Annotated in this window: 46 protein-coding genes (1 of these 46 only partly in view); 30 read left to right on the forward strand and 16 right to left on the reverse strand. The window is 53.4% G+C overall.

All coding sequences use genetic code 11. The features are described 5' to 3' along the window. Window positions 1-337 precede the first annotated feature (337 nt). The 5 genes from K0I31_RS08535 to K0I31_RS08555 all read right to left on the reverse strand — a co-directional run bounded on the left by K0I31_RS08535 (window position 338) and on the right by K0I31_RS08555 (window position 10,678). The gene (locus K0I31_RS08535; protein WP_220080541.1) at window positions 338-1,216 is read right to left on the reverse strand and encodes an MBL fold metallo-hydrolase; all 879 of its coding nucleotides are present in this window, start codon (window positions 1,214-1,216) and stop codon (window positions 338-340) included. Between the two features lie 111 nt (window positions 1,217-1,327). Next, complete coding sequence (locus K0I31_RS08540) at window positions 1,328-4,375, reverse strand: efflux RND transporter permease subunit (RefSeq protein WP_220080542.1); 3,048 nt, start codon at window positions 4,373-4,375, stop codon at window positions 1,328-1,330. After that, the gene (locus K0I31_RS08545; protein ID WP_220080543.1) at window positions 4,372-7,620 is read right to left on the reverse strand and encodes an efflux RND transporter permease subunit; all 3,249 of its coding nucleotides are present in this window, start codon (window positions 7,618-7,620) and stop codon (window positions 4,372-4,374) included. The genes K0I31_RS08540 and K0I31_RS08545 overlap by 4 nt, the downstream gene beginning before the upstream one ends. 14 nt (window positions 7,621-7,634) lie before the next feature. Beyond that, window positions 7,635-8,699, reverse strand: a complete 1,065-nt coding sequence (locus tag K0I31_RS08550) for an efflux RND transporter periplasmic adaptor subunit (protein WP_220080544.1) — start codon at window positions 8,697-8,699, stop codon at window positions 7,635-7,637. A gap of 692 nt (window positions 8,700-9,391) precedes the next feature. Further along, window positions 9,392-10,678: a citrate synthase gene (locus K0I31_RS08555; RefSeq protein WP_220080545.1), complete on the reverse strand. Its 1,287-nt coding sequence runs from the start codon at window positions 10,676-10,678 to the stop codon at window positions 9,392-9,394. 412 nt (window positions 10,679-11,090) lie between these two features. On the opposite strand from K0I31_RS08555, the gene sdhC reads away from it, so the two are divergent. The 8 genes from sdhC (at window position 11,091) to sucD (ending at window position 20,715) form a co-directional block, all read left to right on the forward strand. Further along, a complete protein-coding gene (gene sdhC / locus K0I31_RS08560; RefSeq protein ID WP_220044954.1) occupies window positions 11,091-11,486 on the forward strand; it encodes a succinate dehydrogenase cytochrome b556 subunit in 396 nt (131 codons plus the stop codon). Further along, window positions 11,480-11,827: a succinate dehydrogenase, hydrophobic membrane anchor protein gene (gene sdhD, locus K0I31_RS08565; RefSeq protein ID WP_011865451.1), complete on the forward strand. Its 348-nt coding sequence runs from the start codon at window positions 11,480-11,482 to the stop codon at window positions 11,825-11,827. Before sdhC ends, sdhD begins: the two co-directional genes overlap by 7 nt. Further along, the gene (gene sdhA, locus K0I31_RS08570; protein WP_011865452.1) at window positions 11,828-13,594 is read left to right on the forward strand and encodes a succinate dehydrogenase flavoprotein subunit; all 1,767 of its coding nucleotides are present in this window, start codon (window positions 11,828-11,830) and stop codon (window positions 13,592-13,594) included. It begins immediately after the preceding gene. Between the two features lie 10 nt (window positions 13,595-13,604). Beyond that, entirely contained in the window at window positions 13,605-14,312 is a 708-nt protein-coding gene (locus K0I31_RS08575; protein ID WP_011865453.1) for a succinate dehydrogenase iron-sulfur subunit, read from the forward strand. A 215-nt stretch (window positions 14,313-14,527) separates the two neighbouring features. Further along, the gene (sucA, locus tag K0I31_RS08580) at window positions 14,528-17,350 is read left to right on the forward strand and encodes a 2-oxoglutarate dehydrogenase E1 component (RefSeq protein WP_220080546.1); all 2,823 of its coding nucleotides are present in this window, start codon (window positions 14,528-14,530) and stop codon (window positions 17,348-17,350) included. 32 nt (window positions 17,351-17,382) lie between these two features. Further along, window positions 17,383-18,573: a 2-oxoglutarate dehydrogenase complex dihydrolipoyllysine-residue succinyltransferase gene (odhB, locus tag K0I31_RS08585; RefSeq protein ID WP_220044957.1), complete on the forward strand. Its 1,191-nt coding sequence runs from the start codon at window positions 17,383-17,385 to the stop codon at window positions 18,571-18,573. Between the two features lie 103 nt (window positions 18,574-18,676). Next, window positions 18,677-19,843 (forward strand): ADP-forming succinate--CoA ligase subunit beta, encoded by a 1,167-nt coding sequence (gene sucC, locus K0I31_RS08590; RefSeq protein ID WP_011865456.1) that lies wholly within the window; start codon window positions 18,677-18,679, stop codon window positions 19,841-19,843. Continuing rightward, window positions 19,843-20,715 carry a succinate--CoA ligase subunit alpha gene (gene sucD / locus K0I31_RS08595; RefSeq protein WP_011865457.1) on the forward strand — a complete coding sequence of 291 codons (873 nt, stop codon included), beginning with the start codon at window positions 19,843-19,845 and terminating at the stop codon, window positions 20,713-20,715. The genes sucC and sucD overlap by 1 nt, the downstream gene beginning before the upstream one ends. An 86-nt stretch (window positions 20,716-20,801) precedes the next feature. Here sucD and K0I31_RS08600 read toward each other — a convergent pair whose 3' ends face one another. Beyond that, entirely contained in the window at window positions 20,802-22,475 is a 1,674-nt protein-coding gene (locus tag K0I31_RS08600) for an FMN-binding glutamate synthase family protein (protein ID WP_220080547.1), read from the reverse strand. 220 nt (window positions 22,476-22,695) lie between these two features. Between K0I31_RS08600 and K0I31_RS08605 the strand changes: the two genes are divergently transcribed. Next, window positions 22,696-23,196, forward strand: coding sequence for a GNAT family N-acetyltransferase (locus tag K0I31_RS08605; protein ID WP_011865459.1), 501 nt, complete (start codon window positions 22,696-22,698; stop codon window positions 23,194-23,196). Window positions 23,197-23,286: 90 nt separating this feature from the next. Here the strand turns inward: K0I31_RS08605 and fur are convergent, their stop codons facing one another. Next, the gene (fur, locus tag K0I31_RS08610; RefSeq protein ID WP_144198831.1) at window positions 23,287-23,718 is read right to left on the reverse strand and encodes a ferric iron uptake transcriptional regulator; all 432 of its coding nucleotides are present in this window, start codon (window positions 23,716-23,718) and stop codon (window positions 23,287-23,289) included. A gap of 310 nt (window positions 23,719-24,028) precedes the next feature. Between fur and cobB the strand changes: the two genes are divergently transcribed. The 4 genes from cobB (at window position 24,029) to K0I31_RS08630 (ending at window position 26,415) form a co-directional block, all read left to right on the forward strand. After that, complete coding sequence (gene cobB / locus K0I31_RS08615; RefSeq protein WP_011865461.1) at window positions 24,029-24,775, forward strand: Sir2 family NAD+-dependent deacetylase; 747 nt, start codon at window positions 24,029-24,031, stop codon at window positions 24,773-24,775. A gap of 139 nt (window positions 24,776-24,914) precedes the next feature. Then, window positions 24,915-25,334 carry an AAA family ATPase gene (locus K0I31_RS08620; protein ID WP_220080807.1) on the forward strand — a complete coding sequence of 140 codons (420 nt, stop codon included), beginning with the start codon at window positions 24,915-24,917 and terminating at the stop codon, window positions 25,332-25,334. Between the two features lie 40 nt (window positions 25,335-25,374). Next, window positions 25,375-25,662, forward strand: coding sequence for an antibiotic biosynthesis monooxygenase family protein (locus K0I31_RS08625; RefSeq protein ID WP_220080548.1), 288 nt, complete (start codon window positions 25,375-25,377; stop codon window positions 25,660-25,662). Between the two features lie 87 nt (window positions 25,663-25,749). Beyond that, window positions 25,750-26,415 (forward strand): peptidase E, encoded by a 666-nt coding sequence (locus K0I31_RS08630; protein WP_258406638.1) that lies wholly within the window; start codon window positions 25,750-25,752, stop codon window positions 26,413-26,415. A gap of 11 nt (window positions 26,416-26,426) precedes the next feature. Here the strand turns inward: K0I31_RS08630 and K0I31_RS08635 are convergent, their stop codons facing one another. Then, a complete protein-coding gene (locus tag K0I31_RS08635) occupies window positions 26,427-27,644 on the reverse strand; it encodes an alpha/beta hydrolase (protein ID WP_258406612.1) in 1,218 nt (405 codons plus the stop codon). A gap of 508 nt (window positions 27,645-28,152) precedes the next feature. On the opposite strand from K0I31_RS08635, the gene K0I31_RS08640 reads away from it, so the two are divergent. The 10 genes from K0I31_RS08640 (at window position 28,153) to K0I31_RS08685 (ending at window position 40,162) form a co-directional block, all read left to right on the forward strand. Further along, window positions 28,153-29,343, forward strand: a complete 1,191-nt coding sequence (locus K0I31_RS08640) for a thiolase family protein (protein WP_220080551.1) — start codon at window positions 28,153-28,155, stop codon at window positions 29,341-29,343. A gap of 135 nt (window positions 29,344-29,478) precedes the next feature. Continuing rightward, entirely contained in the window at window positions 29,479-30,984 is a 1,506-nt protein-coding gene (locus tag K0I31_RS08645) for a CoA-acylating methylmalonate-semialdehyde dehydrogenase (RefSeq protein ID WP_144198845.1), read from the forward strand. Window positions 30,985-31,146: 162 nt separating this feature from the next. After that, window positions 31,147-32,304: an acyl-CoA dehydrogenase family protein gene (locus K0I31_RS08650; RefSeq protein WP_220058418.1), complete on the forward strand. Its 1,158-nt coding sequence runs from the start codon at window positions 31,147-31,149 to the stop codon at window positions 32,302-32,304. A gap of 15 nt (window positions 32,305-32,319) precedes the next feature. Continuing rightward, complete coding sequence (locus tag K0I31_RS08655) at window positions 32,320-33,093, forward strand: enoyl-CoA hydratase (RefSeq protein ID WP_220058417.1); 774 nt, start codon at window positions 32,320-32,322, stop codon at window positions 33,091-33,093. Then, on the forward strand, window positions 33,093-34,223 hold the full coding sequence (locus K0I31_RS08660; RefSeq protein WP_220080552.1) for an enoyl-CoA hydratase/isomerase family protein: 1,131 nt from the start codon (window positions 33,093-33,095) through the stop codon (window positions 34,221-34,223). The genes K0I31_RS08655 and K0I31_RS08660 overlap by 1 nt, the downstream gene beginning before the upstream one ends. 35 nt (window positions 34,224-34,258) lie before the next feature. Further along, a complete protein-coding gene (mmsB, locus tag K0I31_RS08665; RefSeq protein WP_144198853.1) occupies window positions 34,259-35,158 on the forward strand; it encodes a 3-hydroxyisobutyrate dehydrogenase in 900 nt (299 codons plus the stop codon). A gap of 4 nt (window positions 35,159-35,162) precedes the next feature. Further along, the gene (locus tag K0I31_RS08670) at window positions 35,163-35,921 is read left to right on the forward strand and encodes an SDR family oxidoreductase (protein WP_011865472.1); all 759 of its coding nucleotides are present in this window, start codon (window positions 35,163-35,165) and stop codon (window positions 35,919-35,921) included. A gap of 113 nt (window positions 35,922-36,034) precedes the next feature. After that, window positions 36,035-36,292 carry a hypothetical protein gene (locus K0I31_RS08675; RefSeq protein WP_011865473.1) on the forward strand — a complete coding sequence of 86 codons (258 nt, stop codon included), beginning with the start codon at window positions 36,035-36,037 and terminating at the stop codon, window positions 36,290-36,292. Window positions 36,293-36,301: 9 nt separating this feature from the next. Beyond that, on the forward strand, window positions 36,302-38,353 hold the full coding sequence (locus tag K0I31_RS08680; RefSeq protein WP_220080553.1) for a S9 family peptidase: 2,052 nt from the start codon (window positions 36,302-36,304) through the stop codon (window positions 38,351-38,353). 213 nt (window positions 38,354-38,566) lie between these two features. Continuing rightward, window positions 38,567-40,162, forward strand: a complete 1,596-nt coding sequence (locus tag K0I31_RS08685) for an ABC-F family ATPase (protein ID WP_011865475.1) — start codon at window positions 38,567-38,569, stop codon at window positions 40,160-40,162. 88 nt (window positions 40,163-40,250) lie between these two features. Here K0I31_RS08685 and K0I31_RS08690 read toward each other — a convergent pair whose 3' ends face one another. From K0I31_RS08690 to K0I31_RS08700, 3 genes are all read right to left on the reverse strand, one after another. Continuing rightward, window positions 40,251-41,612, reverse strand: a complete 1,362-nt coding sequence (locus K0I31_RS08690; RefSeq protein ID WP_220080554.1) for a leucyl aminopeptidase family protein — start codon at window positions 41,610-41,612, stop codon at window positions 40,251-40,253. Window positions 41,613-41,684: 72 nt separating this feature from the next. Then, window positions 41,685-42,113 carry an LETM1 domain-containing protein gene (locus K0I31_RS08695; RefSeq protein WP_220080555.1) on the reverse strand — a complete coding sequence of 143 codons (429 nt, stop codon included), beginning with the start codon at window positions 42,111-42,113 and terminating at the stop codon, window positions 41,685-41,687. A 59-nt stretch (window positions 42,114-42,172) separates the two neighbouring features. After that, window positions 42,173-42,730 carry a TetR/AcrR family transcriptional regulator gene (locus tag K0I31_RS08700; protein WP_220080556.1) on the reverse strand — a complete coding sequence of 186 codons (558 nt, stop codon included), beginning with the start codon at window positions 42,728-42,730 and terminating at the stop codon, window positions 42,173-42,175. 128 nt (window positions 42,731-42,858) lie between these two features. Here K0I31_RS08700 and K0I31_RS08705 point away from each other — a divergent pair, with 128 nt between their 5' ends. Beyond that, a complete protein-coding gene (locus K0I31_RS08705) occupies window positions 42,859-43,329 on the forward strand; it encodes an HPP family protein (RefSeq protein ID WP_011865479.1) in 471 nt (156 codons plus the stop codon). 218 nt (window positions 43,330-43,547) lie between these two features. Next, entirely contained in the window at window positions 43,548-45,038 is a 1,491-nt protein-coding gene (locus K0I31_RS08710) for a sensor domain-containing diguanylate cyclase (protein WP_220080557.1), read from the forward strand. Window positions 45,039-45,081: 43 nt separating this feature from the next. On the opposite strand, the gene K0I31_RS08715 is transcribed toward K0I31_RS08710, so the two are convergent. The 3 genes from K0I31_RS08715 to K0I31_RS08725 are packed head-to-tail and all read right to left on the reverse strand — an operon-like array spanning window position 45,082 to window position 47,067. Further along, complete coding sequence (locus tag K0I31_RS08715) at window positions 45,082-45,831, reverse strand: ribonuclease H family protein (protein WP_220080558.1); 750 nt, start codon at window positions 45,829-45,831, stop codon at window positions 45,082-45,084. Between the two features lie 31 nt (window positions 45,832-45,862). Continuing rightward, window positions 45,863-46,438, reverse strand: coding sequence for a DUF1415 domain-containing protein (locus tag K0I31_RS08720; RefSeq protein ID WP_220080559.1), 576 nt, complete (start codon window positions 46,436-46,438; stop codon window positions 45,863-45,865). Between the two features lie 32 nt (window positions 46,439-46,470). After that, window positions 46,471-47,067, reverse strand: coding sequence for a LysE family translocator (locus K0I31_RS08725; RefSeq protein WP_220058409.1), 597 nt, complete (start codon window positions 47,065-47,067; stop codon window positions 46,471-46,473). Window positions 47,068-47,426: 359 nt separating this feature from the next. Here K0I31_RS08725 and K0I31_RS08730 point away from each other — a divergent pair, with 359 nt between their 5' ends. The 3 genes from K0I31_RS08730 (at window position 47,427) to K0I31_RS08740 (ending at window position 52,153) form a co-directional block, all read left to right on the forward strand. Then, window positions 47,427-50,321 (forward strand): M9 family metallopeptidase, encoded by a 2,895-nt coding sequence (locus K0I31_RS08730; protein ID WP_258406613.1) that lies wholly within the window; start codon window positions 47,427-47,429, stop codon window positions 50,319-50,321. Between the two features lie 349 nt (window positions 50,322-50,670). Then, window positions 50,671-51,324 (forward strand): DUF4136 domain-containing protein, encoded by a 654-nt coding sequence (locus tag K0I31_RS08735; protein ID WP_220080561.1) that lies wholly within the window; start codon window positions 50,671-50,673, stop codon window positions 51,322-51,324. Between the two features lie 310 nt (window positions 51,325-51,634). Continuing rightward, the gene (locus tag K0I31_RS08740; RefSeq protein WP_220080562.1) at window positions 51,635-52,153 is read left to right on the forward strand and encodes a DUF2541 family protein; all 519 of its coding nucleotides are present in this window, start codon (window positions 51,635-51,637) and stop codon (window positions 52,151-52,153) included. A gap of 248 nt (window positions 52,154-52,401) precedes the next feature. Here the strand turns inward: K0I31_RS08740 and K0I31_RS08745 are convergent, their stop codons facing one another. Beyond that, window positions 52,402-54,534, reverse strand: coding sequence for a TonB-dependent receptor (locus K0I31_RS08745; RefSeq protein ID WP_220080563.1), 2,133 nt, complete (start codon window positions 54,532-54,534; stop codon window positions 52,402-52,404). A 375-nt stretch (window positions 54,535-54,909) separates the two neighbouring features. Next, on the reverse strand, window positions 54,910-55,731 hold the full coding sequence (locus K0I31_RS08750; protein ID WP_220080564.1) for a DUF2797 domain-containing protein: 822 nt from the start codon (window positions 55,729-55,731) through the stop codon (window positions 54,910-54,912). Window positions 55,732-56,260: 529 nt separating this feature from the next. Between K0I31_RS08750 and K0I31_RS08755 the strand changes: the two genes are divergently transcribed. Further along, a complete protein-coding gene (locus tag K0I31_RS08755; protein ID WP_220080565.1) occupies window positions 56,261-56,797 on the forward strand; it encodes a hypothetical protein in 537 nt (178 codons plus the stop codon). Window positions 56,798-56,837: 40 nt separating this feature from the next. Beyond that, on the forward strand, window positions 56,838-57,671 hold the 5' portion of the coding sequence (locus K0I31_RS08760; protein WP_220080566.1) for a DUF8426 domain-containing protein. It continues 63 nt past the right edge of the window; 834 of the gene's 897 nt are visible here — the first part of the coding sequence; it begins with the start codon at window positions 56,838-56,840; its stop codon lies off the right edge, out of view.

The following is a 57,671-nucleotide window of genomic DNA, read 5'->3' on the forward strand; positions in this document are numbered from 1 at the left end:
AATCGCCCGTTGTTCCTGGGTTTTACCTATATTGCTAAGCTGTGTTTTGGCCTGTTTAGTCATAGCTCTCCTGTGTGCCTGTTTTAAGGTGCTTTTTTGGCAAATATGTGTTTCCGCTTGGTTTGAGTTTATCTCTGTTTTGATGGGGGATTTTGCTGAGCACTCGCCTTAGCGATAAGTGAAAGTAAGATTGAAAATGGTCAGTAGGTGAAGACGGCTTAGGAAGGAAAAGGCGCAGTCCTTAAACCGCGCCTTATTCATCTATAGGTCAATATATTTTTAGATAGCCTTATCGCTGCTACTCGTTCTCTGTTAGCAGCATTGATATTTGGGATGATTATTGACTCTTAAGGCCGTTATAGAGGGTTTCTATCCAGGTCTCCTGAGAGATAAATTTCCATCCCCAGCCCTGTAAGTCTTCCGGTAAGCCTTGCTGCTTGATGGCATCGAGCGACTTGCCCGATTTGAGCTGGGTGTTCATCCAGTCGATAGAGGTGTCTAACATCTGCTTGAACTTGACCAGATCTTGCTTGTTGGCCAGTTCGCCGTGTCCCGGAATGATTTTGGTATTGTCATCGACCTTGGCCAAGATGGTGGCGACGCTGTCGCGATAGCCAAGCACCGAGCCACCTCCTTTAAGATCGATATAGGGAAATCTGTCTTTAAAGAAGAGATCCCCCATATGTACCACAGGCGCGTCACTCCAGAAGATCACACTATCACCATCTGTATGACCAGAGCCCAGGTGCACGAGTGAGAGCGTGTCGCCATTGAAGTGGATATTGATCCCCTGGTCATAGGTGATGCTGGGCAAGGCCTGTTTAGTGAAGTCTTGGTTACTGGCCAAGCGTTTAAGTACATTATCGTGGGCGAAGATGGTGCCGGTTTGGCCAAAGATGCCGTTGCCGCCGGTATGATCGCCATGGTAGTGGGTGTTGACGATATATTTAGGTTTGCCCGCCTGGATGTCGGCCAGCGCCGCGCTAATCTTGTCTGCCAGTGGGGCAAACTGATCGTCGATGATCAGCAGGCCATCTTCTCCCGCCGATACGCCTATGTTGCCGCCGGCGCCGGTTAGCATATAAACATGTTCTGAAAGTTTGGTGGCCACTATTTCGACCTTGGCAAACTTATCTTCGTCGGCCAGGCTATTGATGCTGATGCCATAACTGCCGATGAGCAGGCTTGTCAGTGCAAAGCGTAAGATGTTGTTCATTGGAAGACCTTTTTCTCTCTTATCGAATCAATTTATATAGTTGCATAATAAAAAGGCTGCAAGAAGCAGCCTTTTTTAGTTTGTCTGATTTGTGCGCCTTTCCTATCGGGCTTAGTGAGCCCAGGGCATTATGCGGCGGGTGAACCTGTCGGCGTTACCCAGCTTGATAGCTGCCTGATGGCGCATGCGATACAGGGCTTGATAGCAGAGCGGTACCAGATAGAGGCTGGTCAGCGTCGAGAAGCTCAAGCCGCCGATGATGGCGATCGCCATGGGTGAATAGGGTGGTCCGCCGCCACCAATCTGGGTGTCGCCCATAGCCAGTGGTATCAGGCCTAGTACCGTTGTGCCTACTGTCATGAGTACCGGGCGCAGACGGGTGATACACACTGCCTTGATGGTGGCAGAGAGGCGATCCAGCTCCGGCGTCTTCTGGTTGATCTGATCAACCAAGACTATGCCGTTATTCACCACAATCCCCATCAAGATCAGTATCCCAATCATGGCCATGATGGACATGCTGGTGCCGGTCAGCAGCAGCGCCCAGAACACCCCTGTGATGGAGAAGAGGATCGAGGTGATAATAGCCGTTGGCAGCAGTAGCGATTCGAACAGGGCGGCCATGACGATGTAGATCATGGCGATGGCCAAGATCATATTGGTCGCCATGATGGCCTGATCTTCATCCTGACGCTGGAAACCACCTCGTAGCGAGTAGCCATAGCCCGCAGGAAATTGCACCGCATCCATCACCTGTTTGATGGCCTTTTGGGCCTCTTCCGTGGTCATCTCATCCAGGTTGGCGCCGATTGAGAGCGCGGTTTGACGATCATAGTGGCGAATTGTATCGAATCGTGGACGAATCGAGATCTCGGCCAGGCTCTGCAAGGTGTAGACGCGATTACCCTGACGCACGATAGGCAGCTCTTTTAGCCTTTCGAGCGATTCGCGCCACTGTTTGTCGTAAGCCAGCTCGATACGCAACTCACCACTTGGGTCGTGTCTGAATGAGCGCAGCGGCGAACCCCTAAGAGCCATTGACACGCTGCGGGCAAGCTCGCTCAGGCTCAAGTCCAGTCTAGCGGCCATGGTGCGGTCAAGCTCAATGATCACCTCTTGCTGTGTGCTGTTAAGTTCTGAGCGCACATCGATGAGCCCGTCTATCTTGGCCAGCATAGGCACCACCTGTTCACTGATGGTGATCAGTTCGCTGGTGGAACGTCCCGTGAGGGTGACGCGAATGCCGTTGTTGTCGTTCCCCCAGCCAAATTGCGGCTTGGCGATGGAGAACTTCGGGAAGCCTTCACGGATCTTGCGCTTTAGTGCCTTGATATCTATGTCGGCATCTTCCTGTAGCAGCAGGGTCGACTGGCCTCTGTCGGCCGAGAAGTAGCTGTAGACAGAGTCGATATAGAAGGCTTCTTTATTAGCGTAGAGGTAATCTTCCATGCGGTTGATCATCGCCTCTGTGACATCCAGGCTGTGGCGCCCCTCTACCTGGTAGTTGATGTAGAGGCGATTGTTACCTTCTCCGTCATTTTGATCTTGTTGCACCATGCTCAGGGGCAGTGCTGTCGAAGCAAGGATCACCACGGCAATCAGCCCTGAACGCTTAGGTCTGTGTAAGATCCACGCCAGGCTACGCTCGTAGAAAGACTCGAGCTTGCTCTGCTTGGGATTGGTCTCAATCTCGAAATGCAGCTTAGTTAACATCAAAGGGATCAGCGTCTTAGCGACCAAGAGCGAGGCCGCCAGCGAGATACAGATGGCGATGGCCACATGCTCCAGGAAGATGGTCAGCTCTACCTTGACCCCGAAGATGTTTGGTAAGAACACAATGGCCGTGGTCAGAGTGCCGGCCAGCACCGCTAGGGCAACCTTGTTGACGCCTGTGAGCACTGCCTGGGAGGTGGTTGCCGTGCCCTGGTGTTGCTTCTCCTGTAGCACGCTCTCACTGACCACCACGGCGTTGTCGATCAGCATGCCGACCGCCAGTAATAGTCCCATCATAGAGAGAATATTTAGGCTGTAGCCCAAGAAATACATGCCAGCCAGCGTCATACACAGAGAGATGGGCACAGAGGAGACCACCACCAGTGTCATCTTTAGGTTGCGCAGGAAGAGATAGAGCACGGCAAATGAGAGCAGGGCGCCTATCAGGCCGGCGGCAAGTAGATCAGACAGGGAGGATTTCACACCGTAGGCCTGATCTTCCATAATAAACAGCTTGATACCGTTGAACTGCTGGTCCTGTTTGGCCGCTTCGATCACCTTGAGCACGCGCTCAGACACGTCCACCAGGTTGGCGCCAGATTCTTTGAACACGTCCAGACCGACCGCGTACTTCTGATCCAGATGACGACCATCGAGGCGCTCGGGCAGGGCGTAGCGAATGGTCGCTACATCGCCCAGGGTGACACCTGGGATCAATACCAGGGCGGCGATATCGTCGAGATCGCGAAACTCACCCTTTGGCGACACCTGATACACACGGGTGTTCGCCCTGAGCGTTCCGGCGCTGACGATAAAGTTCTCTTGCCCCAGTCGTTGTTGCAACATGGTGCTGTTGATGCCGGTGGCGCTGAGCTTGTCGGCATCGATTCTTATCTCTATCTGCTTCTGCTCGACACCATAGAGGCTCACCTGAGACACCCCTTCGACACGCTCCAGCGGCTTCTTCAGCTGCTTGTCCAGCAGATCGAAAGCGCCTGACAGCTCTCGCTCGCTCGAGATGCGTATGGTCAGCACAGGCATGTCGGCGGTGGAGAACTGGCGGATGAAGACTCGCTCTACATCCTTAGGTAGTAGGTGGCGAACCGCATCCACCTTTTCCCTGGCTTCCAGGCTCTTGGTGGAGACGTTTTCGCCCCACTTCATCCTGAGTTCAATTTCGGCGCCATTTTGTGATGAGCGCGATCTCAGCTCCTCAATCCCGCCCATGGTGGCGAGAGACTCTTCCAATACATTGGTGATCTCACGCTCCACCTCGGCAGGGGTTGAACCCTTGTAGGGGACTTCAATCATCACCTGGGGCATCTCGATGCCGGGAAACATCTCCAGCGGCAGCAGGCGACTCGAGGCCAGACCAAAGAGGAGTATGGCCACGAAGAACATGCTGGTGGTAACGGGTCTCGTTAGGGCTAATCGAGTGATATTCATACTGACTCTCCCTCTTGGACGACTTCGGCTGGTGCGTCAAACGCCTTGCGATCGAACAGGGCGTAGAGCGCTGGGATCACCACAAGCGTCAGTAGCGTGGCAAGTGACAAGCCGAAGATAACAGTGATCGCCATGGGGGCACGTACCTCGCTGCCATCGCCTAAACCCAGTGCCATAGGCGCCAGACCCAGAGCTGTGGTCATGGTGGTCATGACGATGGGGCGCAGGCGAGACTTGGCGGCTTCTTCGATAGCCGTCAGTTTAGCCATACCCTGCCCACGCAGCTGGTTGATGCGATCCACCAGGACGATGGCGTTGTTTACTACGATACCCGCCAGCATGATGAGGCCGATGAACACCACCACGCTCAGGTGAGTCTGGGTGATGAACAAGCCGAAGATGCTACCGCCAACTGCCATGGGCACGGCGATCAGGATGAGCAGCGGGTGTACCAGCGACTCGAACTGGCTAGCCATCACCAGATATACCAGGAAGACGGCCAATACCAGGGCGATCTGAAGTGACTGGAAGGAGTGTTCCATCTCTTCGTTCTGGCCGCCGAAGCGCACCTGAATCGAGCTAGGCAGATTTTGATGATCTATGATGCTTCTCGCCTCGATCACGGCATCGTTGAGATCACCATAGGCGAGGTTGGCCGAGACGATGGCAACGCGCTGCTGGCTGATACGGTTGATGGCAGAAGGGCCCAGATTCAAGGAGACATCGGCAACGGCGCTCAGCGGGATAGGCTGGTTGCTGTTGGGGTTGATGATCATCGAATCGATGTCGCTTATCTGGTCGCGCTCCTCGAGTTCGCTGCGCACCAAGATGTCGATCTTTCTATCGCGCACCGTATATTGGCTGGCGACTGTGCCGCCGATGCGCTGGGCGATACGATTCGCCACGGTTGGCGCGTCCATGCCTAAGGCGGCAAGGCGAGCGTGATCGAAACGGATGCTCAGCTCTGGCTGACCGTCACGCAGGCTGGTGTTGAGGTCGGCAAAGCGATCTGAGTCAGACAGCGCGCTGATGAGGTTATCGGCGGTCTGCTTGAGCTGAGTTAAGTCATAGCCTATCACTTCTATCTCAAGCGGGGTCTTGAAGCTAAACAGCTCTGGATGTTGGATCTTGGCCTCTAGTTCTGGGATGCGCATGGCAGTGGTGCGCAGCACATGGGTGACAGCGTTAAAGGCCTGATGATCGGCAAGCACCACCTGCAGACGGCCCCAGTTTTCGCCGCCGCGCGAGGTATCTGAGGTCATCAGACCGCCGCTACCGGCTTGGCTGTAGGCATGTTTTACATCTTCCCTATCTTTGATAGACAAGGCCAGTTTCTGTAACACTCTGTCTGTCTCACTGACTTCTGTGCCCGGTGGCAGCAGGACTTCTACATAGAACTCGCCCTGATTCATCGGCGGGATCAGCTCCATGCCGAGTCTTGGGATCAGGCTCATGGTGCCTAAGGTGAGGGTGAGTGCGATAGCCAGTGTCACCCAGGTAAACTTAAGCGCCTGACGCAGCAGCCTGTGATAAACACCTTCTAACAGGTGATAGAACCAGTTAAATGCCAGGCTGATGGGGCGCATGATCAGGCCTGCAAGCCATGAAAACGCGCGGCTCAGCATCAAGGCCAGGGTTAGCAGCAGCGACGGCAGATAGCTAAACAGCAGCACGAAGGGGAAGGAGCAGACGGTGGCACCGTAATGCTTCACCTTGGCCATCTTAGTGTCGAGCACAGGCTTCTCACGTTTCTGCACCAGGTGTGGCAGGGCCTTGAAACCTTCGCGCGAGGCCAGCATAGGGATGGTGGTCAGCGCGACCAATAGCGAGGCCAATAGGGCGAAGGTGACCGTCAGCGCCTGATCCGAGAACAGGGCACCAGCCACACCATCGACAAACACCAGCGGCACGAATACCGCCAGGGTGGTCATGGTAGAGGCGAAGATAGCGCCGGCCACCTCTTTGGTGCCAGTCACGGCGGCGTCGAGCTTGTTCATTCCCAGCTTGCGACAGCGGTCGATGTTTTCCAGCACCACGATGGCATTGTCTACCAGGAGCCCCACCGCCAGGGCGATACCGCCCAGTGACATGATGTTGAGGCTGATGTCGGCAAAATACATCATGTTAAAGGTGGCGATCACCGAAAACGGAATCGAGATGGAGATGATCAGGGTAGGCACTATATCCCTGAGGAACAGGTAGATCACCAGCATGGAGAGTAAGCTACCGATCAGCGCCGCCGAGGTGACCTCGCTGACCGCGCTCTCGATAAACTCTGATTGATCGTAGATAACCTTAAGGTCAGCCTTCTCGTTTAGCTTCTTGAGGTCGTTAAGTTTAGCGGTGACTTTACGGGCCACGGCAACCGTGTTGGCATCGCCTTCTTTATAGATGGCCAGCTCGATAGACTCGGCAGAGCCGATGCGGGTGATGTCGTTACGTTCCTTATGGCTGTCGATGATATCGGCCACCTCGAACAGACGCACCAGGGTCTGGTTGTCGCGATAGACGATGATCTGACCCAGCTCATCCAGGGAGTTGAACTGATTGAGGGTACGCACCAGATACTCTTTCTCGCCCTGTACCACCTTACCGGCAGAGAGGTTGATGTTTTCGGCGGCGATACGCTCGCGGATCTTGTCGGCGTTTAGATTTAGCTGAGTCAGCTTCTCCTGGTTAAGCTGAATATGCACCTCTTGCTCCAGACCACCGGAGAGCCTGACGGCCGCGACGCCGCTAAGGGATTCCAGCTGACGCTTGAGCTCCTCCTCGGCAAAGGTGCGCATCTGCTTGAGCGATTGGGCATCGGCGTCGGGCAGGGAGAGGGCCAGACGTACTATGGGATCCAGATTAGGGTTAAAGCGCAGCAACAGCGGTTTCTTCACATCCAGAGGCAGCTCTATGGTGTCTAGCTTTTCCCTCACCTCCAGGCTCGCCATGTCCATGTCTGTGCCCCATTCGAATTCGAGCACCACATCAGACATGCCAGAGCGGGAGATGGAGCTTATCTTACGCAGCCCCTTAACGATACCGGCGGCCTCTTCGATAGGCTTAGAGACAAGCTGCTCCACCTCGACCGGCGCAGCGCCTTCATATTGGGTACGTATGGTGATGGTCGGGTAGCTGAGATCCGGCAGGAGTTTCACCGCCAGGCGCGAAAAACCCACCATGCCAAAGAGGATCACCGCCAGCATAAACATCCACACGGATACCGGCCGTTTAACGGAAGTATTAATTATCGACATAAGCTAAGTTCCCGTTATTGTTGTGCGCGAGCAACGTCTAATTGGCTGATCACTTCAACTAAGGATTGATCTTTCAGATTTTGTTGTCCGCGGATCACTATTTGTTCGCCGGGTTCCAGGCCTGAGACCACCTCTACGGTATCGGCCTCGCGATAGCCTAGCGCAACTTCGCGGCGCAGGGCATTGTCACCTTGGATCACATACAGGGCGTACTGATTGTCCTGATTGACCACGGCGTTATAGGGAACGGTTATTACATTGCTGTGGGTGTCGTATCTAAGCTCAACCCGGGTAAACATACCCGCCTTAAGCTGGGCATTCTGGTTAGGCACCGAAAGTGTGACCTTAAAGGTACCGCTTTGGGGATCCACTATGGGGCTGACACGCAGCACTTTGGCATGAATGGTATCCTTGGTGTGCTTGTTGGCATACAGCTCGGCCTCCTGGCCTAGACGCAGGCTCTGCAGCTGCGCCTCTGGCAGATGGACTATGCCGTACAGTTCATCTTGATTAACCACATAGAAAAGCTGCTCAAACTCTTTGGCCATGTTACCGGCCTTCACATAACGCTTGGCCACCACGCCATCGATAGGGGAGCGAACCATGCTTTCTTGTACCTGTAGGGCGGCTAAATCGCGCTTGGCGATGGCGGCCTGTAGGTTGTATTCGAGTTTGGCCATGGAATCGGCGCTGATGAACTCTTTATTGCTCATCTTCTTCAAACGGTTGAGCTCCTGCTCGATGATCTCCACTTCGGCCTGTGAGCGAGCCAGATCGTAGCGCTGGCGCTTAGCATCTATGACTGCCAGCAGTTGCCCTTTAGAGACGCGATCCCCTTCTTCGACCTTAATGGACTCGATAAGACCGGCGATGCGGCTAACAACGTCGGCTTCCTGAGGAGCTTCCAGAGTTGCGGTAGTGCTATAAAAAGAGGAGACGTCACCTTGTATGACTGTCGTGGTTTCGACGGGAACGGCGTACTTTTCTTCTTCTTTCTTTGTTTCCTCATTACCACATGCACTGAGTACGGCAACAAATAGTAGGGGAAGTGCCAACTTAAACTTTGAAAAAGATTCCATGTGAAGATACCTATGTTATTTATCCAATTAGCCTTAGTAAGCACAAGGTGTGCCAAAATGTTAAACAGTTGTTTATCAATGGTTTATGCTAAAATCAGTTAGGGCATGGTGAGTTTGTTAACTGGTTTGTAGCGAAAATGTTTAACATGTGATGCTTTTGACTAATTAACAGTTAAGACCCATTGCCAAGGTCAGTGCAAATTGGATTTGATACAAAATGTATCTCTGCTGCATGGGGCAGCTTAGCTTGCCTGGATGTCAGGTTGGTTACTTAATGGAAAAGGGCTTAGAAGTGAAAAGCTGAGAGGAAAAGGACTGAGCGGGGAGGGCTGAAAGGAAAGGGCAGAAAGAAAAGGGCTTAAAGAGGAAAGGTGTGGAAGGTAAAGGGAGTCAATCGCTTTAAATCTTGAACCCATTGCGGTGAAGGCGCAGATACCAACATCCAAATAAAAAAGCTCCTCTATAACTACTCATGTAAAGGTGCATGTAAAAGGTGCATGTAAAAGGCTCACGGAAAAGCTTAGGCATAAAGCCTTGCCATAAACTGAGACGCTAAAAGAGTGCGACCAAAAGAGCTATTAAAGAAGAGCTATTAAAGAAGAGCGATTAAAGAAGAGCGATTAAAGCAAAGCTATCAGAAGAGAGGCATAAAAAAAGCACCCCGAAGGGTGCTTTTTAAGACTAGGCTGCGATTAACGCTTGTCCAGTTTGACGAAGTCGCGTTCTGGTGAGCCTGTGTAGAGCTGGCGTGGACGGCTGATCTTGTGACCAGGCTGGTCCAACATCTCTTTCCAGTGTGCAATCCAACCCACGGTACGCGCCAGGGCGAACAGTACGGTGAACATGCTTGTTGGAATGCCGATAGCCTTCATGATGATGCCTGAGTAGAAATCGACGTTTGGATAGAGTTTCTTCGATACGAAGTACTCATCTTCCAGTGCGATACGCTCAAGTTCCATCGCCACGTCGAGCAGCGGGTCATTGACCTTAAGCTCGGCAAGGACTTCGTGACAGGTTTCGCGCATAACCTTGGCGCGAGGGTCGAAGTTCTTGTAAACGCGGTGACCGAAGCCCATCAGACGGAATGGATCTTCTTTGTCTTTCGCACGAGCGATGAACTCAGGAATGCGATCGACGGTGCCGATCTCTTCCAGCATGTTCAGACACGCTTCGTTTGCGCCACCGTGTGCAGGGCCCCATAGTGAGGCGATACCCGCTGCAATACACGCAAATGGGTTAGCACCCGATGAGCCGGCTAGACGCACAGTAGAGGTAGAGGCGTTTTGCTCATGGTCTGCGTGCAGGATAAAGATACGGTCCATAGCGCGTTCGATGATTGGGTTAACCTTGTACTCTTCACAAGGAACGGCAAACATCATGCTTAGGAAATTGCCCGCATAGCTTAGGTCGTTACGTGGGTAAACAAATGGTTGACCAATTGAATACTTGTAACACATAGCGGCGATAGTCGGCATCTTAGAGACTAAACGGAACGCCGCAATTTCGCGGTGGTGTTCGTCGTTTACATCGAGAGAGTCTTGGTAGAATGCAGACAGTGCACCAGTTACGCCACATAGCATGGCCATCGGGTGTGCGTCACGGCGGAAACCACGGAAGAACGAAGCCAGTTGCTCGTTAACCATAGTGTGGGTCTTAACCGTGTAAACAAATTTGTCGTATTGAGCCTTGCTAGGTAACTCACCGTAAAGCAGTAGATAACAAAGATCTAAATAGTCTGAGTCGACGGCAAGTTCGTCGATCGCGTAACCACGGTGTAAAAGTATACCTTGGGCGCCATCAATGTAAGTGATAGCTGATTCGCAGGATGCTGTCGCTAGGAATCCTGGGTCAAATGTAAAATGACCTTTGCTACCGAGTTTGCTGATGTCGATAACATCAAATCCCGCCGTTCCTTTCTTAATAGGCAGGTCAATCGAATCGTTCCCTGGTAGTTCCAATTTGGCTATATTATCAGCCATACCCCGTTCTCCTTACTTCATTCTTATGTGAGTGCGGCTTTGTCAAACGCCAATACTTTACAGTGAATCTAGATCACATTTCAATTTAAATAAGTGTTTAAATTCGTTAGACCATGGTCTTAATTTAACGTAAGTGCCCGTCAATACAGCAACTTGGCAGATTTTTTTACCAAAAAAACAAAATTTGCATAATGTGATGTTTGTATTTGACATTTGTGGGGCGTATACTTGCTTCGGCTCGAAAGAGCTACAAACAAACCAATTCGTAGACCATTATTTACATACTTATTTAGTGATTTTTGAATTAGTTAACTGTTTGTTTCAACTTTCCTTTTGAGGCGAGAGGAGGTGGTAAGTTTGCTTGCTGGTCAAATTTCGTTCGAAAGAGGTTCAATAACAAAAATAATGCTCAATGGAGCAGAGTGAGCAGAACGTGAAAAAGCAAAGACCTGTCCATCTAGATCTGCAGACCATTCGCTTTCCTGCAACAGCGATTGCGTCAATCCTACACCGTGTCTCCGGTGTCATCATGCTGTTTGCCGTCGGCATTCTTATCTGGTTGTTGAGTGAGTCACTCGCATCTGCTGAGAGTTTCGCAGGCATTCAATCTCTATTTGATACCTTTATCGTTAAGTTTGTTGTCTGGGGAATTCTGACCGCGCTTGGTTATCACCTGATTGTTGGCGTACGCCACCTGATCATGGATACCGGTCGTTGGGAAGAGTTGGAATCGGGTAACGCTTCAGCGAAAGCCGCCTTCGTTATTGCAGCGGCATGGTCAATCATTGCGGGGATTTGGGTATGGTAACAAATGCAGCGAGTCTTGGACGCAGTGGCGTTCATGATTTTATTCTTCTTCGTGCTAGTGCCGTGATCCTTACTTGTTACACCATTTTCTTAGTAGGATTCATCGCCGCTAGTGCGCCTCTCACTTATGACGTATGGCACGGTTTGTTCAGTGCTTTGCCGATGAAAGTGTTTACGCTTCTTGCCCTGGTCGCCATCCTGGTTCATGCCTGGATCGGTATCTGGCAGGTGCTTACCGACTATGTTAAGCCGGTAGCCGTTCGTGGCGTACTCCAATTCGTCTTCGTCGTAGCAGCGCTTTCTTACCTGGCTGCTGGCATTGTTATTGTGTGGGGTGTTTAAGTGAGTATTCCAGTACGTGAGTTTGATGCAGTCGTAATTGGCGCCGGTGGCGCGGGTATGCGAGCTGCACTACAGATTTCTAAAGAAGGTAAGAGCTGCGCGCTGTTATCTAAAGTATTCCCAACGCGTTCTCATACCGTTTCTGCCCAGGGTGGTATTACCGTTGCCCTAGGTAACGCCCATGAAGACCATTGGGAACAGCACATGTACGATACCGTTAAGGGTTCCGATTTTATCGGTGACCAAGACGCTATCGAATTTATGTGTCAAACCGGTCCAGAAGCCATTATCGAACTCGAGCACATGGGTCTGCCATTCTCTCGTTTCGATAACGGTAAGATCTATCAGCGTCCTTTCGGCGGCCAATCGAAGAACTTCGGTGGCGAGCAGGCGGCACGTACTGCTGCGGCGGCAGACCGTACCGGTCACGCCCTGCTGCACTGTCTATACCAGCAGAACGTTAAGCATAAGACTGAAGTCTTCTCTGAGTGGTATGCACTTGACCTGGTTAAGAACGAAGACGGTGCCATCGTAGGTTGTACTGCAATCGAAATCGAAACCGGCGAAATCGTTTACTTCAAGTCTAAGGCCACCATTCTGGCTACCGGTGGTGCGGGTCGTATCTACGCCTCTACTACTAACGCTCACATCAACACAGGTGACGGTGTCGGCATGGCAATGCGCGCTGGCGTGCAGATGCAAGACATGGAGATGTGGCAGTTCCACCCAACCGGTATCGCCGGCGCGGGTGTACTGGTCACCGAAGGTTGTCGTGGTGAAGGCGGATACCTGCTGAACAAAGACGGCGAGCGCTTCATGGAGCGTTATGCGCCAAACGCGAAAGACCTGGCCTCTCGTGACGTGGTAGCACGTTCTATGATGACTGAGATCCGTGAAGGTCGTGGCCTCGACGGTCCACTAGGTCCTCACTGTCTACTGAAACTCGATCACTTAGGTAAAGAGACGCTTGAAGCACGCCTACCAGGCGTTTGTGAACTGTCTCGTACCTTCGCGCATATCGATCCAGCCGATGGCCCAATCCCTGTACTGCCAACTTGTCACTACATGATGGGTGGTCTGCCTGCTAAGGTGAGCGGTCAGGTGATCCGTAAGAACGAAGATGGCAGCGAAAGCGATGTCGTAGGTCTGTTTGCCGTGGGTGAGATTGCCTGTGTATCGGTACACGGTGCAAACCGCCTGGGTGGTAACTCACTACTCGACCTCGTGGTCTTTGGACGCGCAGCGGGTCAGCACCTGGGTAAGGCGTTGGATGAGACTGCCGATCCTAAAGAAGCGAGCGCCGATGAGATTGCTAAGTCTCTTGAGCGTCTAAATCGTTGGGAAAGCAACAAAGACGGTGAAGATCCTGCGCAGATCCGTAAAGATCTTCAGCTTTGTATGCAGCTTAACTTCTCGGTATTCCGTACCGGTGAGGCGATGGCAGAAGGTCTTGAAGAGCTTAAGGCGATTCGTGAGCGTCTGGCTAATGCTAAGCTGTCTGACAATTCAAGAGAGTTCAACACTCAGCGTATCGAGTGTCTAGAGCTTGATAACCTGATGGCGACAGCGATTGCGACTGCTTATGCGGCGAACTTCCGTCAAGAGAGTCGTGGTGCGCATTCACGTGAAGACTTCCTCGAGCGTGATGATGAGAACTGGTTGTGTCATAGCTTGTTCGATCCTCAGACCGAACAGATGACCAAGCGTGCGGTAAACATGGAGCCTAAGCTTCGTGAAGCCTTCCCGCCGATCAAGCGTACCTACTAAGGAAGATAAGATGAATTTGAAGATTGCTATTTATCGCTATAATCCTGAAGTAGACACTAAGCCTTACATGAAGGATTACACGCTAGAAGTGGCTGACGGTACCGATATGATGGTGCTGGATGTCCTGATGCAGCTGAAGGTACAAGACCCAACGCTGGCGTTCCGTCGCTCATGCCGTGAAGGTGTTTGTGGTAGTGATGGCGTAAACATGAACGGCAAGAACGGTCTGGCCTGTATCACACCAATTTCTACCTTCAAGGGTAAGAAGTTGGAGATACGTCCACTGCCGGGTATGCCTGTGGTTCGTGACCTGATTGTTGACCTGACTCAGTTCTACAAGCAGTACGAGAAGATCAAGCCTTACCTGATCAACGACGACAAGACACCGGCCCGTGAACATCTGCAATCGCCAGAAGAGCGTGCGCACCTGGACGGTCTGTATGAGTGTATCATGTGTGCGTGTTGTTCAACGGCTTGTCCATCATTCTGGTGGAACCCAGACAAGTTCATCGGTCCAAGCGGCCTGTTGCACGCCTATCGTTTCCTTATCGATAGCCGCGACACTGCCACCGAAGAGCGTCTGTCTGAGCTCGACGATGCTTACAGCGTATTCCGTTGCCATGGCATCATGAACTGTGTTGACGTTTGTCCTAAAGGACTCAACCCGACTAAAGCAATTGGACACATCAAGTCTATGCTGCTTAAGCGAGCTGTCTAAATGCAACACACTGAGCTGATTTTAATAATTATATAGCTCTTTTGAGAGTCACTTCTTCTATGTGAGAAGTGGCTCTTTTATGTAATGGAACTACACATGCCGTGAAATCTGGACTCTAGGGGCGGCAGATATTTTGCAATTGCAGTACATTTGACTGGATTGCATTTTCAATACTTTGGCTAAAAACACGTGTATAAAGTTTGAAAGGAATAGAAATGCACCAAGGCATCATGAAAGCCTGGCTCGAATCGTCTCATTTAAACGGGGCTAATTCGACCTATGTAGAAGAGATGTATGAAGCCTATCAAGAGGACCCTCAGTCAGTATCAGACGACTGGCGAGCGGTGTTTGATAACCTCCCATATGCCAACGGTGCAACAGCAGATGTGCCCGAAGCTGCCCACTCTAAAGTACGTGAATATTTCCGTAGTTTGGCGCTAGACGGTCGTCACAAGAGCGCTGCTCGTGTGACAGATCCAGAAGTCGATGCCAAACAGGTTAAAGTTCTTCAGTTGATCAACGCCTACCGTTTCCGCGGCCACCAGAATGCGAATCTGGATCCCCTCGGGCTATGGAAGCGCGATACCGTCTCTGAATTGGACCCGGCCTTCCACGGCTTAACCGGCGAAGATATGGAGCGTGAATTCAACACAGGTTCATTTGCTCACGGTGGCGACACCATGAAGCTGGGTGATCTGGTTAAAGCACTGAAAGCAACCTATTGTGCTGCTATCGGCGCGGAATACATGCACATCACAGATACCGATGAGAAGCGTTGGATCCAACAACGCTTGGAGCCATCATTAGGTAGAGCGAATTACGATAAGAACACCAAGACACGTATCCTCGAGGGCCTGAACGCCGCCGAAGGTATGGAGAAATATCTCGGCGCCAAGTTCCCCGGCGCAAAACGTTTCTCGCTGGAAGGTGGTGACGCGCTCGTCCCTATGATGCGTGAAATCATCTACCGTGGCGGTGAAGCGGGTACTAAAGAGATTGTCGTGGGCATGGCTCACCGTGGTCGTCTAAACCTGCTGGTTAACATCTTAGGTAAGAAGCCATCAGAACTCTTCGACGAGTTTGCCGGTAAGCACAGCGATGAGCTCAACGGCTCGGGTGACGTTAAGTATCACCAAGGTTTCTCATCAGATTTCGAAACACCGGGCGGCAACGTTCACCTGGCACTGGCGTTTAACCCATCACACCTTGAGATCGTTAACCCTGTGGTCATGGGCTCGGTAAGAGCACGTCTGGACCGCCGCGGTTGTAAGACGGGTCTTCAGGTGATGCCAATCACTGTACATGGTGACAGCGCCATCGCAGGTCAGGGCATAGTACAAGAGACATTTAACATGTCTCAGACCCGCGCCTTCAAGGTGGGCGGCAGTATCCGTATCGTGGTTAACAACCAGGTGGGCTTTACCACTAACCTGACTGAAGATACCCGTTCAACCGAGTACTGTACCGATATCGCCAAGATGGTACAGGCGCCTATCTTCCACGTGAACGCAGACGACCCAGAATCGGTCGCCTTCGTTGCTCAGCTGGCGGTTGATTACCGTAACGAGTTTAAGCGTGACGTAGTGATTGATCTGGTCTGTTATCGTCGTCACGGCCACAACGAGGCCGACGAGCCGAGTGCAACTCAGCCGCTGATGTATGCCAAGATCAAGAAGCATCCAACGCCACGTAAGATCTATGCCGACCGTCTGATCGAAGAGCAGACCCTAGGTGCAGATGATGTGACGGCTATGATCAACGACTACCGCGACGCACTGGACAAAGGCGATTGCGTAGTTAAAGAGTGGCGTCCAATGACGCTGCACACAGTTGACTGGACACCTTATCTAAACCGCGAGTGGGACGAGGCTTATCCTGCCGAGTTGCCGCTAGCCCGGGTTAAGGCGTTGGCTGATAAGATCAGCTACGTGCCAGAGAGCCACAAGCTACAGTCGCGTGTTGCTAAGATCTACAAAGACCGAGTGGCCATGGCCGCGGGTGACAAGCTGCTGGACTGGGGCTTTGCCGAAACACTCGCCTACGCCTCGATTTTGGATGACAACAAGCGCGTGCGTATCACAGGTCAAGACTCTGGCCGTGGTACCTTCTTCCACCGTCACGCCGTGTTGCACAACCAAAATGATGCGACAGCTTATCTGCCACTGCGTCACCTGTCTGACATGCAAGGCCCTATCGATATCTCTGACTCGGTATTGTCTGAAGCCTCAGTACTGGCGTTCGAATACGGTTATGCCACGGCTGAGCCGGGTGGCCTGACTATTTGGGAAGCTCAGTTCGGTGACTTCGCTAACTGTGCCCAGGTAGTGATCGATCAGTTCCTCTCTTCTGGCGAGCAGAAGTGGGGTCGTCTGTGTGGCTTGACCATGCTGTTGCCACATGGCTACGAAGGTCAGGGCCCAGAGCACTCGAGTGCACGTCTGGAGCGTTTCCTGCAGCTTTGTGCTAACCACAACATGCAGGTGTGTGTCCCATCGACACCGGCACAGGTTTACCACATGCTACGCCGTCAGGTAGTGCGTCCTATGCGTCGTCCTCTGGTGGTGATGTCACCTAAGTCACTGCTGCGTCATCCGCTGGCGGTGTCTAGCCTGGAAGAGCTGGCCGAAGGCACCTTCCAGAATGTGATTGCGGAGATCGACGAGCTCGATAGCAGCAAGGTCGATCGCGTGGTCTTCTGTAGCGGTAAGGTTTACTTCGAACTGCTCGAGAAGCGTCGTAAAGAGAACCTGGACAATGTTGCTCTGATCCGTGTAGAACAACTGTACCCGTTCCCACACGAAGATATGGCACAGATCCTCGCCCAGTATCAGCACGTTAAAGATTTCGTTTGGTGTCAGGAAGAACCTCAGAACCAGGGCGCTTGGTATTGCAGCCAGCACCACTTCTGGGCAGCCATTCCTGCCGGTGCTCAATTAACCTATGCGGGTCGTGAAGCCTCGGCCGCGCCAGCATGTGGTTATCCGGCCCTGCACACCCAGCAGCAAGAATCTTTAATCAATAGCGCATTAAAACTGTAGTAATAGACAATTTATAAAAAGGATAGCTTTCCATGAGTATCGAAATTAAGGTACCCGTACTGCCAGAATCAGTTGCTGATGCAACCATCGCCACATGGCATGTTAAAGCTGGCGAGCAAGTGTCTCGTGATCAAAACCTGGTTGATATCGAAACCGACAAGGTGGTTCTAGAAGTGGTTGCACCAGAAGATGGTTCAATCGTTGAGTTCCTGGCGGAAGAGGGCGACACAGTGTTGGCCGAAGCCGTAATCGCTAAGTTTGTTGCTGGTGCGGTTGCCGGTCAGGAAGTCTCTAAAGAGCAAGCCGAAGCGGCAGCCCCGCAAGCGGAAGCGGCTAGCGAAGAGTCTAACGATGCCCTGAGCCCATCTGTACGTCGTCTGATTGCCGAGCACAACCTGGATGCCGCTAAGATCAAGGGTACTGGTGTTGGCGGTCGTATCACTAAAGAAGATGTGGAAGCCTTCATCAAGTCAGCGCCTGCTGCTAAAGCAGCGGCGCCAGCCGTTGTTGCGCCGCTAGGTGAGCGTAGCCAGAAGCGTGTACCTATGACGCGTCTGCGTAAGACTATCGCTAACCGTCTGCTGGAAGCGAAGAACTCAACCGCTATGCTGACGACTTTCAACGAAGTGAACATGAAGCCTATCATGGACATTCGTAAGCAGTATCAAGAGCTGTTCGAGAAGAAGCACGGCATCCGTCTTGGTTTCATGTCTTTCTACGTGAAAGCCGTGACCGAAGCACTGAAGCGTTTCCCTGAAGTGAATGCCTCTATCGACGGTGATGATATCGTTTACCACAACTACTTCGACGTGAGCATCGCGGTTTCTACGCCTCGTGGCCTGGTAACCCCAGTACTGCGTGACACAGACACCATGAGCCTGGCTGACATCGAGCGTAACGTTCGTGACCTAGCTATCAAGGGCCGCGACGGTAAGCTGACTGTTGACGACATGACCGGCGGTAACTTCACCGTGACTAACGGCGGCGTATTTGGCTCGCTAATGTCTACCCCAATCCTTAACCTGCCACAAAGCGCTATCTTGGGCATGCATGCCATCAAAGATCGCCCAATGGCGGTTAATGGTCAGGTAGAAATTCTACCTATGATGTACCTAGCACTCTCTTATGACCACCGTATCATCGATGGTCGTGAGTCTGTTGGCTTCCTGGTTGCCATTAAGGACTTCCTGGAAGACCCAACTCGTCTACTATTAGACCTGTAAGACGATGTTGTTTCGATGCCTGTCGGCAACGGTAGGCATCACCCCTCGCTACCGGCTCTATTGAGCCGGTTGGATTAGATTAGAAGTATACGGATAGATCATCATGAATTTGCATGAGTATCAGGCAAAAGCCCTATTTGCCGAATATGGTTTACCAGTGTCAGAAGGTTATGCTTGTGATACCCCTCAAGAGGCGGTAGAAGCGGCTGGCCATATTGGCGGAGATATGTGGGTTGTTAAGTGTCAAGTACACGCAGGCGGCCGTGGTAAAGCAGGTGGCGTTAAAGTTACCGGCGATAAAGAAGAGATCAGAGCATTTGCTGAGCATTGGTTAGGTAAAAACCTGGTAACTTATCAGACTGACGAAAAAGGTCAGCCAGTTGCTAAGATCCTAGTCGAAAGCTGCACTGATATCGCAAACGAGCTGTACCTAGGTGCCGTTGTTGACCGTGCGACCCGTCGCGTTGTCTTCATGGCGTCTACCGAAGGTGGCGTTGAGATTGAAACAGTTGCCGAAGAGACACCTGAGCTGATCCACAAGGCGATTATCGATCCTTTGACAGGTCCTCAGCCTTACCAAGCACGCGATCTTGGCTTCAAGTTGGGTCTGAACCCAACTCAGATGAAGCAGTTCACTAAAGTCTTCATGGGTCTGGCGACTATGTTCACCGACCACGACTTCGCACTGCTTGAGATCAACCCTCTGGTTATCACTACCGAAGGCAACATCCACTGTCTAGACGGTAAGATTGGTATCGATGGCAACGCACTGTTCCGTCAACCAAAGATCCGTGACATGCACGATCCATCACAGGATGACGCTCGTGAAGCACACGCGGCAAAATTCGAGCTGAACTATGTTGCCCTAGACGGTAACGTAGGCTGCATGGTAAACGGTGCCGGCCTAGCTATGGGTACTATGGACATCGTTAACCTGCACGGCGGCAAGCCAGCTAACTTCCTTGACGTTGGTGGCGGCGCGACTAAAGAACGTGTTGCTGAAGCATTCAAGATCATCTTGTCTGACGCTAACGTGAAAGCGGTTCTGGTTAACATCTTCGGTGGTATCGTACGTTGTGACATGATCGCTGAAGGTATCATTGGTGCCGTTAAAGAAGTGGGTGTTGAAGTGCCAGTGGTTGTTCGTCTAGAAGGTACTAACGCAGATCTCGGTCGCGAAGTATTGGCTAACTCTGGTCTTGACATTATTGCAGCCGAGTCGCTAACCGACGCTGCTGTTAAAGTTGTTGCTGCTGCGGAGGGCAAATAATGTCTGTATTAATTAACAAAGATACCAAGGTTATCTGTCAGGGTTTCACTGGCGGTCAAGGTACTTTCCACTCTGAGCAAGCAATCGCTTACGGTACGCAAATGGTTGGCGGTGTTTCGCCAGGCAAGGGCGGTCAGGTTCACCTGGGTCTGCCTGTATTCAACACAGTAAAAGATGCTGTGGCTGAAACCGGTGCGACTGCTACCGTTATCTATGTACCTGCGCCTTTCTGTAAAGACGCTATCTTGGAAGCTATCGACGGCGGCATCGAGCTAATCGTTTGTATTACTGAAGGTATTCCTACTCTGGATATGCTGGAAGTTAAGGTTAAGCTGGAAGAGACTGGCGTTCGCATGATCGGTCCAAACTGCCCAGGTGTTATCACCCCAGGCGAATGTAAGATCGGTATCATGCCAGGTCACATCCACAAGCCAGGTAAAGTGGGCATCGTGTCTCGCTCTGGTACTCTAACCTATGAAGCGGTTAAGCAAACGACTGACGAAGGTTTCGGCCAATCAACTTGTGTTGGTATCGGTGGTGACCCAATCCCAGGTACTAACTTCATCGACGTATTGGAAATGTTCCAAAACGATCCACAGACCGAAGCTATCGTTATGATCGGCGAGATCGGTGGTACTGCTGAAGAAGAAGCTGCTGCTTACATCAAGGCTAACGTGACTAAGCCTGTTGTCTCTTACATTGCCGGTGTTACTGCTCCTGCTGGTAAGCGTATGGGCCACGCTGGCGCGATCATCGCTGGCGGTAAAGGTACGGCTGAAGACAAGTTTGCTGCACTAGAAGCGGCAGGCGTGACTACCGTACGTTCACTTGCCGACATCGGCAGTGCACTGCGTGCTAAGACTGGCTGGTAATATCCATCTAAGTCTGTAGCATGAATTAAAAAAGGCGCCTTAGGGCGCCTTTTTTATTACCTATCAAATCTGTTTGCTTTTAAAGCTTAAGCATTTTTCCTGTGGCCGTTTTCCCTATGACGGGAGAGGCCAAACTCGGCTGGGGTCAGGATATAGGTATCCTCGCAGTAGAAGTCTTCGGCGGTGCACTGCTGCCACCAGGATGCCCAGGCGGTGCCTTGCAGCTTCTCTTCTATGATGGCGTTGTGGGTCAGGGGTGCCACCAGGCTGCCGGTGGAGATCAGCAGGCCATAGGGAGAGCGGCGCTTGATCATCCTAGGCTTTAACTTGTTGGGGTTATCCAGCCCCATGCTGCCCACCAGTTCATAGAAGGCTTTTAGGGTGTTGTGATGGAAGTTCTTCACCCGCTCGCTCTTCACCTGTACATCCAGCGCCTTGGAGCGGGCGGGATCTTGAGTCGCAATACCCGTGGGACACATGTTGGTGTTACAGCTTCTGGACTGAATGCAGCCCAGCGACAGCATCATGGTGCGGGCGGCGTTGACTAAGTCGGCGCCCATGGCGATCTTGGTGAGCAGGTCGAAGCTGGAGGCCGTCTTGCCCGAGGCGATCAGGGTGATCTTGTGCCTCAGACCCACGCCCACCAGGGCGTTGTTGGCAAAGTAGACTCCTTCGAGACACATCATCCCCAGGCGGTTACTGAACTCGACCGGCGCCGCCCCCGTGCCGCCTTCGGCGCCATCGATGGTGATAAAATCGGGTGTGATGCCTGTCTTGAGCATTGCCTTACAGATGGCGAGAAACTCGGCCGGATTACCTATGCAGAGCTTAAAGCCCACCGGCTTGCCACCACTCAACTCCCGCAGGTGTTTGACGAAGTTGAGCAGGGCGATAGGCGTGGTACATTCAGGGTTGACCGCAGGGGAGACACAGTCTTTATCCATGGGAATATGGCGAATGAGGGCGATCTCCTGGGTGATCTTGGCCTTGGGCAGCACGCCGCCGTGACCCGGCTTGGCCCCCTGGCTGAGCTTTATCTCTATCATCTTGATCTGTGGTCGTTTGGCCATCTTCTCGAAGCTGTCTGGGTTGAAGTTACCCTCATCGTCGCGGCAGCCAAACAGGCCGGAGCCTATCTGCCACACCAGGTCGCCGCCATGCTTGAGGTGATAGGGACTGGCGCCGCCTTCCCCCGTGTTGTGATAGCAGCCCGCCTTCTTGGCACCCAGGTTGAGTGCCTCGATGGCATTGGCGCTGAGGGAGCCAAAGCTCATGGCCGAGATATTAAAGTAAGAGGCATCATAGGGCTGAGTGCAGTCTGGTCCGCCGATGCGCACCCGCTTGGCCTGCTCATCGATATGTTTTGGCGACAGCGAGTGCCACAGGCTCAGATAGTTCTCCTCTAACAGATCGCGCTGGGTGCCGAAGGCTATGGTATCGCGCACATTCTTGGCCCTTTGATAGACCAAGGAGCGTTGCTCGCGGTTAAAGGGGGCTTCCTCTGTGTCGCTGGCGATAAAGTACTGCTGTATCTCTACCCGGTAAGACTCGAGGAAGTAGCGTAGGTAGGCGACCACAGGGTAGAGGCGGTTAAGGGTGTGGGAGCTAAAGAGCAGATCGTAGGCGCCGACCAAGGTGTAGAGCAGGGTAAAGCTGAGAACGAAGGCGGCGCCGGTGCCGCCAAAGGTGAGATATAAATAGAGTCCGGCCCCGTTACCTAGGGTGGCGATAAGCCAAAAGACCTTTTGCATGATTGTCATAACGCATTCCTGTATTGCAGACACTTATCATTATCTGTCTATTGAACGTCATTGCGGCGGCTTTGGCAATCGGCCATCTCTGTGGCGAGCGATGAATTTTGCTTATTTTAAGCGGGGTTAGTGTAAAGCTGGGTCGACAAATCCCTAGATTAATACTTTCTAATCTACTCTGTAGTGGGTATATTGTTGGGCTGGATGGGGGAAAAGAAAGGAGTGACAGATGTTCATCGCAGAAACAGAGAGGCTGATTTTACGTCGATTCGAGGCCAAGGATGTGGAGAGTCTATTTCTGCTCAATAGCATTCCCGAGGTGCTGACTTATATTCCCGGCGCGCCCATGACCTGTCGCTCGCAGGCAGAGGATATTTTGGAAAATGTGCTGCTGAAAAACTATCGCGAGCGTGGCTTTGGCCGCTGGGCGGTAGAGCATAAGGCTGACAACAAGGTGATAGGCTTCTGCGGTCCCACTTACATCAAGGAGTTTGATGAGGTGGAGCTGGGCTATCGTTATCTGCCCGAGTATTGGGGCAAGGGGATTGGCAGCGAGGCAGGTCATGCGGCGCTGTCACGCTTTAAAGATCACGGCATAGACGAGGCGATAGCGCTCATACTGCTGGGCAACAAGGGCTCCGAAGGGGTGGCGCGTAAGCTGGGCATGGCTGAGCGTGAACGCAGTAAGTTCATGGGCCACAAGGTGAACGTATTTCACAAGGTGTTGTGATGAAGGCATTAACTCACTTGAGGAATAAACCTTAGATAAAGAAAAACCAGCATTAAGCTGGTTTTTCTTTATCGGCTGTTTGCCTGCGAATTATTCGTCGCCGTGGTCGCACTCGTCGTTGGTGCAGACACCGTAGAGATATAGGCTGTGGTTGGTCAGCTTGATGTTGTGCTTCATGGCGATCTCGTCCTGGCGTCTCTCGATCACTTCATCAGAGAACTCGATCACCTTGCCGCAAGAGAGACACACCAGATGATCATGATGGTGGGTCGAGGCCAGCTCAAATACCGCCTTGCCGCTTTCGAAATGGTGACGGGTGACGATACCCGCGTCATCGAACTGGTTCAGTACACGGTATACCGTGGCCAGTCCAATCTCTTCGCCAATATCGAGCAATTTCTTATATAGTTCTTCTGCACTGATATGCTGGTTTTCGGGCTCCTGCATCAGCTCGAGGATCTTGACTCGTGGTAAGGTGACCTTTAATCCCGCTTTCTTTAGCGCTTGATTTCCATCTGTCATTATTAATCTCTGGATTGAAGAACCATTAGCAATGCCAATAGTGGTTCAGTAGTTGATGTTGAGAACCATTATAGGGGTTGAATTTGAAAACTTAAACCTTTGATCTTGCATATTGTTCGCATCGGCAGAAATTTGTTCTAAATTGGCCCTACCTGTGTGATTTAGGCTGAATTTAACGCGTACTTTTTGTAATGTTATTGAGACTAATGCCTAATAGCCTAACGGCGGCAACTCTGGCAGGATGAAATCTGGTCAACCTGTATCCTGTGGGCGATAGCGACCCGCAAAAGCATAAAAATAAGGAAGAGGGATGTATCGGCAGATCGTAGTGTTAACTGGGGCGGGGATCTCAGCGGAATCTGGCTTGAGAACCTTTAGGGATCAAGATGGGCTTTGGGAAGAGCATAAAATCGAGGACGTGGCGACGCCTGAAGGTTATGCCCGCGACCCGGAAATGGTGGAGCGCTTCTATAACGAGCGTTGGCAACAGCTTCACAATGGCAAGATAGAACCCAATGCCGCCCACAAGGCGCTAGCGAGGCTCGAGCAGGAGTTCGATGGCCAGCTGCTGGTGGTGACGCAAAATATCGACGACCTGCATGAACGTGCAGGTTCCCGTCGCCTGCTGCATATGCATGGTGAGCTAACCAAGGGACGCTGCCCGCGCTCCCATCAGACCTTTCTGCTAACCGATCACTTTGGGGTCAATCATACCTGTACCTGCTGCATTCCCGCCCAGCGACTGCGCCCCCACGTAGTCTGGTTCGGCGAGATGCCCATAGGCTTAGATCGCATACAGCATGCGCTGGACACTTGCGATCTCTTTATCGCCATCGGCACCTCGGGCACAGTTTATCCGGCGGCGGGCTTCGTCGACACCGCCAATCATCATGGTGCGCAGACGGTAGAGGTCAACCTGGTGCCAGCAGATCGCCACAGCCAATTCCAGTATCACCTGCAAGGCAAGGCCAGCGAGATAGTGCCGCAACTGGTGGAGCAGATCCTCGCAGGCGAGGTGATTGGCGAGAAGCCCTTATCTGGCGCCGCTAATGTGTGATTTAAGGCATGAGTTAAGGCATGAGTTTAAGGTTTGAGGCCAAGGCGTGAGCCAATTTGAGTGTGACCTCGGCGGCGAAGTGCAGACACAAAACGCTGCGACTGCGGCGGACAGTCTCACCAGCCGGCTAGCGATCATCATGCGCGGCCTGCCGGGCAGTGGTAAGAGTCACTGGGTCGATGGCTTCATTGCCACTCGCCCCGACGGTGACGCGATTCGCCGCCGCGGCTACTTCTCCACCGACGATCGTTTCATCATCGCGGGCGAGTACCGCTTCGATGCCAGTAAGCTGTCTGAATATCATCAGCTTAATCTAACCGGTTTCATTCAGGCCTTGTCGCGCCAGGAGCCCGTGGTGATCTGCGATAACACCAACATGGCCCACTGGGAGTTTATCGCCTATGAGGCCGCTGCCAAGGCGATGGGCTATCAGGTGCGTATTTTGCTGATTGGTGACCCGCAGGATGCGGCGCATCAGGCGCTGTGCGCCGAGCGTAACCAGCATGGCCTGGGGCTAAAGCAGATCCAGGCGATGGCGCGTCAATTCCAGCAGCTGTAAAGACCATAATCTTTCCGATTTATTCTCTTGAGGAAGCAAGATGTTTGCCGTGATTTTTCGGGCCAAGGTAGCCACTTTAGATGCCAGATATGCCGAGATGGCCGCCAAGATGAGGCAGTTGGCGATGGATAAGTACCACTGCCAGGATTTCGTTGCCGTTACCGAAGGCGAGCAGGAGATCGCCATCTCCTATTGGCGCAACGAGGCCGATATTCTGGCCTGGAAACAAGACAGCGAACATAGAATCGCCCAGCAACTTGGCCGCGAGGCCTGGTATGAGAGCTACAGGGTCGAGGTGGTGGAGATCAAGCGTCAGTATCAAGGCTAAGACAAATACTTAACTAAGCCTTTATTGAGAATTAAGCAGAACATTTGCCTCGGAAGGAAAGCCTCACAAGGAGACGAAACAGTGACTATGGTGCTGATCAGCGATCTTAACAGCGCGGCAAGCCAGGCGGCGATAACCTCTGTGCTCAACCAAGGTGCTAATAAGCGTACTAGCCTGGGTTATCTGGCCTCGGGCCATGAGCCGGAGCAAAGCTACTACCTAGGGACTCAGCAGCAGTATGCCCGCTTAGGCATGGCGCTTAGCCATTATCTGGATCTCGAGCAGAGCTATACCCAGGCAGGGCTGGATAGATTACTCAACTGCCGGGCGATTCACCTTGCCGGCGGCGATACCTTTCAATTTCTGGCTCAGGTGCAGAAACGCGGCCTGATGGCGGAGTTTGCCGAATATCTCAATCGCGGCGGGATCTTGATCGGACTCAGCGCCGGCGCCATATTGATGACGCCAAGCATCGCCTGTGCGCCCCTGTGCGGCGATGAGAATCACCTGGGGCTGAGCGATATGAATGGGATGGGGTTGCTTCCCTATCAGTTTCTGCCCCATAGCGATCTGAGCGATGGCGGCGTAGCACTCAGCGTCAGGGCCGCTTGCCTGCTTGAGGCCGCTTCTCTGGCCGAGTATCCGCTGATCCTCTGTGGTGATGAGGATGCCGTTGTCGCCACCAAGGCAGGGCTGAGCGGTTTCGGTCAGCCACTGCTGTTCGATGGTGTGAGCCTTATGTCCTTAGTTTAAAGGCAAAGCCACTATTGCAACTCCCATAACTCCCAGGTATTGAGGTGATACTGCTCAGCCAGCGCTAGCGCCTTCTGCTGATGGTGGTGCGCGTTTGCCTCATCGCCTTGAGATTGATAGTAGAGACTCATCTCCCTGTGCCAGTAGGGTGAGGCTTCGCCCTCTTTAGCAACACTGTCCAGCAGGGCCTTGGCCCGCGCACCGTCGCCCTTAACGTTAAATCCCTTGGCCACCTGTACAGTCACTATGGTGAGCGAGTCGGGAAATTCCTGCTTTACCGCTGTTAAGATCGCATCGAGTTTATCGAGTTGCTTTGACCAGAACAGATACTTGCCAAACTGGTAAGCCTGCAGCCACTCGATATGAAAGCCGGCCCAGTTTGCCTTGCGCTTGGCAAAATAATCCAGCACGGCGCGGTAGTCGCCAAGGGCCAGCATATCACTGCCATCCAGGCCGTAGTCTGGTGATAAAAACAGCAGACCGTCATTGAGTGCGGGCAGGGCGGTGGTGAAGTGATTTTCGTCCGGGTACTGCTTAAACTGCCAGTGGATCTTTTGCTCGTCATAGCCTTTGAGTGAACTCACCAGTTCATCGACCCCCATCTCCTGCTCATTGGCCAGGGTCAAGAACAGCGGCGCCTCGATGGGCGCTTTCTGCAAGCGCTGCTTGAGTAACTCGATATAGTGCATCTTGTCATACCAAACGCTGGGGCTCATGGTCAGATAGGCATCGAAGGGGCTCCCGGTTTGCGTCATGGCATAGAGGGTGAAGAGACCGCCCAGCGAGTATCCGGCCAGCGCCTTGTGGGGATTGGTGCGAAACTGCTGGTTTATGGCGGGTATTAGCTCCTTGGTCAGATAGCGATAGAAGGTGTCTGCGCCGCCAAAGGCCTCGCCCTCGTCGCTCTTCCAGGTGGTGGTGTAGAGATAATCGCTCTGGCCTTGATTGGCGATGCCCACCACTATCATGGGCGCTATCTTGCCCATGCGCGCCAGATGCAGTGCCAGGGCTGATACATGTTGAAATTGAAAGTCGGCATCCACCACATAGAGCACGGGGTAGTGCCGCGTGTTGCCATGGTAGCCTTCGGGCAGGGAGACCATGTAGCGCCTTGGCGCCTTAAACTCGCGCGAGTCATGGCTAAATTCGTATCCCGCGATGATGGCATTGCCACTTGCTGTGACGTCTGCGTTAGCTGGCGTCTCGGCCCATGCCTGGGTGAGGGTCAATAGCAGGCAGGCGCAGAGGGAAAGGCATTTTCCCAGGGCTGTAGGGGTATTTGTTCTTATTGGTTCTGGTGTTGTAGGTACTGATGTCTTCGGTATTGATGTCTTAGGTATTGGAGTCATAAGTCGTCCCGTCCATGTGAAACTAGTAGGCCGATAGCCTTATATTTTTAACCTTATTTTTACCAGTAAATAGTCACTTATGTCTTGCTAAAAAGTGCTTCATCTTGCCTTTTCTATCCATTACTTATTGTTTTTAATCGCTTTACTCATGTTTTACAGCAGCAGGCTAGCTTATTCCCCTTGTTGCGCACACCACCAAAAACAGCATCTTGTCGCCAAGCTGTAAATTCAGCCTGACAAGACATTAGACTAAAGTTAGTGAAATTCGACCAGTTAATGCTTGCTTTACGTTCGCGTAAACGTCACAGTGATATTATTTGAACATGATCACACTCCCCAAGGGGAGTCGTGTGATGTGAGCGCATAAGTACCTTGAATGGAGCGGAAGATGAGTACAGAGCAAACTAACCAAGAAATCGTGATTGTCGCGGCTAAACGCACCCCAATGGGCGGATTCCAGGGATCCCTTTCCAGCGTGCCGTCACCGACACTCGCCGCCACGGCGATCAAGGGACTCATGGACGCTGCCGGCGTTCAGGGTGGCGATGTCAACGAAGTCTTGATGGGCTGCGTATTACCGGCAGGCCTGGGTCAGGCGCCGGCGCGTCAGGCAACCTTAGGTGCGGATCTTCCCCTGTCTGTAGGCGCGACTACAGTCAACAAGGTGTGTGGTTCGGGCATGAAGACAGTCATGCTGGCTCACGACCTGATCAAGGCCGGTAGCGCAGATGTCGTGATCGCCGGTGGTATGGAGAGCATGAGCCAGGCGCCTTACCTGCTGGATAAGGCTCGTGGCGGCATGCGCATGGGTCATGGCAAGGTGCTGGATCACATGTTCTTAGATGGACTGGAAGATGCCTACACAGGCGGCGCCATGGGCACCTTTGCCCAGAAGACGGCCGATGATTTTGGTATTACCCGTGAGGCGATGGATAACTTCGCCCTGAGCTCGCTGCAAAAAGCTAACGCCGCCATCGAATCTGGCGCCTTCAAGGACGAGATAGTGCCGGTTACCGTGGCGAGCCGCAAAGGCGATCTTGTTGTCGATACCGACGAGCAGCCAGGTAACGCAAGACCTGAGAAGATCCCAACTCTGCGTCCCGCTTTCGCCAAAGATGGCACCATCACAGCTGCCAACTCAAGCTCTATCTCAGATGGCGCTGCTGTGTTGATGCTGATGAGTGCCGATGAGGCGAGCAAGCGCGGTCTAGAAGTTCTGGCCACTATCAAGGGCCATACTACCCATTCACAAGAGCCTTCTATGTTCACCACGGCGCCAGTGGGTGCCATGAACAAGCTGCTGGATAAGGTGAACTGGTCGAAAGACGAGGTGGATCTGTTTGAGATCAACGAAGCCTTCGCCATGGTCACCATGCTTGCCATCTCTGAACTTGGCCTGGATGAGGCTAAGGTTAACGTCAATGGCGGCGCCTGTGCCCTGGGCCATCCTATCGGCTGCTCGGGTGCCCGCGTGCTGGTGACGCTTATTCACGCCCTGAAGGCCAGAGGCCTTAAGCGTGGCGTGGCATCACTTTGTATCGGTGGTGGTGAAGCCACGGCCATGGCTATCGAAGTGTAATTCCCTTATTTAGGCTCGCGAAAGCGAGCCTATGCATTCACCCATGATTATGTGAGTTTTTTGCTGTCACTTACATAGCAGATCATCAGGCAGCGGCATTCGCCCAGGCCTGTTAGACGTATTTAGGAAAGCGATATGACAACTCAAGTAAAACATTACATCGACGGTCAGTTTATTTTAGGTAGCGGCCAGCAACAGATCTCTGTCACCAACCCTGCGAACAACGAGGTGATTGCCACCATCAACGCCGCTACGGTAGAAGAAGTTGAAACCGCGATCGCCAGCGCCAAGCAAGCCTTTGCTACCTGGAAAGAGGTGCCTGTGTCTGAGCGTGCGCGCGTCATGTTCCGTTACCAGCACCTGCTAAAGCTGCATCACGATGAGATCGCCACCATCCTGGCCCAGGAAACCGGTAAGACGTTCGAAGATGCCAAGGGCGATGTATGGCGCGGTATCGAGGTGGCAGAGCATGCCTGTAATATCGCCAGCCTGATCATGGGCGAAACCGTTGAAAACGTGGCCCGCAGCATAGACACCTATAGCTACACACAACCGCTGGGGGTGTGCGCCGGTATTACGCCGTTTAACTTCCCGGCGATGATCCCACTGTGGATGTTCCCTCTGGCGATCGCCTGTGGTAACACCTTCGTACTGAAGCCATCAGAGCAAGATCCGCTGACGCCCCAGCGTCTGGTTGAGCTGTTCGAAGAAGCTGGCGCGCCTAAGGGCGTACTGCAGCTGGTACATGGCGACAAGACGGCGGTAGACGTGCTGCTAAGCCATCAGGATATCAAGGCGATCTCTTTCGTCGGCTCTGTGGGCGTGGGTCAGTACATCTATAAGACAGGTACCGACAACCTCAAGCGCGTTCAGGCCTTTGCCGGTGCCAAGAACCACTGCGTCATCATGCCAGATGCCAACAAGCAGCAGGTGATCAACAACCTGGTAGGCGCCTCTGTGGGCGCGGCCGGTCAGCGCTGTATGGCGCTATCGGTAGCGGTGTTTGTCGGCGAAGCTAAGAAGTGGATCCCTGAGCTGCGTGACGCCATCGCCAAGGTTAGACCGGGCGTATGGGACGATAAAGACGCGGCCTATGGCCCGGTGATCAGCCCAGCAGCCAAGGAGCGTGTGCTTAAGCTGATCGCCCAGGGTAAGGAAGAGGGCGCCGAGTGTCTGCTGGACGGTAGCGATTTCACCGTCGAAGGCTATGAAAACGGCAACTGGGTCGGCCCAACCATGTTTACCAATGTGACCACAGACATGAGCATCTACAAGGAAGAGATCTTCGGCCCTGTGCTCTGCTGCATGGAAGTCGAGTCGCTGGAAGAGGCGATCGAACTGGTGAACAACAGCCCATACGGTAACGGTACCTCTATCTTCACCGCATGCGGCGCCGCGGCCCGTAAATATCAGCACAATATCGAAGTGGGTCAGGTAGGGATCAACGTGCCAATTCCTGTGCCGCTGCCATTCTTCTCGTTTACCGGTTGGAAGGGCAGCTTCTACGGCGATCAACACGCCTATGGTAAGCAGGCGGTGCGTTTCTACACAGAGACCAAGACTATTACCGCTCGCTGGTTCGAGACAGATATTGTCGAGGCGGAGCACCATGCGCCTAACATGACGATTGCCCTGAAATAAGGGATAGCAAGAGACCTTGCAAGGTAAAAGCGATAAGGCCGGGGCCGAATCGCTTTTATCATTACTAGCCTTCAACAAGTTATGCGCCGCCATAAATAAGCCGGAGACTGGAGCCAAATAAAAGGCCCAAGGCAAATACAAAGGCGCGAAAGGAGAGATCAGATGGATTTTAATCTGAATGAAGACCAACGTCAGTTCGCCGAACTGGCTACTCAATTTGCCCAGGAAGAGCTGGCACCCTTTGCCGCCAAGTGGGACGAAGAACATCATTTTCCTAAAGACGTGATCCAAAAAGCCGGTGAGCTGGGTTTCTGCTCACTCTACTCGCCCGAGTCGGAAGGGGGCATGGGCCTGTCGCGTCTGGATTCATCCATTATTTTCGAGCAGCTCGCCATGGGCTGTACCGCCACTACCGCCATGCTGACCATTCACAACATGGCCACCTGGATGGTGACCAGCTTTGGCTCTCAGACCCTACGTGACGAATGGTCTGAGGCGCTGACCACAGGTAACAAGCTGGCCTCATACTGTCTGACCGAGGCGGGGGCGGGTAGCGACGCGGCCTCACTCAAGACCAAGGCCGTGCGTGAAGGCGACGAGTATGTGATCTCTGGTGCCAAGATGTTTATCTCGGGCGCGGGCTCTACCGAGCTGCTGGTGGTGATGTGCCGCACCGGCGACGCAGGTCCAAAGGGGATCTCGGCCATCGCCATCCCGGCCGATGCCGCAGGGATCACCTACGGCAAGGCGGAAGACAAGATGGGCTGGAACGCCCAGCCGACCCGCGAGATCACCTTCGACAAGGTGCGTGTGCCTGTAACTAACCTACTGGGTGAAGAGGGCCAGGGCTTTACCTTCGCCATGAAGGGACTAGACGGCGGTCGTATCAACATCGCGACCTGCTCAGTGGGTACCGCCCAGGCGGCGCTTGAGCGCGCCCAGCAATATATGAACGAGCGTCAGCAGTTTGGTAAGCCGATCGCCGCCTTCCAGGCGCTGCAATTCAAGCTGGCCGACATGGCGACAGAATTGGTGGCCGCCCGTCAGATGGTGCGTCTGGCTGCCTTTAAACTCGATTCTGGCGATCCAGAGGCGACCGCCTACTGCGCCATGGCGAAACGCTTTGCCACCGATGTGGGCTTTAACGTGTGTGACAGCGCGCTGCAGCTACACGGCGGCTATGGTTATATCCGCGAATATCCTCTGGAGCGTCATTTCCGCGACGTACGCGTGCACCAGATCCTAGAGGGCACTAACGAGATCATGCGTCTCATCATTGCCCGTCGTCTACTCGACGAAAACGCCAGCCAAATCTTATAGTCAGGGAGAAGAGAGATGACAGCGATAGTTGAACAGATCATCGGCCATACCGCCGTACTGACCATGAACAACCCACCGGCCAACACTTGGACGGCCGACAGCCTGGCCCTGCTTAAGCAGAAGGTGACAGAGCTGAACGCGAACAAGGAGATCTACGCCCTGGTACTGACCGGCGAAGGCGAGAAATTTTTCAGCGCCGGCGCCGATCTCAAATTATTTGCCGATGGCGACAAGGGTAACGCCGCCACTATGGCGAAACACTTTGGCGAGGCCTTCGAGGCCCTGAGTGGCTTTCGCGGCGTCTCTATCGCCGCCATCAACGGCTACGCCATGGGCGGCGGTCTAGAGGTTGCGCTGGCCTGTGATATCCGTATCGCCGAGGCTCAGGCCGTGATGGCACTGCCAGAAGCCACAGTCGGCCTGCTGCCATGTGCCGGCGGTACCCAGAACCTGACGGCCCTGGTGGGCGAAGGCTGGGCCAAGCGTATGATCCTCTGCGGTGAGCGTGTAGGCGCCGACAAGGCACTGAGTATTGGTCTTATCGAAGAGGTGGTCGACAAGGGAGCAGCCCTTGATGCCGCCATGGCGCTGGCCGAGAAGGTGGCGAACCAGAGCCCAAGCAGCGTGACCGTGTGTAAGCAGTTGATCCAATCGGGCCGCGCTATGCCGCGCACTCAGGCGCTGCCACTAGAGCGTGAGCTGTTTGTTGGCCTGTTCGATACCGAAGATCAGGCCGAAGGGGTTAACGCCTTCCTGGAGAAGCGCAAAGCAAACTGGAAGAACCGCTAATGACTGAGCAGACTAATTGTGTGGTCTTTCAGACCCTAGGCACGCTATCGGGTAAGCTGGTGGGCGTGGCCACCCTCAACATGGAGAAGGCACTTAACGCCCTCAACATGGAGATGGTGCGCGCGCTGACTACTCAGCTCACAGCCTGGGCCGACGATGACGCCATCGCCATGGTGGTCCTTGACGGTGCGGGTGAGAAGGCCTTCTGCGCCGGCGGCGATGTACGCGCCCTCTATCAGGCCGCCCGTGAGCTGCCGGGCGAGATCCCCGAGGTGACTCAGGACTTCTTTACCCGAGAATATTTTCTCGATCATCTGCTGCATACCTTCGACAAGCCAGTGCTTGTGTGGGGTGATGGCATCGTCATGGGCGGTGGCCTCGGCCTGATGGCCGGTGCCAGTCACCGCGTGGTGACCGAGCGTTCACGTATCGCCATGCCAGAGGTGACCATCGGCCTCTATCCCGATGTGGGCGGCAGTTACTTCCTCAACCGCATGCCGGGCCATATGGGCCGTTTCCTGGGGATGACCGCCTATAACATGGATGGCGCCGACGCCTTCTATGTGGGCCTGGGTAATCACTACCTGAATTCAGCTGACAAGCAGCCGCTGTTCGATGCGCTTTCAAGCATCGACTGGGAGAGCGATGTCTGCGCCAATCACGGTAAGCTCAACGCGCTGCTTGAGGCGATGTCGAGCCGCTGCGACCAGCCGATGGGCAAGAGCATCCTCGAGCAACATCAGGCACAGATCGATGCCCTGATGGACGGTGACCTCAATGAGATAATGACCAGAGTGAAGGCGGTTGAAGACGCCGAGCCTTGGCTTTCACGCGCCCTCAGCACCATGCTGGCCGGTAGTCCGCTGAGCCTGCACCTGGTGTATCAGCAGTCGCTGCTAGGCACTGAGTTGAGCCTGAGTCAGGTATTTCAGCTGGAGTTGGGATTAAGCTGTAACTGCTGCGCAATCGGTGATTTTGCCGAAGGGGTGAGGGCACTGCTTATCGATAAGGACCGTCAGCCCCAGTGGTTGTATGACACCGTCGAAGCCGTTCCACAAGAGATGGTCAAGTCACTGATGACCTCGCCATGGGATCCGCAAAACGATCCACTGCGCACCTTAGGCCAATAATTTTTCAGGCAAAACCTGAAGAAAAGGAGCAAAACATGAATACAGTTGCATTTATCGGATTAGGTAACATGGGTGGCCCGATGGCGGTCAACCTGGTGAAGGCTGGCTACACGGTTAAGGCCTTCGATCTCTCTCAGGCGGCCCTGAGCCATGTGGTCGAGGAGGGCGCCATGCAGGCGCCGAGCGCTTGCGCGGCAGCGGCGGCGGCCGATGTGGTGATCACCATGTTGCCTGCGGGCAAGCATGTGCGCAGTCTCTATCTGGGAGACGAGCAGAACAAAGGCATCATAGATGTGGTAGCCGACGGCACCCTGCTCATCGACTGTTCTACCATAGACGCAGAGAGCGCGCGCTTTGTCGCCGAACAGGCCAAGGCCAAGGGACTCGAGTTTATCGACGCGCCAGTATCGGGTGGCACAGCAGGTGCGGCGGCCGGTACCCTGACCTTCATCTGTGGCGGCAGCGATACCGCCTTCGAGCAGGCTCAGGGCGTGCTGAACGTGATGGGCGCCAATATCTTCCACGCCGGCGGCCCGGGCGCAGGTCAGGTGGCCAAGATCTGTAACAACATGCTGCTGTCTGTTTTGATGGTTGGCACCAGCGAGTCGATTCAGATGGGGATCGACCACGGACTGGATCCTAAGGTGCTCTCAGAGATCATGAAGGTCAGTAGTGGTGGTAATTGGACGCTAGATAAATATAATCCTTGTCCAGATGTGATGGAAAACGTGCCATCATCAAATGGTTACCAGGGTGGATTCATGGTTGATCTCATGGTGAAAGACTTAGGTCTGTCCCAGGAGGCCGCCTTGCTCTCTAACTCGAGCACCCCAATGGGCGCCTTGGCCCGCAGCCTGTACGTGAATCATGCCCGTCAGGGCAATGGTAAGCGTGATTTCTCCAGTATTTTTGAGCAGTTTAATAAAAAAGGGTAAGTTGATGGATTTAAAAGATAAGGTTGTTGTCATCACAGGTGGTGCCGGTGGTTTAGGTTTTGCGATGGCCCAAGAACTTGCCGCTGCGGGTGCCAAGCTGGCACTTATCGATGTGGATCAGGAGAAGCTAGAGCGCGCCTGTGCCGATATCGGCGATACCACTGAGGTGCAAGGTTACGCCTTCGACATTACCGATGAAGAAGATGTGGTGGCCGGTTTCGGTTACATCCTTGAAGATTTCGGCCAGGTTAACGTGCTGGTCAACAACGCGGGGATTCTGCTTGACGGCATGCTGGTGAAGGCCAAAGAGGGTGAGGTGACTGATCGCATGTCGCTGGCGCAGTTCCAGGCGGTGATCAATGTTAACCTAACCGGGTCATTCCTCTGCGGACGAGAAGCGGCAGCGGCGATGATCACCTCTAAGCAGCAGGGTGTTATCGTTAACATCTCTAGCCTGGCGAAGGCCGGTAACATAGGCCAGACCAACTACGCGGCCTCTAAGGCGGGCGTTGCCGCCATGTCTGTGGGCTGGGCGAAAGAGCTGGCACGCTACAATATCCGTAGCGCCGCGGTGGCGCCGGGTGTTATCGAGACTGAGATGACGGCGGCCATGAAGCCTGAGGCGCTTGAGCGTCTGGAGAAGATGGTGCCGGTTGGACGTCTGGGCCAGGCAAGCGAAATCGCCTCTACCGTTAAGTTCATCATCGAAAATGACTATGTAAACGGTCGAGTGTTCGAAATAGACGGCGGTATCCGCATCTAAGTCGTTCATTCTAGTTGTGCGAAACGGGCCCAGTGCCCGTTTTTTTATGGCGACGCCTATCCTTGGTAAAGGCGCTATGTGTTAAGGCGTGCCACTTGATGTAATCTAACCTTATGAGTAAAAAAAGAAAGATGATATGGTTTGAACAAGCAACCAAGACACTGATGCTAATCGTGGGTGTCATTGGGGTAGTGGTGATCTATGCTGGTTTCTTCTTTCTGCTGATAACCCAGTCTACGGCCAGCTTCTTGCCCTGGTATATTCTGATCTCCCCCTGGCTCTGCATCTACTTCGGCCTAAGCGGTGAGAAGCAGAGGCTCACTCTCCTGTGGTTGCGACGTAAGTTATTCTTTTGGCGTAAATTCAAGTGAAGTAAGACTATGGCGCAACGGTTCAAAAACCTGACTCTGGTGCTGATCATGGTGGCCGTGGCCGCCGTGCTCTCGATGCGCCTTTTTCAGGTCGAGCCTCCCGAGCAGCCCCGCGACAAACGTAGCGGCCGTCTGATCGCCGACTACGGCAGCTGGCACTCGGTACTCTCCGCCAAGCAGGTCTACGCCCCCTCGGACAGCTTCGGCGTCCTCAGGCCCATAGAGGGTGGGCTCTATTTCACCCAGGCCGACGCAGAACGCGGCGGCAAGGTGGGGGTGAATAAGCTCACACCAAAGGGTGAGGTGGCGAGCATCATAGATCCCGAATTCGATGTGAAGAGCCGGGTGCACGAGTATGGCGGCGCTCCCGTGCTGGCCATAGGTAACAGCCTGTTTGCGGTGAAAAGTGACGATCAGCGCCTCTACCGTATCGCCCCCAATCAGGCGCCCGTGGCCCTAACGCCAGCAGATACTCGCCACGCCGACTGCGTCTCTTACCCAAAAGGCTCGCGCATCATCTGTGTGCGCGAAGATCACCGCCAGGCAGGGGATCCCACCGCCAGCATAGTGGCGTTAAATCTTAATTTTGAAAACGAAGGCGAGACTTTGGTCAGCGGTAGCGATTTTTACGCAGCGCCCCGTGTCTCACCGGATAATCGCCAGCTGGCGTGGATAAGTTGGCAGCAACCTAGTATGCCTTGGGACAACACTGAGCTCTGGGTTGCCGATCTTGACCCCAAGGGCTGCATTAACAATCCAAGACGCCTGCTAGCCAATCTTAAAGGCGCCATCACTCAGCCGCTCTACAGCCCCGGCGGTGAGCTCTATGTGGTGGCCGATTTCAACAACTGGTGGAATCTCTATCGCATCACACCTGAGGGCGAGGCTCAGCCTGTGCTAGAGCTGGCAGGTGAGTTTGCCCGGCCCGACTGGCTGCTGGGCAACCACAGCTATGCCTTCGAGTCTGAGGAGCAGCTGATCGCCAGCGTGCAGACAGAGGGCAGGACATACCTGCTTAGGCTGCATACCCAGCTTGGGATCAGTGAGTCGATTGCCGCCGAGTTTGCCGAGGTTAAACAGGTGGTTAAGGGGCCGGACGGCGTCTATTTCATCGGCAGTAAGATAACACCGGAGAAGGGGATCTATCGCATTCGGGGTCGGGGCGTCGAGTGGGTATATGGGCCCAGGGTGACGCCCCTCGACCCTCGCTACATCTCACGCGCCGAGTCCATCCAGTTTACCTCAGACATCAGTGGGCTGCCCGTCTATGGCTACTTCTACGGCCCCATGAACCCAGATTATATCGCGCCGGACGATCAACGCCCGCCGCTGATCGTCATGTTGCATGGCGGGCCTACCTGGCGAGCCAGCCTGAGTTTTCGCCGGGATATCCAGTTCTGGACCAGTCGCGGCTTCGCCGTCCTGGATGTCAATTATCGTGGTAGCTCAGGATTTGGCCGCGACTATCGTCAGAGTCTCTATGGCCTGTGGGGCCGTGCCGAGGTGGAAGATGCCATCGAGGCGGCCGATTATGTGATGGACAAGGGCTGGGTGGATGCCGACAAGGTAGCCATTCGCGGCATGAGCGCCGGCGGCTTCAGCGTGCTCTCGGCGATGGCCTTCTATCACACCTTCAAGGCCGGTGTGGTCTACTCGGGGATCAGCGATCTCGAGGCCCTTGACCGGGAGACCCATAAGTTTGAGCAGGGCTATCTGCATCACCTGGTGGGAGAGCTCAAACCTAACTCGCCCCTCTATCGTCAGCGCTCACCTTTATATCACTTAGACGATCTCAAGGCGCCGCTGCTGCTGGTGCAGGGGGCCAAGGATCCTATCGTGCCCGCGAGGCAGTCTGAGGCCATCTACGCCGCGCTGAAACGCCGGGGCGTACCCGTGGCCTACTTGCAATTTGACGATGAGGGCCACGGGGTGAAGAAGCCGTTGAATCGCATCGCCGCGCTCAACGCCGAATTATCCTTTTATGGTCAGGTGTTTGGCTTCACGCCAGCCGATAAGCTGAGTCCGCTGACCATAGATAACGCGCTCGCCCTAGGCCATTAAAGACGGCAGAGAAACTAAGCGGAAAAGCGGCGGAAAATCGCCCGCTTAAGTTGCTAAAATCCCCCAAAGTGGCTATAGTAGCGCGCTTTAAAATATCCCTTTAGCGCAGTTTTTCATCAGCTTGTCATCGGCAGCCGATAGGGTGTTTGTTGAGTAAGCTACTAGACTCAAACAGGCGTCACTTCGCTTAACTACTATTTTCGGAATTTCACATTGATCACGACAGCTAACATCACCATGCAGTTTGGCTCTAAGCCGCTGTTTGAAAACATCTCAGTAAAATTTGGCGGCGGTAACCGTTATGGCCTTATCGGTGCCAACGGTTGTGGTAAATCAACCTTCATGAAGATCCTCGGCGGCGAACTCGAGCCTACATCGGGCAACGTCTCTCTGGATGTGAACGAGCGTCTGGGTAAGCTGAGCCAGAACCAGTTTGGTTACGAAGAGTTTAACGTGGTCGATACCGTGATCATGGGCCACACCGAGCTGTGGAAGGTGAAACAAGAGCGTGACCGCATCTATTCGCTACCTGAGATGAGTGAAGAAGATGGCATCAAGGTGGCCGAGCTGGAGATGGAATTTGCCGAGATGGACGGTTACACCGCAGAAAGCCGCGCCGGCGAGCTGCTGCTGGGGGTGGGCATTCCACTGGAGCAACACTTCGGTCTGATGAGCGAAATCGCTCCAGGTTTCAAGCTGCGTGTGCTGCTGGCCCAGGCGCTGTTTAGCGATCCAGATGTACTGCTGCTCGACGAACCCACCAACAACTTGGATATCGACACCATCCGCTGGTTGCAAGAGATGCTTAACCAACGTAACAGCACAATGATCATCATCTCGCACGACAGATACTTCCTCAACTCTGTCTGTACCCATATGGCGGATCTCGACTATGGTGAGCTGCGTGTTTATCCGGGTAACTATGATGAATACATGACGGCAGCGAGCCAGGCGCGCGAGCGTCTACTGTCTGATAACGCTAAGAAGAAGGCGCAGATCGCCGAGCTACAAGGCTTCGTGGCGCGCTTCTCGGCCAACGCCTCTAAGGCGAAGCAGGCGACCTCTCGTGCCAAGCAGATTGAGAAGATTAAGCTTGAAGAGGTTAAGGCCTCAAGCCGCGTCAACCCCTTCATCCGTTTCGAGCAGGAGAAGAAGTTGTTCCGTAACGCCTTGGTGGTTGAGGAGCTGTCTAAGGGTTATGACGACGGTCCATTGTTTAAAGACTTTAACCTGATCGCCGAAGTGGGCGAGCGCATCGCGGTACTGGGTGAGAACGGTGTGGGTAAGACCACCATGCTGCGTACCCTGATCCACGATATCCCGCAAGATACAGGTACTATTCAGTGGTCTGAAAACTCGGCCATCGGCTACTACGCGCAGGATCATGAATCGGATTTCGAAAACGACATGACACTGTTTGATTGGATGAGTCAGTGGCGTAAACCTGAAGATGACGATCAGAGCGTGCGTGGTTACCTCGGTCGTATGCTGTTTAGCTCAGACGATATTAAGAAGTCGGTACGTGTACTCTCAGGTGGTGAGAAGGGCCGTATGCTGTTTGGTAAGCTGATCATGCAAAAGCCTAACATTCTGGTGATGGATGAGCCGACCAACCACTTGGATATGGAATCTATTGAGTCGCTCAACAACGCGCTGGAGATGTATGAAGGTACACTGATCTTCGTCAGTCACGACCGCGCCTTCGTATCGTCACTGGCCACCCGCATCATAGAGATCACCCCACAGGGCGTGAACGACTTCAAGGGTACTTATGATGAATTCCTGCGCAGCAAAGGCGTAGAGGAATAAGCGATTAGGTATCTTGCCTAATAAAAAGCCCAAGTGATAAAACACTTGGGCTTTTTTTATCGTCTAACTTCGTTCAACTAAACCGTCGTTACTTGGCGTAGCGATTTGCCAGATAGTCGAACACGGCGCGAATGCCGAAGGCTTCGCCGCCGATAGGGCGACCTGGTAGCTTGCGGGTATTCCAGGCCATGACGTCGAAGTGGGTCCAGCTGATCTCCTCATCGACGAAAGCTTCCAGATAGAGGGCCGCCGTGATGGCGCCGCCAAAAGGCACCTTGCCACAGTTGGCTAAGTCGGCGATATCGCTGCCGGTCAGGTCAAAGTAAGGCTTGTGCAGTGGCATGCGCCACACGGGATCTTCAACCGTCAGGCCTGAGGCCGTGATGCCGGCGGCAACTTCGTCGTCGTTGCTGAAGAAGCCTGGCAGCTCAGTGCCCAGGGCGATGCGCATGGCGCCTGTCAGGGTAGCGAAATCTATCAGCAGCTCAGGCTTGTCGCTGTTGGCTTCGGCCAGGGCATCACACAGGACCAGACGGCCTTCGGCGTCCGTGTTGTCTATCTCAACCGTGAGGCCCTTGCGGGTGGTGATCACATCACCCGGGCGGAAGGCATTGGCCGAGACGGCGTTTTCCACCGCTGGCACCAATACGCGCAGGCGTACCGGCAGCTCGGCGGCCATGATCTGATGGGCTAAGCCGATAACATGAGCGGCGCCGCCCATATCTTTCTTCATCAGGCGCATGCCGGCGCCAGGCTTAAGATCCAGTCCGCCCGAGTCGAAACAGACCCCTTTACCCACTAGGGTGACCTTAGGCGCGTCTTCATCGCCCCAGGTGAGATCGATCAGGCGCGGCGCATTATGGCTGGCGCGTCCAACCATGTGGATAGTAGGGTAGTTGTGGGTCAGCAGGTCGTCACCGACGATCTGAGTGACCTTGGCGCCAAACTCGCTCGCCAGTGACTCCATGGTCTCGCCCAGGTGCTGAGGCATCATGTCGGCGGCAGGGGTGTTGACCAGATCGCGGACGATAGAGACAGAGCGCGCTATCTTGAGTGTCTGCTCAACCAGCTCGGCATCGCGGAGCACCAGCTGAGGGTAGACCTTGTCATTGGCCTTATAACGGTCGAACTTGTAGGCACCTAAGACCCAGCTAAAGGCCGCCAGCTTACAGGTCTGGGCATCGGCTTCCAGCAGGTATTGGCCAGCCGGTAGTTCGTTAACCAGATCGCCACACACCCAGTGGGAGTCTTTGTCGTCGCTCACATAGAGCACCTGGCTGAGGTTGCCGTCAGTGCCTGGGATCAGGCTGAGGCCCTTGCCCTTGTATTGGGTGCTGCCTAGCCAGTTTTGAACCGGTTTATCCTGGCCGTTTAGCCAATCGTTATAGTCATTTGCCGCGAGTAGCGTCAGTGGGATCCCTTCGGAACCAGAGAGGAGTAGTTGAGTCATTGGGCATCATCTTGTTGAGGTCAAAATTCAACTTAGATTAGCATGTCAGCCCCTCGGGGTGAAAGCGGCGCATCATTCATTGCTGGCTTTTTCGACAGCGTCCAGGGCGCGCTTATTGGCCCGGGCTTCACGGCTCAGCTGGGCCTTGCGTTCGGAGAGATTATTGAAGGAGCTGGGCAGCACCTCGACGCCGACCAACTTACCCAGTTTCACCACCACAGGAATGGTGATAGGGGCAAAGGGCAGCACGGCAAACACCCCAAGGCCCAGGCCTTTGATCAGATCCGCCAGCTGCTGGTTGGCCAGCCGTAGCTCTTCCTTGCTGGCCTGCTTGCGGGTGTAACGACCATAGGCGACCAGCATATCCTTAGTCTCCAGTTTCTCCTGGGCCAGGGCATCTTTGAGCACCAACATGTCACGTTTTAAACGTAGACCGAAGCGGCGACGACTGATGCGCAGCACCCTGAAGGGGGCCTTATGTAATTTACGATAAATTTTCATGGCGCGATTGTCTCATAAGCCCAGCGCAAGACCTATCTTTTCCTGATACTCTTTTTGCCTTAGATGAGGCTGGGTGCAAGACGTTGCAGCAGGGTCTGGCTGCGAAGGGCGGCGCCCTTATCCTGGCTCACCATGGCCGAAACGATGGCACCTTCTTTCATCAGGCAGATAAGGTCTAACAGGGCTTCGTTTGGCTGGGAAAGGCGCTTGCCAATCAGCTCTCGAACCGCCTGTTTATGAAACTTGGCGAAGCGCGATACCTGACAGCGGCAGTCGCCACATTCGATGGCGGAGTTGATAAACAGGCAGCCGTGAAACTGACTCAGCTCGGGTACCCGGTCGTTAAACCAGTCATCCAGCGCGCTGAAGAGGGCCTCGATCACGCCGAGATCGTCCTGAGCTGGCGTAAGGCGCTCCTCCAGCCAGTGGATGAAGATCTGGTGACGGGTTTCGAGCACCGCCACTATCAGGGCTTCCTTGCTGCTGAAGTGATGATACAGGGTCTTCTTGGCTACCCCGGATACCTTAAGCACCTCGTTGATCCCCACAAGATTGATGCCCCGCTCGGTAAAGAGGGAGAGGGCGGTATCGATTAGCAACTGTCTCTTATCTGTCATCTTAGCCTCGCTTTTTTTATATCTTGACATTGGTAGACCAAGTTGTCTACTCTTGTGGGTAGACAGACTTGTCTACACAAGGCTTGCCAACATCAGGCTTGTTTATATAAGGGAGTTAAGAGATCAAGATGAATAAACTGGCATTTGCGTTAATCTCCGGCCTGGGGGCCGCCTTGGCCATCGGCCTGTTGTCCTTTGCGGAAACCCTGCAGTCGGACATAGTGCTGCTCATGGTGCCTTTCGGCGCTACCGCGGTATTGGTGTTTGGGGTGCCGGACAGCCCCCTGGCCCAGCCGAAGAACGTGATCTTCGGTCATCTGCTGACCTGCGCGATCGGCCTCTATTTCGTTCACTATGTCGGGGTGAGCCCGCTGACCCTGGCGATCGCGACCGGGCTCGCGGTCAGCGGCATGCTGCTGACCAAGACGACCCATCCACCGGCGGGCGCCACGCCGCTGTTGGTGATGTTAACCGGGCAGGATTGGAGTTTTCTGGTTTCCCCCGTGTTGTCCGGCGCCCTGATCATAGTGCTTGTGGGTAAACTGATCGCCCTGATGCACAAACGACTGGAGCGGCAGCAGCGCGCGGCGCTGGATTAGATCATCCTCTAAAAGCCTGTACTTATGGCTAGGGCAAGATACAACTTTTGTGCGTAATTTCAGTAGGCTAGATTGGTATAGGCTATACTTTTGATTTGGTCATGGGTGGGTGATTTGGCTTAGACCTCTGTAGCTAGACTTAAGCTAGACTTGGTTTGAGTCGCCCCTTACCCGTGGGCTCGTCAGCGCAGGCCGCTCGGCAAAAGGATGAAGAGTGAATGCACCACCCATTTAAGCCGTTCAAAATCTATAGTCTGGCCATCTTATATGTTGTCTTTCTGGTGGGGGCCTTCTCTATCCTGATGGCCAGCATCGACCAGTCTCAGCGCGACTGGAAACGCCACACCTATGAGGCGCTGGAGAAGACCGCATATTTCAACGACGCCATGGTAGCCCTGGGTTACGGCGGCTTTATCCACGACTTTAAGAATGCGGTGATCCGCCAGGATTTGAGCTATCTGAGGCGGGCGGAAACCGAGATAGAGCTGGGGTTAGACTCGCTGCAGAAATACCTGCAACGGGCGCCCGAGCATACCGCCGAGGTGCGGGCGATCCAGTCTGTGGTCAGCCAATATCGCCATAACCTGCCTAAACTCAGGCAGATGTTGGAGGAGAAGCAGTCGGTGGCGGATATCGACCGGGTGGTTCGCGTCGACGATACCCCGGCTATCGAGGCGATAGAGGCCATACTCTCAAGCCATGCCCAAAGCCCCAGCAGTCTGTTCGAGCAGGCAAGCAGCGCCCATCAGCGGGTGAATCATATGCTGCTGGTGATCCTCTGCGCCCTGGTGCTGGTCAGCATCTTAGTGTTTAGCTTTATCCGTTATGTGAATAAACGCCTGGCGATCAAGCTCAAGGATCTCGAGGTGATCTTCCGCTGCGCCCCCAACGCCATCTTCTCGGTGAACGAACATGGCACCATCATCTCTGCCAATCGTGAGACCATGCGCCTGTTTGGCTTCTCCGAGCGGGCGCTCAACAAGATCAATGTCGACGACCTGGTGCCCAGCGCCACCAAGGAGAAGCACAAGAAGCTGCGCCTCGAGTTTCAAAAATCAGACCGGGTGCAGCCCATGTCCCAGCGCAACACCATCTTCTACGGCAAGAAGCTTAACGGCGACGTGTTTCCCGCCAGCATCTCTATCGCTACCTATGGGGTGGGGGATGAGAAGCACAGCATCGTGGTGATCAAAGATCTCAGCGATGAGATGCAGTACAAGTCCCAGGCCAATACCGATCCCCTGACTAAGGTCGCCAACCGCCGCGCCATCAATCGCCAGCTGGCGGCGGCCATCAGCCGCAGCAATCGTCAGCAGACCCCGCTTGCGGTGTGTATCTTCGATATCGATCACTTTAAGGCGGTCAACGATAAACATGGCCATCTGGTGGGGGATGACGTGTTGCAGCGGGTGGCTAAGATCTTCAGCGACGCCATACGTAAGACAGACTTCGTTGGCCGCTGGGGAGGCGAGGAGTTTGTGATCATCCTGGAAGACACAGACAAAGAGGGCGCCAAGCATTTTGCCGACAAGCTGAGGCAAGAGGTGAAGCGCCGCAGTCAGGGGATAGATTTCCCCGTGGCCATAACCTTAAGCGCCGGTGTATCAGTCTATTGTCAGGACGACAAGCAAGATTGTTTGTTTAACCACGCCGATCAGGCCCTCTACCGCGCCAAGGAGAGCGGCCGCGACTGCGTGGTAGTGATTTAACGCGGCTAATCTAAATCTCTGTCATAAAAAGTGATGTAAAAGCTTATCCTGCGCGCATCGCCAGCAGGGCAGGAACATCCAACGGCTGCTGATAGCGGTTAAAGCGCTTTTCCTTGCTCTCTATGGTGTAGATAGACATGCGATCGGCTAGCTCGTTGCCCTCGATCCCTACGTGGGCCGCCACATGGCTGAGCTTGAGCTTATCCTTCAGGCTATCGTACAGCTCATGGGCCTCCTGGATCACGCTTAAGTTCGCTATCTCCCCCGTCTTACGGCGCCAGCCATTAGCTTTCCAGCCATAGGCCCACAGGGAGATACACTTGATGGCATATTGGGAGTCGCTGTGAATATGCACGCTAAGCCCCTGCTCAAGGTATTGCCTGGTCATCAAGAGCGCCTGATGCAGGGCATTTAACTCGGCGGTATTGTTGGTGCCATTGGGGTTGTAGAGTCCATACCAGAGCTCGGCCAACTCGCCTTTTTTATAGAGCGCCAGGCCAGAACCCGCCTCACCTGGATTGGGCTCGCAGCCGCCATCGGTGTAGATATCGATATCGCTGTCTGGCTGCTCGCTAGCGGCGGGCTTGTTTGGCTTGGATGCCGCCGGCTTAGCCTTACTGCTAGCGATTTTGCCTGTTTTGCCAGCGCCAAAGGCGGCCTCGGCTTCGGCCTGGGTCTTAAACGATTTATAGCGCGCGCCGGCAAAGCCATCGACCAGTGCCTTGGTCTGGGGCCAATTGGTAAAGATGCCGGTCTCGCGTCCTGCCCACACCACATAATATTTGCTTGCCATCTGTCTCTCCCTCTTGTTTTTTGCGCTTGGGTCAGTCGTCTTGCTTGCAGCTTTGCAGCAGCTTGACGAAGAAGGCCCCGCCCTTACGCTCGGCAAAGGCGATGTTGCGGTCGGGGATCGACTCGGGATCCTCATAGTCGGCTAGAGCGCGCTCCATGCTTGCCTCACGTATGATGTGCAAGGTGGGATAAGGGGCGCGGTTGGTGTAGTTGGCGGCGCTGTCTTGTGGCTCGCCATCGAAGCAGTAGTCGGGGTGGAAGCTGGCCAGTTGAAACACCCCTTCGAAGCCCTGATCGATCAGCAATGCGTTGGCGATATCCACCAGATCCAGATAGTGATAAAAGCCTTCGAAGCCTCGCGGCAGGATAAACAGGGTAGTCTCGGTTTGCGGATGCTCCTCGAGGTAGTGGCACTCGTCGATCAGCGCGTTTAATACGGCTTCCAACTGATGTTGCTCCACCACCTTGTAGCGTATGCTGTTGCGCTCCACTTCCCGGCGGGCGAAGGGGCAGATGTTGTACTTCATGATCACCTTCTCGACCCAATTCTGGGTGGCTAAGGCGACGCCTCTTTCTTCGGCGTTGTGATTGCGCTCAGTCGCTGCCACGGCTGCTCCCTATGATGCGGTTTTTGTTTGGGTTATTGAGGAGCGATCATAGGGATGATAGAGGCCACAAGCAAGAGCGCCATGGCGATGTTAAAGGCTTTTTGCTGACCCTGATGCTTAAGTAGCCGCTTGAGCGCCACGCCGAAGCCGAGCCACACCAGGGCGCAAGGCAGGGCGACGCTGAAGAAGACGCTGGCAATGGTGAGCACCTGAGGCGTCAGCGGCTTGTCCATCACGGTAAAGGTGGCGATAGCGCCGACGGCCATGATCCAGCCCTTAGGGTTGACCCACTGAAAGGCTGCGGCCTGCAGGAAGGAGAGGGGCTTTGCCGTCTGTTTGCCCTCCATGCGGCTGCTGCTATTGGCGATCAACCAGGCCAGGTAGAGCAGGTAAGCGATGCCGACATACTTGATGATAAGGTGCAGCAGGGGATAGGCCTGAAACACGGCGCTTAGCCCAAGTCCAATCGCCAGTACCATGCAGGGAAAACCGATACAGATCCCCGCCAGATGGGGCAGGCTCAGGCGGATGCCAAAGTTTACCCCAGAGGTCATCAACATGATGTTGTTGGGCCCTGGGGTGATCCCCGAGGAAAAGGCAAATAGGGCGATGGCGAAAACCAGTTCCATTAACGGCGTGTCTCTAAGGTGTTTAGTCGAGGCGCTATGATCTCAAGGCTTGTCTCTGCTGACCAGCAAATTTTTTCATTTCCGAAACTTCGCTATAACTTACTGTAAAAATTAATTTTGTCAGATTATCTCTGTGGGAATTTGTACATTCCTAATGTAAATCTTCTGCCGAACACTTGCAATAATATATTGTATAAAATATAACAGTGTTGCCATAAATTGTTAACTCTGGGTTAACAAGGATGTGCTAAACGCTCGATATAACGCCTCAGAGAAGGCGAACCGGGCTAATTCAACCTGAGTAATGAGCGGCCTTTAATGGTCGTTCGGTCTGGAGACCACCCAATATGACAACCAATATGACAAATAAAACATTAGGCGGCGCTCGCCGCTTTACCCCAACCGTGCTGGCCTTGGCCTGCTCGCTACTGGCGACTCCGCTCGTGCTGCATGCCCAAGATGTTCAGCCACAAGGCATGCCGGCAAAGGATGTAAAAGGCCCTCTTTCGATAAAAGCCGCGCCGTCGACAAAAGCCGCACCGCCAACCCAACTGGCGCCTGCCCAGAAGATGAAGCCGTCTGCCGACAAGGCCGCTGCGAGTTCTCGATTCGACAAGTCTGCGCGCAAGCCCATAGGGGCACGTGATGCGGAGCAGGGCGAAGGCGTGAGGCCTGAGAAGCGTGATAGCAAATTGGAGAAGGGGAGCAAGGGGCAATCGGCGCTGCCGGGCATGAAGGGCAATCAAGGCGCGACCGGGCCAGCGGCCGAGGTGGATGCCTGTAACGGTTACAGCCAGTTCGACAGCCTGAGTGGCCAGGCGCTGTACGATTTTGTTCGCCAGGCTGAGTTTTCCTGTATCTCCGAGCTCTATTCTCGCAACGATGCCACCGCGGTCAAGGTGTATCAGGCCGATAACGTGGTGGCTGTGGCGAATCTGGCCAAGGCAACGGCTGCAAGTTACGATAGCAGCAACGGCGGCGAGCTGTTTAACCTGTTCTACTTCCTGCGCGGCGCCTTCTACATAGAGTATTACAACGATGATCTCAGCTATGGTGACAGCCGCGCCAGCGATGCCATGCGTGAGCTGCTACTGGAATATGCCAAGAACCCGGCCTTTAACAGCCTGAGCGACATGCAGGGCAACACACTGCAGGAATATTTCATCGCCTGGGACAGCTCCTACAACTACTATGATTCGGTGGCCGTGATAACCGATTATCTGAATCAGTTTAGCGAGCAGCATCTGGCGTCCTGGTACCACAGAAGCGCGCTGACCAAGGCGCTGACCACCCTGTATCGCGGCAACTGGGATGAAAAATATACCAAGGCGTCGATGGAGTATGATGCCCTGCGCGCCGCCTTGCTTAAAGTGGCGACCTCTGACTACATCATCAACTCGCAGTATGCCTTCGAGTCCTCGGATGCCTTTCACGAGTTTGGCCGTTTCTACGAGTATCAGGCCTACTGGAAACTACCAGATAGCCTGAAAACGGCCCTCAACAGCGGCGTGCAGCAATATATGGCCAAGTTTAGCCGTCTCTCTAAGCAGTGGGTGGATGCGGCCGGTTATCTGGATTACTACAACCCTGGCCAGTGCGACAGCTTCGGCATCTGCGGCTGGGAGGATGAGGTGGAAGCCAGCGTGCTTGCTATTCACTACAGCTGCTCGGACACCATCAAGATCCGCGCTCAGCAGCTGACGGATCAGGAGTTGCAGGCCTCTTGCGATCTCATGGGTGAGGAAGAGGGGCTGTTCCATCAGATCCTGGCAACCGGTGGTGAGCCAGTGGCGGACGACTACAACGAAGACCTGCAGGTCAATATCTTCGACAGCTATGACGACTATGATGTCTACGCGGGTATCATCTTCGGCATCAACACTGACAACGGCGGCATGTATCTGGAAGGCACGCCGTCGGATCCCGACAACCAGGCACGTTTTATCGCCCACGAGGCCACCTGGACCGACGACATCCTGGTGTGGAACCTGAGACACGAATATGTGCACTACTTAGATGGTCGCTTCAATCTTTATGGCGCCTTTAACTACTTCGATATTGATACTGGTAAGTCAGTGTGGTGGGCCGAGGGCCTCGCCGAATATATTTCCCATCAGAATCGTTACGATGAGGCGGTCGATATCGGCCGCAGCCAGGAATTTAGCCTGAGCGAGATCTTGTCTAACACCTATGACAGTGGTACCGACAGGGTCTATCGCTGGGGCTACCTGGCGGTGCGCTTCCTGTTCGAGCAGCACAGAAGCGATGTGGATGCTCTGTTAGTTCACGCCCGCGCTGGTGATACCTCGGCCTGGCTCAGCTATATCGACAACACTATCGGCACAAACTATGACGCAGAGTGGAACAGCTGGCTGCTGACGGTGAGTAGTAACGATACGCCGCTCGACGGTGGCATAGTGACCCCGGTCGACAGCGATGGCGACGGGGTGATCGACAGCGAAGATGCCTTCCCGAACGATCCGACCGAGTGGGCGGACGAGAATGGTAACGGTATCGGCGATAACGCCGATGCGACTAATGGTGGCGGGCAGACGGGGAACTGCGGCGCGGCAACGATCAGCGACGGCAATATAACCCAGGAGCAGGCCGAGTGTGTGGCCGGCACAGGGGTGAACTACTACTACACCTATGTCGAGCAGGATAATACTCAGCTCTATATCACCACCACGGGCGGTGAGGGCGATCTGGATATCTACTTTAACCAGCAGACCTGGGCGAGCCCGAGCGACTATGAGGTGAAGTCACAAAATAGCGGTAACGAGGAGTCAATCAGTGTGGTCGCCAACCGCGGTTGGGTCTATCTCTCGACGGTAGCTGTGACGCCATTTGAGGGCGTGAGTCTCAAGATCAGCCAGAGCGCCGGCACCACGCCGGATAACGGTTCGCCTCAGGTAGCGGATGCCTGCCTAAGCCAAAGCCCTTATAGCTATGGCGGGGTGGAGTTTGGTCAGGCGGTGTGTGTAGCCGACGGCCATTCCAGCTACTACTTCTATGTGCCGGCCAATACGGCGGCTATCGAGATCAACACCGCCCATGGTAGCGGCGATCTGAATCTCTACGCCAACGCAACGACCTGGGCGAGCCCGACGGCTTATCAGTTTAAGTCGGAAAACGTCGGTAACGGTGAGCAGATCCGCGTCGTTTCACCCGCCGAAGGCTGGTTTTACGTCAGCGCCGATGGTGCGCCTTCAAGCAGTGGCGCCAGTTTAGTGGTTACCCTGGAGAGCAACTAGGCACTTAGTATTTAACTAAGTTGCACTAAGTTAAGTTGTTCTTAGTTTCTCTAAGCTAAAAACGTCGGTATCTTGCCGGCGTTTTTTTATCTGCCTCATTCACCTCTTATTCGCTCATCTTCTTTTATCTTCTTTCATCTTCTCTTATGGCTGCTGGCCTTGGTCAATGTTTTTGGTCATTGATTTTGGTCATTGGTTTTGGCTGTCGTCGTATCACCTAGAAAGATGATTGTTAACGTTTTGTCAGCCTAGGTTCATGATCTTTCGCTTATACTTTGTCCAATCCGATACTTGGTCCAATCCGACTATCCCTGTGAAGGATGATTCCTAATAAGGACGAGGAGCCGAAATGAAATCTAGCTTGTTAAAACTGAGCCTGAACTTGGGCCTGAACTTGGGGCTAAAAATGGGCTTAGGCCTGTTGCTGATAACCGGCGTCACCGCCTGTAGCGTGACTCAAGAGGAGCCTCTACAACTGTCGATGGCGCCCGAGGATCGTCTGACCCTGGTGGCCAGCGGGGATTTGAGCTTCATCCAGGGGCAAGCTAGCCAAGATGTACAGGCATTTGCCTTGCATCCAGATTTCGAGCTACTCAATGTGGGGGAAGAGGTGAAGCCGGAACAGCTAAAATCCCGCATGCGGGGCGCCATCACAGGCGTGATGCAGGCCAAGGGCTATCGACAGGTGCCTGCATTGGATTCGCCAGATCTCTTGATCGGCTATGGCGTGGCCCTCGGCGATACCATGAGCGATGGTGAGATCCTGCAGAAAGTCGGGCTAGTGCCGGGTGTCTCGGCCCAAGGGGTGGACATGCGCCGCTTCGAGAAAGGCTCTGTGTTGCTTCTGGTGTTCGACCCTAGATTGATGGAGCCTAGCTGGCGGGTGTTAGCCCAGGGATTTACCCCGTTAAATCAAGACAGCACCCTGGCGGCGCAGCAGGCCGACGAGAGGCTTGCTCGGGTGATCAATAAGATGCTCAGCGAGTTGCCGCAGACCCCTTAATCAGTCTTAGCCAGAATCTTGTTAGCCAGAAGTTCGTAAGGCGGTGTTCGCGCACCCTTATAGGCATCTGATTGGCCGAAGCCGATAGGATTTACTAAGGTTTGTTAGGGTTAATGGGGTTTAGTAGGAAGGATTAAGCTTTACTAGAAGATAAGCTTTACTAGAAGATTAAGCTTTACTAGACGTTAGTTGGATTATTATCGACCTGCGTGTTCACTCAATTAAGTGCAGTCAATGTGAGCGCACCAAGCAGCGGTGAAGTTGGTCCCAGGCCTCATAGTAGGTCATTTATCAGATAAGGAGTATCGCCATGTTGTCATCTTTTAAACATCATCTGTCACGGGTTTTCGGCAGTAAGCCTTTGCCCCTGGTTGGCTCGTTCTTGATGGGCTTGTTCTTGATGGGCTTAGTGCTGATAACGCCGCTGACGGCCAACCGGGCGCTGGCGTCCGAGTGGCGAGAGCTGGCCCAGAAGACGGTCGATTATAAGGCCGAGGTGGATAAGGTGAAGCTGGGGCGCAAGGAGCAGAACCTAGCCAGTATTAAACTCAGGTGCGATCAGGGCACGGTTAACCTAAAACAGATCGAGCTCATCATGAGCGATGGTGAGTCGAAGAAGGTGGATAATCTCGGTGTCTTGACCAAGGGGTTGTCGAGCCGCGCCGTCACAGTGCCTAAGAGCGAGGGGCATCTTGAACGTATCGAGCTGGCTTATGACAGTGTTGGCAGTCAGGCGCTGGGGTTAGCCGGGGTTGCCAAGAAGGGCAAGATCACTGTGCTAGGCAAGGAAAAATCGAGTGAAAAAGAGCAAGCGAGTGACAAAGACTAGTGTTGTGAGAAAGCTAAGCTGCTAGCGCGTAAGAAAATACAGGCATTAGCGTACGCTCTCATATGTTCACTAACGCATTCTTGCTAACACACGCTTGCTAACACATTCTTACTAACTCTCTAACTCTCTAACTCTCTAACTCTCTAACTCTCTAACTCTCTAACTCTCTAACTCTCTAACTCTCTAACTCTCTAACGCACGAGTCGGAAAAAGCGCCGCCGGGTAACTGAGCGGCGCTCTTGTATCGGTTAGAAACGTCTCTTCACGCCAAGGTTGATGGTGGTGCCAAGGCCCTTGGTGTTGTAGCCCGCATAGGTAAAGGCCTGTGAACGCGCCGAGTAGTAATCTTCATTCAACAGGTTCTCTACCCCTAGGCTGAACTGCCAGTTATCCAATTGATAGCTGCTGCTGAGGTTCACCAGGTTGTAGTGACTCACCGGCCCCTGGGCGCCTACATACTGGCCATCGACCGTCTCGAAGCGCTTACGATCGCCCACATACAAGTAGTTGATGGCGATGTTGGCATCGTCGATCGGCTGCCAGTTGATAGAGGCGGTAAACTTAGGCGCCGAGATCACCTGGCCATCCAGGTAGATATCCTTCTCCGTGTCCTTACCCTCGACCCAGCTGTAGCTCATGTCTGTGGCCAGATTGTCCAGCCATTGGTAGGCCAGCTGCGCCTCATAGCCCCAGATCTTCTGCGGTGCGCGCACCGGCATGTAGACCCCAGTCGCGGCATCATAAGCGTTGCTGGTGCCCAGCTCTGAGGTGCTGCGATACGCCGCCAGCTCATAGCTTAGCTTGTCGTAATGGCCCGAGAAGCCCACCTCATAGTTGTCGACGATCGACGCCTCTGTCTGGATCAGCGAGATATCATTTACCGTGGCGGTGCGCAGCAGGCGGCCAAGATCTGAGATGTCCGCCCCCTGTGAGAAGCTGGCAAACGGGCTAAAGGCATCGACTAGCTGATAGCGCAGGCCCAGGTTATAGGTGGTGGAGGTGAAGTTAAGCTCGCCGCCCTTAACGTCGAACGGCACAGAGCAGGTGTCGGCGCTGCGGCACACCTTGAGGGTCTTGTAATCGTCTATGGCGATATCGACTCTGTCGTGGCGCACGCCAGCTTTGACAATCCAGTCATCATGAATGGTCAACTTGGTTTGTAGATAACCGGCCAGGTTGCTCATGTCCATCTCGGGCACCCAGATGCGACCATCGTTTAGCGGCTGCGAGCTGACATCGTTCAGGGCATCGATACCATAGATGAAGCTGGCCGACACATTGTCCCAGTCGGCGTAGCTGTTGAGGTTGACTCGCAGGCCACGTTTCTCTGAGCAGATCAGTGACTGGCCGCCATCATAGCCTTCGCTGGGGTTGGCCAGCGCGGCTGAGTAGAAGAACATGTTTTCGATCTTCTGGTAGTAGGCGTCCAAGGTGAGCTGGGTCTGGTTGAAGATCTCCTGATCTGTGTATTTCAGCATCAGGTTGTGGTTGCCTCGCGGCCCCTGAGGTACGCCCGGTTTAGGCTCGCTGCTCTTGATGGCGTAGGTTTTCTTGCCGCTGTTGACGCTGCCGGTAACATCCATGAGATCGGCGTTTTGCTGTGCCTCATAGTAGTTGTAGGTCAGCTGCACCTGCTTCTCGCTGTCAAACTCATAGGCCAGCTTAGTGAACAGGTTTTGCGACTTGGTTTCCGACAGGCCGTAAATTAAGCCAATGATATCGCCCTCGGCGTCATATTCGAGCCCAGTCTCCTCCTCGGCGGCGCTGACCACATAGCTGAACTTATCCAGGTTGCCGTCAACGCTGGCGTGGTAGCGGTAACCTGCGCTGTCTTCAAATTTGACCGCACTGAATTTACTCGAGGCGCCCAGCTCAACGCTGGCCTTGGCATCGCTGCTTGGGGTCTTGGTGATGTAGTTGATGATCCCGCCCGAGGCGCCGTTGCCATAGATGGAGGTTGCACCCTTGATCACCTCGATGCGCTCAATCGCGCTGGGATCGATAGAGCGAATGCCCAGGCTGCCGTTTCTCAGCGGGGTAGACTGAGGTACGCCGTCGATCATCACCAGCGCCTTACGGCCACGCAGTGTCTGACCGGCATTACTCGAGGTGCCTGTGCTGGGGGCCATGCCCGGCACGCGAAACGCCAGCATGTTCTGCAGTTCAGAGGTGATCAACATATCCTGCGCCAGGGTCTTGTTGTCGATCAGGGTCACCGAAGAGGGCACCTCCTCTATGCTTTCGGCGCTGCGGCTACCCGTGACAATAATGCGTTCTATGCTGGCATCGGCCGCAACGGCCGTTTGACTCATCAGCCCAAGGCAGAAGAGGCTGGTGTAGAGGGCCAAAGGTGATCTCTTTAAAGGAAGGTGAGCGGGCATCAAATTTTCCTAAGGTTAAGTACGAAAAAAGGTTGAATAATGATTTGATACGAATGATATAGATTATCATTTAAGTTTGCTCGGGATTTACATATGTTACATTTTTGTGTCGGCTAGGCTCGCGTTTGGAATCGGCTGTTGCTTCAGCTGAAGTGTTAGCTGTGGGAAAGGGGACGGCAGTGCTGTAAGTGACATTGCTTCAAGCGGAGTAGCGGTGCTTTAACCCCCTGAATTTGCATAAACAAACTGCATTACAGCTTATCGAAAAATTTACATTCGATTGGCGATGAAAATGCCTGCATACCCTCGCCTGCATAACTTAGATATGCAGGAGAGGGTATGCAGGCGCAGGCATCTCAGTCGCTCGATCTGAGATCATTCGGCCTCGAAGCTGACCTCGTAGGCGGTAAATTTACGCAGGTTGATCACTCCTGTGTCGAAGATCAGGTATTGTCCCTTGATCCCCAGTAGGGTGCCGCTTACAACCGGATCCTTATCGAAGTTGTGAGAGGCTATCTTGGTGGGGAACTCGCTCACCGGATAGTCGATGGCCACTATCTCTTCATTCAACCGCTCGATGGCGTATTCGCCATGGGCCATCGCCAGGCTGTGAATGTGCTGCTCAATCTGTGGCAGCAGCTCTTCGGCGTGTTGCTTGAGCGGCAAAGGCTCGGCATTACCCTTCAGCATGGCGCGCCAGTTGGTCTTGTCGGCGATCATCTTGGCCAGCTCCACCTCGATAAGACCAGACAGCTGACGACTGGAGACCTTAAGGATTGGCAGGCCTTGGGTCGCGCCCTGATCTATCCAGCGGGTCGGCAGCTGTGTATGGCGGGTGATCCCCACCTTGAGTCCCGATGTATTTGACAGATAGACATAGTGCGGCACAAAACAGTTGGCCTCGCCCCACTCGGGCTCGCGGCAGGTGCCCTCGGCAAAATGGCAGGTCTCGGGCTTCATGATGCACATATCGCAGCTCGCCAGCTTCTTCATGCAGACGAAGCAGTGGCCCTGGGAGTAGCTCTTCTTGGTCTTCTTGCCGCAATTACAGCAGAAAATATTACCGGTATGGACCAGTTTGATACTGCTACCGATAAAGGGGTTCAGTTCGATTTCATTGTCGCCCACTAGCAGCTGATAATTGGCCAGGCCCTGCTCATCGAGCCTGGTGCGCATCTTCTTCAAAGTTCCTTGCATGACACTCTCAATTGCGTTGGAGTCATTCGCCGCGGCGCCGACTCTTCGTTAATTTTTGATGAGTGTAACAGTTAAAGGGGGGAAGATAAAAAGGAGGGGCTTAACTGAATGCCCGTTAATCAAGGTTGTTGTCAGATGGAGTGACCGTGTGTGCAGATACGACTGTGACACGCTGAGCGTCTTCTGACCTAAATGGATGTTGGGGAGGCAATTGAAGGCCGTATCTTCATGGCAATCTATCGCCTGCCCGGCGGGGGGAGGCGCAAGCACTCTTTTGGCACGCCGAGGTTCCGTCCCTGGAGGCTTCACGGCGGCGTCCATGCCGCCGAGAGCCAAAAGCGTGCTTACACCGGTATCTAAATGTCTCTTCGATTTGACCGTATTTAACTCGAAACGGATCAAAAATCTAACTTGGTTTTGCCCCATTGCGCGTTTTTCTAGATGGCAAATTTAGCAAAATGCTGATAAGTTCATTGTATACAGATAGTTAACTGTGCGCGTTTTTACTGGTCCAATGAGGTAAACGCGCATGCGCACTAATAAGCTGTTAGCTTTTAGGGGGGGGATTTTGAATATAGGAAGTATTGCACAGGGTAATTTTTATATTTTTTGCACTCTTTTTGGCTTATCTCTGATAGTTTCTAGCTTGACCTATTACGCCTCACAAGAGTCAGCATATCAAGAGGCATATATTGCTGAAAAACGTAACTTCGCAAAGATAGAATATGTAGTCTCAAAATTAAAGCTTGAAGTCGCACCTTTGCTCAAAGCACAGAGTGGAAAACCCTTTGAAGAAAAGTTTAACCATTTTGCCAGCCGAACAGATGATTTACACAAAAAAATATCAGCTCATGCCGTTGAAGCTGAATATTTGAGTTTACTATATAAACAAAAGGAAAGAGCATTTTATTTATTGCTCATTGCTTTTTTTGTCGGAACATTAGTTACTATATTTGGTTGCTACAACTGGTATAGTAAAGTGCAAAAGCTTTCAGATAAGCTAAAACTACAGGAAATCAAAGCTAACAAAGCAATTCAGCCGACCGCGAATGCGGCGGCTGATTGAAGCGTTAGGTGTGCGAAGCATCATTGATTAAGGAGCTAAGATGAAAGTTTGGCGTTTGAATATAAAAACTGCCGCTAAAACAGGGGTGAATCCACGGAAGTTTTGCTTAGATAACAATATTCTTGGTGCTGGTTGGAGTATTAGCCTAACGGGTGAGGTGGATTGGGAAAATTATATCCGTGAAGCTAAAGTAAAATTTAAAGGTCGAGGTCGTAGCTTTTCAGCAGCTATCAATGCAATTAAGAATAGAATGAAAGTTGGTGATCTATGTTGGACTAGAGATCATGACGGTAATTATTACTTAGGTGTTGTTTTAGGTGAGTGGGAATATAAAAGTGACTCAGAGTATCAAGCAGCTAATGTTGTTAATATCCGATCTTGTAAGTGGTTCAAAGTAGGGGCTGTGGATGTTGTTCCCGGCAAAGTAGTGAATAGCTATATTTCAGGTAGCACCATTCAACAGGTGAAAGGTCATGAGATTCTTACTTATTGCCAATATCTGGCAAACTCTTTATTAAAAGAAGAGCGTTATAAAATTTCAAAATCCAGTGAAGATATATTGACGTTATTGTCTAGTGATGATTGTGAAGATTTAGTCGCTTTATACATGCAACAAAAGCATGGTTTTATGGTTATACCTAGTTCTTGTAAAAGTGATACTGCTGTATATGAGTATGTAATGAAGCACTCAAAAACAGGAAGAAAAGCTGTAGCTCAGGTTAAGCACGGTAATGTTAACCTAAACATCGATGACTATCGAGATATCGAGGCGGAGGTTTATTTGCTGACAACGCGAGGACATTATCTCGGAGAGCCCATGGCACACATCCATTGTTTGAAGCCTGATATGGTTCTTGAGTTTGCAAAGTCAAAC

This window comes from Shewanella spartinae (assembly GCF_019457555.1).
In the GTDB taxonomy this organism is placed as follows: domain Bacteria; phylum Pseudomonadota; class Gammaproteobacteria; order Enterobacterales; family Shewanellaceae; genus Shewanella; species Shewanella loihica.

Bases quoted from the DNA above. Each gene is read 5' to 3' on its own strand.
- K0I31_RS08725 (WP_220058409.1), bottom strand. From the start codon at position 47,067: ATGGAACTGGTTTTCGCCATCGCCCTATTTGCCTTTTCCTCGGGGATC.
- sdhD (WP_011865451.1), top strand. From the start codon at position 11,480: ATGGTAACAAATGCAGCGAGTCTTGGACGCAGTGGCGTTCATGATTTT.
- K0I31_RS08575 (WP_011865453.1), top strand. From the start codon at position 13,605: ATGAATTTGAAGATTGCTATTTATCGCTATAATCCTGAAGTAGACACT.
- K0I31_RS08600 (WP_220080547.1), bottom strand. From the start codon at position 22,475: ATGACAATCATGCAAAAGGTCTTTTGGCTTATCGCCACCCTAGGTAAC.
- K0I31_RS08545 (WP_220080543.1), bottom strand. From the start codon at position 7,620: ATGTCGATAATTAATACTTCCGTTAAACGGCCGGTATCCGTGTGGATG.
- K0I31_RS08655 (WP_220058417.1), top strand. From the start codon at position 32,320: ATGACAGCGATAGTTGAACAGATCATCGGCCATACCGCCGTACTGACC.
- K0I31_RS08750 (WP_220080564.1), bottom strand. From the start codon at position 55,731: ATGCAAGGAACTTTGAAGAAGATGCGCACCAGGCTCGATGAGCAGGGC.
- K0I31_RS08645 (WP_144198845.1), top strand. From the start codon at position 29,479: ATGACAACTCAAGTAAAACATTACATCGACGGTCAGTTTATTTTAGGT.
- cobB (WP_011865461.1), top strand. From the start codon at position 24,029: ATGTATCGGCAGATCGTAGTGTTAACTGGGGCGGGGATCTCAGCGGAA.
- K0I31_RS08650 (WP_220058418.1), top strand. From the start codon at position 31,147: ATGGATTTTAATCTGAATGAAGACCAACGTCAGTTCGCCGAACTGGCT.
- K0I31_RS08740 (WP_220080562.1), top strand. From the start codon at position 51,635: ATGTTGTCATCTTTTAAACATCATCTGTCACGGGTTTTCGGCAGTAAG.
- K0I31_RS08710 (WP_220080557.1), top strand. From the start codon at position 43,548: ATGCACCACCCATTTAAGCCGTTCAAAATCTATAGTCTGGCCATCTTA.
- K0I31_RS08555 (WP_220080545.1), bottom strand. From the start codon at position 10,678: ATGGCTGATAATATAGCCAAATTGGAACTACCAGGGAACGATTCGATT.
- K0I31_RS08640 (WP_220080551.1), top strand. From the start codon at position 28,153: ATGAGTACAGAGCAAACTAACCAAGAAATCGTGATTGTCGCGGCTAAA.
- K0I31_RS08630 (WP_258406638.1), top strand. From the start codon at position 25,750: ATGGTGCTGATCAGCGATCTTAACAGCGCGGCAAGCCAGGCGGCGATA.
- K0I31_RS08755 (WP_220080565.1), top strand. From the start codon at position 56,261: ATGCGCACTAATAAGCTGTTAGCTTTTAGGGGGGGGATTTTGAATATA.
- K0I31_RS08695 (WP_220080555.1), bottom strand. From the start codon at position 42,113: ATGAAAATTTATCGTAAATTACATAAGGCCCCCTTCAGGGTGCTGCGC.
- sucA (WP_220080546.1), top strand. From the start codon at position 14,528: ATGCACCAAGGCATCATGAAAGCCTGGCTCGAATCGTCTCATTTAAAC.
- sdhC (WP_220044954.1), top strand. From the start codon at position 11,091: ATGGAGCAGAGTGAGCAGAACGTGAAAAAGCAAAGACCTGTCCATCTA.
- fur (WP_144198831.1), bottom strand. From the start codon at position 23,718: ATGACAGATGGAAATCAAGCGCTAAAGAAAGCGGGATTAAAGGTCACC.
- K0I31_RS08745 (WP_220080563.1), bottom strand. From the start codon at position 54,534: ATGCCCGCTCACCTTCCTTTAAAGAGATCACCTTTGGCCCTCTACACC.
- K0I31_RS08715 (WP_220080558.1), bottom strand. From the start codon at position 45,831: ATGGCAAGCAAATATTATGTGGTGTGGGCAGGACGCGAGACCGGCATC.
- K0I31_RS08735 (WP_220080561.1), top strand. From the start codon at position 50,671: ATGAAATCTAGCTTGTTAAAACTGAGCCTGAACTTGGGCCTGAACTTG.
- K0I31_RS08675 (WP_011865473.1), top strand. From the start codon at position 36,035: ATGAGTAAAAAAAGAAAGATGATATGGTTTGAACAAGCAACCAAGACA.
- K0I31_RS08620 (WP_220080807.1), top strand. From the start codon at position 24,915: ATGCGCGGCCTGCCGGGCAGTGGTAAGAGTCACTGGGTCGATGGCTTC.
- K0I31_RS08680 (WP_220080553.1), top strand. From the start codon at position 36,302: ATGGCGCAACGGTTCAAAAACCTGACTCTGGTGCTGATCATGGTGGCC.
- mmsB (WP_144198853.1), top strand. From the start codon at position 34,259: ATGAATACAGTTGCATTTATCGGATTAGGTAACATGGGTGGCCCGATG.
- sucD (WP_011865457.1), top strand. From the start codon at position 19,843: ATGTCTGTATTAATTAACAAAGATACCAAGGTTATCTGTCAGGGTTTC.
- K0I31_RS08550 (WP_220080544.1), bottom strand. From the start codon at position 8,699: ATGGAATCTTTTTCAAAGTTTAAGTTGGCACTTCCCCTACTATTTGTT.
- K0I31_RS08605 (WP_011865459.1), top strand. From the start codon at position 22,696: ATGTTCATCGCAGAAACAGAGAGGCTGATTTTACGTCGATTCGAGGCC.
- K0I31_RS08730 (WP_258406613.1), top strand. From the start codon at position 47,427: ATGACAAATAAAACATTAGGCGGCGCTCGCCGCTTTACCCCAACCGTG.
- K0I31_RS08535 (WP_220080541.1), bottom strand. From the start codon at position 1,216: ATGAACAACATCTTACGCTTTGCACTGACAAGCCTGCTCATCGGCAGT.
- odhB (WP_220044957.1), top strand. From the start codon at position 17,383: ATGAGTATCGAAATTAAGGTACCCGTACTGCCAGAATCAGTTGCTGAT.
- K0I31_RS08670 (WP_011865472.1), top strand. From the start codon at position 35,163: ATGGATTTAAAAGATAAGGTTGTTGTCATCACAGGTGGTGCCGGTGGT.
- K0I31_RS08690 (WP_220080554.1), bottom strand. From the start codon at position 41,612: ATGACTCAACTACTCCTCTCTGGTTCCGAAGGGATCCCACTGACGCTA.
- K0I31_RS08625 (WP_220080548.1), top strand. From the start codon at position 25,375: ATGTTTGCCGTGATTTTTCGGGCCAAGGTAGCCACTTTAGATGCCAGA.
- K0I31_RS08660 (WP_220080552.1), top strand. From the start codon at position 33,093: ATGACTGAGCAGACTAATTGTGTGGTCTTTCAGACCCTAGGCACGCTA.
- K0I31_RS08705 (WP_011865479.1), top strand. From the start codon at position 42,859: ATGAATAAACTGGCATTTGCGTTAATCTCCGGCCTGGGGGCCGCCTTG.
- sucC (WP_011865456.1), top strand. From the start codon at position 18,677: ATGAATTTGCATGAGTATCAGGCAAAAGCCCTATTTGCCGAATATGGT.
- K0I31_RS08700 (WP_220080556.1), bottom strand. From the start codon at position 42,730: ATGACAGATAAGAGACAGTTGCTAATCGATACCGCCCTCTCCCTCTTT.
- K0I31_RS08540 (WP_220080542.1), bottom strand. From the start codon at position 4,375: ATGAATATCACTCGATTAGCCCTAACGAGACCCGTTACCACCAGCATG.